This is a genomic window from Cellulosimicrobium funkei (assembly GCF_900155925.1).
In the GTDB taxonomy this organism is placed as follows: domain Bacteria; phylum Actinomycetota; class Actinomycetes; order Actinomycetales; family Cellulomonadaceae; genus Cellulosimicrobium; species Cellulosimicrobium funkei.
The window spans coordinates 342,433-400,103 of the sequence record NZ_FTMI01000004.1; the positions used below are offsets into that span (position 1 = coordinate 342,433).

A 57,671-nucleotide genomic window follows, 5' to 3' on the forward strand; every position below is an offset into this window, starting at 1 on the left:
GTGGCTCGCGGAGCCAGTCGGGCTCGGACCACAGCGTCTCCGGGCCCCACCAGGTGACGCCGTCGGACGCGTGCTGGAGGTACACGACGCGCGGCTCGTCCCAGCGCGGGCCGGGGCCCCAGAGGTCGGCGACGCCGGTCGCGACCGGGTCGCCCCAGCGGACCTGGCGGCCGTCGTCCACCACGGGGGCGTACTCGAGCGACCCGGGGTCGCGCGCGTCGGTGAGCTCGCGCCACATCGGCGTGAACCCGGGCGTCCCGGTGAACATCGCGCCGTCGGAGCGCGCCTCGACGTCCTGCACGCCGCTGAACGCGCCCTGCATCCCGAACGACCCGAGCGAGATGCCGAACGCGAGCAGGCGCGGGCGGTCGCCCTCGGGCAGGTCCGACCACCGCGCGTACACCGCCTCGAACAGCGCCTTGCCCGCGGCGGGCGGGGTCGAGCGGTCGCCGACGAAGCTGATCCAGCTCGGCAGGTAGGAGTACTGCATGCTGGCGATCGCGGTGTCGCCCCCGTGCATGAGCTCGAGCGCCTCGACCATGGCGGGGTCCACCCAGCCGGTCCCGGTCGTGGTCGCGACGACGAGGACGGACCGGTCCCACGCGTCCGTCCGGTCGAGCTCGTCGACGACGCGGGCCGCCGTGGCGTCGAGGTCGCCCTCGGGGTCGAGGCCCGCGTACGCGTGGATCGGCTCGCGCACGTCCGCGGGGTCGACGACGTCGCCCGCCGCGGCGAACGCGCGCAGCTCGTCGAGGGTCGGGCCGGAGACGACGAACTTGCGCCCCTCCGCGCCGAGCGAGTCCCAGGGCTCGAGGGAGTCGGGGGAGCCGGACCGCTCGGGGAGCGTCGGGGGCGTGAGCCGAGGGCTGATCTCGGCGTTCGCCGCCGCGTAGACCGAGTTCAGCGCGCTGAGCGTGCCTGACCAGATGACGCCGTTGAACAGCAGGACCACGACGACGGCGACCGCGACGCCGCTGACGAACCGCGCCACGGGGGCGGGCACGACCTTGCCGACGAGGACGCTCAGCCATCGGGCGACGCGGCGCAGGCCGCGGCCCGCCTGGAGCACGAGCAGCGCGACGGCGAGCGCCGCGAGCAGCGTGACGACCTCGCGTCCGGGGACGTCCTCCGACATGCCGAACAGGTGCCGCAGCTCGATCTGGCGCCGCGCCCCGAGGATCAGCGCCAGCGGCACGAGCACGACGGTCGCCCCGGCGAGCACCCACCACGCGATCCGGCTCGCGCGCGCGGTCCACCGGATCCGCAGCCCGACCTTCACGGCGAACCACTCGACGAGCGCGCCGACGGCGTACCCGCCGACGGCGCTCACGCCCGAGATCACGGCCTGGTAGTACCAGGCGCGCGGGATGAGCGACGGCGTGAACGACAGGCAGAACCAGGCGAGCGCGACCACGAGCCCGGTGGCGGAGAACCGCCGGAGCCACCGCCCCCACGCGCCGTGCCGGGGGCGCTCCTCGTCGACGGGCTCGGGGGCGCGGGTCTCCGTCGCGGTGGGCTGCACCCCGCGATCGTAGGCGCGGCGCCCCGAGCCGTCCCCTCGAACGGCCGGGGCGCCGTCGGTCCACCGGACCCGGGCGAGCCCTACGCCTCGAGCAGCAGCGCCTCGCCCTGGCCCCCGCCGCCGCACAGCCCGACGGCGACGCGCCCGCCCCCGCGGCGCGCGAGCTCGTGCGCCGCGTGCACGGCGAGGCGGGCGCCGGAGGCGCCGATCGGGTGCCCGAGCGAGATGCCGCCGCCGTGCACGTTGACGACGTCCGGCGAGACGCCGAGCACGCGCGTGGAGACCGCGACGACGGTCGCGAAGGCCTCGTTGATCTCGACGAGGTCGAGGTCGTCGACCGTCCACCCGGCCCGGTCGAGGGCCTGCCGGATCGCGCGCGCGGGCTGGGAGTGCAGCGACGTGTCGGGGCCGGCGACCTGCCCCCACGCCCGCACGGTCGCGAGCACCGGCGTGCCCGCGGACTCGGCCCGGGCGCGGGTGGTCAGCACGAGCGCGGCGGCGCCGTCGGAGATCTGCGACGCGTTGCCCGCGGTGATGGTGCCCTCGGGGTCGAACGCGGGGCGCAGGCGCGCGAGGCCCTCGACCGTCGTGTCGGGGCGTACCCCCTCGTCGTCGCGCACCTCGACCGGCTCGCCCCGGCGCTGCGGGACGCTCACGGGGGCGAGCTCGGCGTCGAACAGGCCGTCCTTCGCCGCGGCCGCGGCGCGCTGGTGCGAGGCCGCCGCGACGGCGTCCTGCTCCTCGCGGGAGACGAACACGTCGCCCACGTTGGTGCGCTCGGTCGAGACGCCCATGGAGGTGTGGTCGAACGCGTCGGTGAGCCCGTCGCGCGCGACGGCGTCGACGAGCGTCGCGTCCCCGAACGCGAACCCGGCGCGCGACCCGGGGAGCAGGTGCGGCGCGTTGGTCATGGACTCCTGGCCGCCGACGAGCACGACCTCCGCCTCGCCGGAGCGGATCATCCGGGTGCCGTCGATGACGGCGGTGAGCCCCGAGAGGCACACCTTGTTCACCGTCACGGCGGGCACGTCCCAGCCGACGCCCGCGGCGGCGGCCGTCTGGCGCGCGGGGTTCTGGCCCGCCCCGGCCTGGAGCACCTGGCCGAGCACGACGGCGTCGACGGCGTCCGCGCCGAGGCCCGAGCGCTCGATCGCGGCGCGCGCGGCGACGGCGCCGAGCTCGACCGCGGTGAGCGCGGCGAGGGAGCCCTTGAGGCGGCCCTGCGGCGTGCGGGCGGCGGCGACGACCACGACGTCGTCGGGGGAGTGCGGGGTGGTGGTGCTCACGGCTGGACCTCCAGGGGTGCGGACGGCGGTGTCTGCGCGGGCGCCGGGGGTGTGGTGCCCGCTCGTGCGGCGGCGGCGGCGTCGACGTCGGCAACGGCAGTGTCGACCAGCCCGAGCAGGAGCCCGAGGAACACGTCCGGCTCCTCGAGGTGGGGGCTGTGCCCGACGCCAGGCCGCACCTCCTCACGGTACCGCCCGCCCGCGGCCGCGTAGGCGTCGAGGACGGCCCGGGTCTGGGCGACCATCGGCTGCGGCGGGTGCGTCTCGGCCCCGGGCCAGCCGGGGACGGCGTCGAGCGCGCCGAGCTGCGCGAGGTCGAACAGCGACGTGTCCGAGACGATCGCGTCGGCGTCGCCGCGCACCCACAGCACGGGCGCGGTGGCGCCGGACGTCGCGAAGCCGGACAGGTCGCAGTACTTCGCGCTGATCGCGTTGTTCATGCCGCGCGTCCCGGGCGCCACGCCGGGCCACGTGCCCGACGGCGCCCGGTCGCCCGGGTAGCTGTCGTCGCCCGTGCGCGTGGAGAGCACGGAGTCGAGCAGGAGCTCCTCGAGCGCGCCGAGCGGCTCGCCGAGCGCGGCCGGGTCGGCGACGTAGAAGCGGCGCAGCACGTCGCGGGGCGACCCGGCGTCCTCGCTGCGGTCACCTGCGGCGAGCGCCGCGACGAACGCCGGGTTCGCCGTGCCGCCGCCCGAGCCTGCGAAGTCGGGGGAGAGCGGCGTCCCGGCGACGTCGCGCGTGCCGCCGAACCCGTACGGCGACATGGGCGCCTCGAGGAGGATCGCGTCGAACAGGTCGGGCCGGTCGGTCGCGAGCTGCAGCACGACGCCCGCCCCCGCGGAGTGCGCGACGGCGACGAGCGGGCGCGCGAGGTCGAGCGCGTCGAGGACGGCCGCGACGTCGTCGGCGAAGTCCCGCACGCCCCGGGTCGCGTCGACGGGCCGGGGCTCGGCGTCGCCGTACCCGCGCAGGTCGACGGCGACGCCGCGCACGTCGGCGGGGAGCGCGCGCAGCAGCGGGTCGAAGAACGCCGACGACGAGCAGTTGCCGTGCACGAGCAGGACCGTCGCGCGGGCCGCACCCTCGGCGGCGACCTCGCGCACGTGCTCGCGCCCGCGCGGGGTCGGGACGTCGCGACGCAGCACGTCGCGCGTCACGACGGCGTCCCCGCGGCCTGCGTGGACGGTCCCGGGCCGGCGTCGGCGACGTCGAGCGGGGCGTCGTCGAGCGCGACGGCCAGGTCGGGCTCGGTCGCGGCCCGCACGTCGTCGACGCTCACGCCGGGTGCGGTCTCGCGCAGCACGAGGCCGTCGGGCGTCACGTCGATCACCGCGAGGTCGGTGATGACCCGGTGCACGACCCCGCGCCCCGTGAGGGGCAGCGAGCACGAGCGCAGGATCTTGGGCGACCCGTCGCGCGCCACGTGCTCCATGAGCACGATCACGCGGCCGGCCCCGTGCACGAGGTCCATCGCGCCGCCGGGGCCCTTGACCATCTTGCCGGGGATCATCCAGTTGGCGAGGTCGCCCGTCTCGGAGACCTGCATGCCGCCGAGGATCGCGGCGTCGATCTTGCCGCCGCGGATCATGCCGAAGCTCAGCGCGGAGTCGAAGAACGCGGCGCCGGGAAGGACGGTGACGGTCTCCTTGCCGGCGTTGATGAGGTCGGGGTCGACGGCGTCCTCGGTCGGGTACGGCCCGACGCCGAGGATCCCGTTCTCCGACTGGAGCACGAGGTGCTTGTCCGTGGGCACGTAGTTGGGCACGAGCGTCGGCAGGCCGATGCCGAGGTTGACGTACCAGCCGTCCTGGAGCTCGCGCGCGGCGCGCGCGGCCATCTCGTCGCGGGTGAGCGGCACGGCTCAGCCCTCCTTCACGGTCGTCGCGGTGCCCGACGGCGCGGGCGCGGGCTGGTCGGTCGCGGCGGGCGGGCGCACGGTGCGGCGCTCGATCCGCTTGGGCACGTCCGGGCCCACCTCGACGACGCGGTGCACGAACACGCCGGGCAGGTGCACGGCGTCGGGGTCGATCTCTCCGGGCTCGACGAGCTCCTCGACCTGCGCGACGCACACGCGGCCCGCCATCGCGGCGAGCGGGGAGAAGTTGCGGGCCGACCGGTGGAACACGAGGTTGCCGTGCCGGTCGCCGCGCAGGGCGTGCACGAGCGCGAAGTCCGTGGTGATCGCGTCCTCGAGCACGAACTCGGCCTCGTCGGCGAACGCGCCGTCGCGACCGCGCGGCCCGACGCCGAACGTGCGCACCTCCTTGGGCGCGCTCGCCTGCGCGACGCCGCCCGTGCCGTCGTACCGCTGGGGGAGGCCGCCCTCGGCGACCTGCGTGCCGACGCCGGTGCGCGTCCAGAACCCGGCGATGCCCGCCCCGCCGGCGCGCAGCTTCTCGGCGAGCGTGCCCTGCGGGGTGAGCTCGAGCTCGAGCTCGCCCGAGAGGAACTGCCGCTCGAACTCCTTGTTCTCCCCGACGTACGAGCTCGTCATCTTCCGGATGCGGCCCGCGCCGAGCAGGACGCCCAGGCCCCAGTCGTCGACGCCGCAGTTGTTGCTCACGACCCACAGGTCGCGCGTGCCCTGGGCGAGCAGCGCCTCGATGAGCGCGATCGGGTTGCCGCACAGGCCGAACCCGCCGACGGCGAGCGACGCGCCGTCGGGCACGTCCGCGACGGCCTCGGCCGCGGACGCGACCACCTTGTCCAGCCCGGTCCCTCGTGGGGACGCGATCGTGGGGCTCATGCCGTGACCTCCTCGTCACTCGCCGGTCCGGGTCCGTCGCTCGTGACGGCGGCCAGGGCCCGCAGGGTCTCGCCCGCGACGGCCTCGACGCCGGGCGGGCTCATGATGATCGTGTAGTGATTGATACCCGCTACGTCGCGGGTGCGCAGCCCCGGCAGCCGCGCGCGCCACGCGGCGAGGTGCTCGGGGGAGTAGAGGGCCTCGGGCTCGTCGAGCAGGCCGCGCGGCGCGCGCAGCAGCACGAGGGGCACGTCGAGCGGGTGGTCGCCCGCGAGCGCGTCCGCGAGCGGCCCGCCCTCGTAGAGCTCGAGCGAGTCGGCGGAGACCGCCGCGCCCGACGACGCCGGGCGCAGCGCGGGCGCCTCGCCGACGAGGTCGTAGTCGACGTACCCCGCGACGACGTCGGCCCACGGCTCGTCCCACGCGCTCGCGAAGGCGGGGTGCGCGCGCCAGAACCCGCGGTACTCCTCGTGGTCGGCGAACGTGCGCTCGAGGCGCTCGACGGCCGGGCCGAGCAGGGCGCGCAGGACCTCGTCGTGCGTCGCGTCGGGCGCGAGCCCGGTCGGCGGCGGGAGCGGGATACCGCCGTCGACGAGCACGAGCCGGGAGACGCGGCGGGGGTGGCGGTGCGCGAGCACGACGGACACGAACGCGCCCATGGAGTGGCCGAGCGCGACGACGCGGTCGATCCCGAGCGCGTCGAGGACCGTCGCGAGGTCGTCCGCGTGCGCGCCCATGCCGTACGGGCCGGGCAGGGCGTTGCTGCGCCCGCGCCCGCGGAGGTCGGGCGCGACGACGCGCACGCCCGGCAGCGCCGCGACGACGGCCGGCCACGCGCGGTGCGACGCCGTGATGCCGTGCACGGCGAGGACGGTCGGGACGGCGTCGGGCGCGGGGCGCGCGCCGCCGTCGGGCCGGGCGCCGGGCTCGGGTGCGTGCGGACCGACCGGGTCCCACACGCCGACGCGCAGCCGCCCGCCCGCGACGGGGACGTCGAGCGTCGCGTAGGTGTGGGTCGCGGCGGTGACGTCGTCCGGCGCGGTCGTCGCCGCGGTCACCGGGCGCTCCAGCCGCCGTCGATCGTCCACGACGCGCCCGAGACCATCGACGCGTCCGGGCCGGTGAGCCAGCCGACGAGCGACGCGACCTCCTCCGGCTCGACGAGCCGCTTCACCGCGGACTCCGCGAGGAGCACCGTCGCGAGCACCTCGGACTCGGGGACGCCGTGCACGCGCGCCTGGTCCGCGATCTGCTTCTCGACGAGCGGCGTGCGGACGTAGCCGGGGTTGACGCACACGCTCGTCACGCCGTGCGGACCGCCCTCGAGCGCCGTCACCTTGGACAGGCCCTCCAGGCCGTGCTTCGCGGACACGTACGCCGACTTGAACGGCGACGCCACGAGGCCGTGCACGGACGACACGTTGACGACGCGCCCGAACCCGCGCGCGTACATCCCCGGGAGCGCGGCCCGGACCAGCAGGAACGGCGCCTCGAGCATGATCGCGTGCAGCAGGCGGAAGTCGTCCGGGCGGAAGTCCTCGATGGGGCTCACGCGCTGCACGCCCGCGTTGTTGACGAGGACGTCGACGTCGAGCGTGAGGTCGTCGAGCGCGCGCGTGTCGGCGAGGTCCACGACCCACGCCTCGCCGCCGAGCTCGTCCGCGAGGCGCTGCGCGCCGCCGGGGTCGACGTCGGCGACGGTCACGTGCGCGCCGCGCGCGGCGAGCTCGCGCGCGCACGCGGCGCCGATGCCGCTCGCGCCGCCCGTGACGAGCGCGCGCCGTCCGGCGAGGGTCGGGGCGGTGCCGGGGACGGTGGCGGGGACGGTCATCGCGCGTCTCCTTCGGTGTCGGTCGAGGTGGCGGGCCCGGTCCCGGTCGGCGGGGCGGTCCGCGGCGCGGCGAGCGCGCGCTCGATGAACTGCATGGTCTGCTCGAACACGTGCGGAGGGACCTCGGCGGCCGCGGTGTCGTACGACGGCGGCTCCGCGCCCTCGTCCCAGCGCCCGCCCCACAGGACCCAGCGCATCCCGACGATCTCGCCGATGCCCATGAGCGCCCACGCGGCGACCTCCGGGTCGACGTCGTGGCCGACCTCGCCGTTCGCGCGCGCCTTGTCGAGCCCGGTCATGTAGCCCTCGACGATGCGCGCGTAGTGGCGGCGCAGCGCCCCGGGCGAGACGAACTCGGCCTGCCGCACGATCCGGTAGAGCGCCGGGTGCTCGGCGGTGAAGCGGAAGAACGCCTCGAAGCCCGCGCGCTCGGCGGCCAGGCGCGTCGTCGCCTGCGAGCTCGCCTCGATCATCGCGTGCCGCACGCGGCGGTTGAGGTCGTCGACGAGCTCGTCGAACACGTCGATCTTCGACTCGAAGTACAGGTAGAACGTGCCCTGCCCGACGCCCGCGGACTCGGTGATCTTCACGATCGACGCGTCGTGGTACCCGACCTCGGCGAACACCTGCTCGGCCGCGGCGAGGATCTTCGCCCGGGTGCGGTTGCCGCGGGCGGTGCGGGGCTGGGTGCTCATGAGTCCTCCGGGACGGTCACGCGCTCGGCGAGCGAGCGGCGCGACACCTTGTGCAACGACGTGCGGGGCAGGGACGGGACGAGGTCGAAGCGGCGCGGGACCTTGAAGTGCGCGAGCTCGCGGCGGCAGAACGCCTCCAGCTCCTCGGCGTCGGTGGGGTGGCCGGCGCGCGGCACGACGAACGCGGCCCCGACCTCGCCCCACCGGTCGTCGGGGACGCCCACCACCGCCACGTCCGCCACCGCGGGGTGGCGGCGGAGCACGGCCTCCACCTCGGACGGCGTGACGTTCTCGCCGCCGACGATGAAGACGTCCTTCAGGCGGTCGACCACGCGGTAGCACCCGTCGACGTCGCGCTCGACGAGGTCCCCGGTGCGCAGCCAGCCGTCGCGCAGGACCGCGGCCGTGGCGGCCTCGTCGCGGAAGTAGCCCGCGAACACCCCCGGCCCGCGGACCAGCAGCTCGCCCGCCGCGGGCCCGTCGAGGTGGCGGCCCGTCACCGGGTCGGCGACGGCGACCTCGACGTGCGGGTACGGCGTGCCGGCCGAGCCGCTGCGCTCGCGGGCCTGGTCGTCGGGCAGGCACAGCACGTTGGGGCCCGCCTCCGTGAGCCCGTAGCCCTGCGAGAGGGCGACGCCGCGGCGGTGCCACGTGCGCAGCAGCGGCTCCGGCATGGGCGCGCCGCCCACGACGGCGTGCCGCAGCGACGACAGGTCGGCGTCCGCGAAGCCGGGGTGCTCCGCGAGGAGCAGGTAGTTCGTCGGGACGCCCATCATCGTCGTGACGCGGCGCTCGGCGACGAGCTGGAGCACGCGCTCTGGCTCGAACGTGCGCTCCAGGACGACGGTCGCGCCGGTCCACCATGCGAGCAGCGGCTGGATGTTCCACCCGCCCGCGTGGAACTGTGGCAGCACGCTCAGCACGACGTCGTGGCTCGTCAGCTCGACCGTGCGCGAGAGCGAGAGGTTCGTCCAGAAGCAGTTCGCGTGCGTGAGCAGCGCGCCCTTGGGCGTGCCCTGCGTGCCGGACGTGAACACGAGGAGGAGCGGGTCGTCGTCGCGCACGGGCCGGCGCTCCGGCGCGGGGCCCCGCCGCGACGGCGGCGGGACGTGCGCCTCGACGCCGCTGCGCCCGAGCTCCGCCCGCCGGGGCGGGCGGCCGGGCCGCTCCCCGTCGAGCCGGCGCAGCGGGTCGAGCCGGTCGAACGCCGAGTCCGCGAGGCCGGAGAACTCCTGCTCCACGAGCACGAGCGCGGGGTCGGCCTGCTCGACCTGGGCGGCGAGCTCGCCGGGCGACAGCCGCCACGACAGCGGCGCGAGGACGAGCCCGGCCTGCGCGCACGCGAAGAACAGCACGACCTGGTCGGCGCTGTTGCCCGTGACGGTCGCGACGCGGTCCCCGACGCCGTAGCCCGCCTCCCGGAACGCCGCCGCCAGGGCGCTCGCGCGCTCGTGCAGGTCGCGGTAGCGCAGGGTCACGCCGCGGTCGTCGACGGCGACGCGGTCGGGCGTCGCGAGCGCGCGGTCGCGCGTCCAGCGCCCGAGGGTGTGCAGGCCGTCCTGGGCGTCCTGGTGCTGCGTCGTCATGCCACCTCCTCCAGGCGCTCGCGGGCCTCCTCCCGATCCTCCCGCGGGCGGCGGCGCGCGGCGAGGCGCGACGCGGCCCCGGCGATGCCGCCGGGCAGGAACATCACGACGAGGATGAAGAGGGTCCCGAGCAGGAACAGCGGCTCGCTGAGCGGCACGCGCAGCACGGCCGGGAGGTCCGCGACGGCCGCGGAGCTCGCAAGCGTGCCGAGCCGCTGGTCGAGGATCGTGTAGAGCACGCCGCCGACGATCGCGCCCCACCGGGACCCGACGCCGCCGAGCACGACCATGACGAGCAGCGTGAGCGTGAAGTCGGCGGACGTCGCGCGCGGCACGGCGCCGGACTGGAGCAGCAGGTACGCCATGCCGACGACGGTCGCGAGCGTCGCCGCGAGGACGAACACGAGGAGCTTGACGAGGTAGGGGCGCCCGCCGATGACGCGCACGCGCATCTCGTTCTCGCGCGTCGCCGCCGCGACGTGCCCCGCGCGCGACCGCTCGACCCACAGCACCACGAGGTAGACGACGACGAGCACGGCGAGGGCGAGCCAGTAGAGGTTGCGCGTGTTGAGCACGCCCACGAACGCGTCGGGTACGTTCCGGGTCGCGAGCGCGAGGCCCTCCTCGCCGCCGGTCGTGCCGCCGGGGTTGCGGCGCACGAGCACGTTGCCCGCCTGGGCGAACGCGAGGGTGACCATGGCGAACGAGATGCCCGTGACCCGCAGCGAGACGGCCCCGACGACGTGCGCGAGGACGATCCCGCCGACGAGCACGAGCGCCGCGGCCGGCAGGAGCGGGATCTCGGTCGTGTCGAGCACGATCGCGAGCCCGTACAGCCCGGCCGCGAAGTACAGCGCGTGGCCGAAGCTCAGCAGCCCCGCGACCCCGAACAGCAGGTGGTAGCTCAGCGCGAGGGCGCCGATGAGCCAGCACATCGCCATCATCTGGAGCGCGCCGGGCGTGTACGTCGGGCCGGGCAGGACGCCCGGCACGTGGAGCGCGAGCAGCGGGAGGCACGCGAGCCCCGCGACGAGCGCGACGCCCGCGAGCGTGCGGACCAGCGTGCCCGACGGCGCGCGGCGGGCGGGTCGGTCGGCGCGCGGTGCGTCGTCGGCGGGGGTGGCCGGGGCCGGGGGAGCGGTCTGGGTGGTCATGCGGCTGCCCTCCCGAGGAGGCCGGTGGGACGGACGAGGAGCACGAGCGCGAGCAGGAGCACGACGAGCAGGTCGCCGTAGCCGAGGTAGTAGTTCGCGAACTGCTGCAGGACCGCGACGAGCACGGACGCGACTGCCGCGCCGGTCAGGGAGCCGAGCCCCCCGATGACGGTGACGATGAACGCGAAGATGAGCAGCGACCCGCCGAGGTGCGGGGAGACGTACCCGAAGTACTGCGAGGCGAGGACCCCGCCGAGCCCCGCGGCGGCGCCGCCGACCGCGAAGACGAGCGTGAACGCCTTGCGCACGTCGATGCCGAGCGCGGTGACCATGGACCGGTTCTCGACGCCCGCGCGGATGATGAGCCCGTAGCGGGTGCGCTGGAGGAACAGCACGATCGCGCCGAGCACGAGCGCCGCGGCGCCGATCGCGACGAACCGGTCGTTGGGCACCGGCGCGCCGGCCAGGTCGGTCGTGCCCTTGAGCCACGCCGGGCCGGAGATGAACTCGGGGTCCGATCCCCACATGCCCTCGAACAGCGCGACGGACGCGAGCGAGAGCCCGACGGTGACGAGCACCTGCTCGATGTGCCGCTCGTAGAGCGGGCGGATGAGCAGGAGCTCGGTGAGCGCCGCGGCCCCCGCCCCGACGACGGCCCCGGCGAGCAGCGAGAGCGCGAAGACGCCCCACGAGTCCGCGCCGAGGGAGCGTGCGACGAACCAGCCGCCGAACGCGCCGAGCGTGAGGAACGACCCGTGCGCGAAGTTGAGGACGCCCATGAGCCCGTAGATGAGCGACAGGCCCGACGCGACGAGGAAGTACAGCGCCCCGAGGCCGAGCCCCGTGACGAGGAGGAGGACGATCGTGCTCACCGGGCCACCGCCCCTTCGGTTCCGTGGTGGTCGACCTCGGCGTGCACGCCGAGGAGCTGCTGGACGCGGTCGGGGTCGTCGAGGAGCTCGCGCGCGGGACCGGTGTGCACGACGCGGCCCGCGTCGATCACGACGACGCGCTCGGCGAGCCGCTCGATGACCTCGAGGTTCTGCTCGACGAGCAGGATCGGGACCGTGCGGGCCGCCTCCGCGAGCGCGTCCGACACCTCGCCGACGATCCGGGGCGCGAGGCCCTTGGTGGGCTCGTCGACGAGGAGCAGGCGGTTGGCGTTGAGCAGGGCGCGCGCGAGCGACACCATCTGCTGCTGCCCGCCCGAGAGGGTGCCCGCGCGCTGGGCGGCGCGCTGCACCAGGTCCGGGAACAGCTCCGCGACGAGCTCGCGTCGCGGGTGGGCGTCGCGCTCCGCGAGCCGCAGGTTCTCCGCGACCGTGAGCCCGGCGAACACCTCCCGGTCCTCGGGCACGTACCCGACGCCGCGCCGCACGATCCGGTCCGTGCGCTCGCCGTCGACGCGCTCGCCCGCGAGCAGCACCTCGCCCCGGCGCTCGATCAGGCCGAGCACGGCCTTGAGGGTCGACGTCTTGCCGACGCCGTTGCGGCCCAGCACCGCGGTGACGCCCGTGGCCGGGACGGAGAACGTCACGTCCTCGACGACCTGCTGGCCCGCGATGCGCGCGGAGAGCCCGCGCACCTCGAGGACGGGCACGTCGCTCCTGACCGCGGGCTGGGCGGTGCTCCTGCTGCTGCCGCTCATGCTGCCTCTCCTGCCGTGACGCCGAGGTAGGCGCTCTGCACCGTCGGGTCCGCCATGACGGCGTCGGGGGTGTCGCACGCGAGCAGCTCGCCGTGGTGCATGACGGCGACGCGGTCCACGAGCCCCAGCACGACGTCCATGTGGTGCTCGACCATGAGCACCGTGCAGCCGGTCGCGTGCAGGTCGCGGATGACCTCGACGAGGCCGGGCACGTCGGCCGACGACACGCCCGCCATGGGCTCGTCGAGCAGCACGACGCGCGGCTCGGTCGCGAGGAGCACCGCGATCTCGAGCTTGCGCTTGTCGCCGTGCGACAGGTCGCCCGCGGCGACCTCGGCGCGGCGCACGAGCCCGACGGTCTCCAGGTGCCGGTCCGCCTCCCGCGTCGCGGCGTCGCCGCGACGCGGGAAGCGCAGCACCGACAGGGCGCCGCCGAGGCGCCCCTGCGCGGCGAGCCGCACGTTCTCCCGGACGCTCAGGCGCGGGAACAGGCTCGACGTCTGGAACGTGCGGCCCAGGCCCGCGCGGGCGCGCGCGGCCACCGAGGTGGTCGTCACGTCCGCGCCCTCGAGGAGCACCGAACCGCTCGTCGGGCGGTGGATCCCCGAGACCAGGTTGAAGAGCGTCGTCTTGCCCGCGCCGTTCGGCCCGATCACGCCGAGCATCTCGCCCTGCCCGACGGCGAGGCTCACGCCCCGCAGGATCCGCGCGCCGCCGATCTGGAGCCCGAGGTCGCGGACCTCGAGCGCGGGGAGGGTGTGCGGCTCGCCCACGTCAGCCCGCCTCGGCCGGCGCGACGTCGTCGCCCGGCACCTCGGCGACGAGCTCGGGAGCCCAGCCGTCGCCCTCGGCCACGAGCTTCACCTGGTACATCGGCTGGACGAGCGCGTGGTCGGACGCGCGGACCGTCGTCGTGCCCTTGGGGCCGTCGAAGCTCCAGCCCTCGAGCGCGTCGACCATGGCGTCGACGTCGTCGCCGCCCTCGGCGATCGCGTGGACGATCATCTGCGCGGCGACGAAGCCGTCGGGCGTGAAGAGGTCGGCCTGCTTCCCGGCCTCCTCGACGGACGCGAGCATCGCGGCCTCGACCTCGGTGCCCGCGGCGCCGGGGAAGTAGTGGTTGAGGAAGTCGACCTTGCTCGCCGCGGCGCCGTACGCGCCGTAGGTCGCGACGTCGCCGAGCCCGGTGACGACCGTGGTCGCGTCGAGGACGCCCTGCTGGTCCAGGCCCTGCCACATCGCGCCCGACGTCGCCCCGGCCCACGCGACGAACACGAGGTCGGGCGCGGCGTCGACGATCTGGTGCGCGAACGGCGTGAACTCCGTCGCGTCCTCCGGGACGAGCACGCTCGTCACCTCGGCGCCCTGCGCGCCGAGGACGGCCTCGACCGCGGCGAGGTTGCCCTGGCCGAACGCGTTGTCCTGGGCGAACACGACGACCTTCGCACCGTCCGGGTCGACGAACGTGCCGGCGGTCGCCACGTCCTGGAGCGACTGGCGCCCCGAGCGGAACGTGTAGTCGTTGATGCCCGTGAGCGCGTCGACCGCGGCGGGCCCCGAGATGTAGAGCACCTTGTTCTGCTCGGCCTGCTCGGCGAGCTTGAGCGCCACGCCGGACACGACCGTGCCGCCGAGGATCTGGTAGCCCTTGCCGATGAGGTCCTTGGCCTGCCCGACGGCCTTGTCGGGGTCGCCGCCGTCGTCGTGGAACGTCACGTTGACGGGGCGGCCGTCGACCTCGCCCGTGCCGTCGGTCGCGTAGTCGAGACCGGCCTGGAAGCCCTCGTAGTAGGCCTCGCCGTAGGCCGCGAGCGGCCCGGTCTTGGAGTAGATGATGCCGACGTCGACCGGGTCGGCGCTCGTGCTGGTCTCGCCTCCGGCGCTGCCGCCGCCGCTCGCGTCGGTCGGCGCGCAGGCGGCGAGCGCGAGGCTCGCGGCCGCGAGCGCGGCGACGGCGAGCGCCGACCGCTGGGACTTCTTCGTCCGCATGACTTCGCCCTTCGTTGGGTGGTCCTGAGGGGGAGCGCCGCTCAAACATGAGAGGCGATTCAGGTTGCGGGAATCATGGATCCCCGGGCGGCGCGGTGTCAACCCGCGTCGGGAGGGACCGCCGCGCGCCCGGTGTCGCGAGCGCGCCGGCCGCGGCAGGCCTGATGTTGACAGGTGATTCAGGTCACACGTAGCGTCCGGTTCGCCCGGGTCCGGCGCGCGACGGTGCGCGCCACGGCGCGCGAAGCGCCGACGGCGACCCGACCTCGACGTGGAGGTTCAGATGGTCAGGCACTCCCTCAGACAGCGCGCCCGCGCCCGCCGGAGCGCCGTCGCGCTCGCCCTCGGCGCGGCGCTCGCGGTCGTGCTCGTCCCGCTCGTCACCGCACCGGCCACGGCCGCCGGGTCGTGGTCCCAGCGCACGGCCGGCGGGATGACGGTCGAGCTCTACCGGCCGTCGACGGCGCCCGCGCTCCCCGGCGGTCGGGCGCTCATGGTCTCCCTGCACGGGTGCGTCCAGACGTCGCAGGTGCTCAAGAACGGCGGCAACTGGACCGCGACCGCCGACGAGCACGGCATGGTCGTCGCGGTCCCCGCCGCGCCGAACGGCGGTGTCCTGCTCGGCTGCTGGGACTACTACGACACGAACCACAGCCGGACGAACCCCGCGCGGCACGACGACAACCTGCTCGACCTCGTCTCGACCCTGCTGGCAGACGCCTCGCTCGGCATCGACCCGGACCAGGTCTACGTCAGCGGCCTGTCGTCCGGCGGCGGCCAGGCGATGGTCATGGGCTGCCTCGCGCCCGACGTGTTCGCGGGCGTGGGGGTCGCGGCGGGGCCGACGGTCGGGACGACGTCGGGCCAGATCGGGAGCGTCGCGACGACGCTCGCGCAGGCGCGCTCGACGTGCCGGACCTTCGCGGGGACGCACGCGGCGGGCTTCGGCTCGCAGGTGACGTCCGTCGTCTTCGGCAGCGCCGACACGACGGTCGCGACCGGGTACGGGACGCTCAACGCCCAGGTCATGGCCGACCTCTACGGAGCCGGGACCACGTCGTCGTTCTCGCTCGCCGGGCTCGCGGGCACGAACCGCGCGGGCACCGGGTCGCTGTGGTCCGACGCCGCCGGCCCGCGCGTCTCGCTGGTCCAGAACACCGGGCTCGCGCACGCGTGGCCCGCGGGCGGCGGCCCCGGAGGGTCCTACGTGTCGACGAACAGCATCGACTACCCGGCCTACCTCACCGACTTCCTGTTCGCGAACAACCGGCGCGTCGACCGCGACCCGGGCCCCGACCCGGACGTCACGGCGCCGACGGTCGCGATCACCGCGCCCGCCGCGGGCGCCGCCGTCTCGGGGACGGTCCGCGTGGAGGTCGCGGCGTCCGACGACCGCGCGGTCGACCGCGTCGAGCTGAGCGTCGAAGGCGCGATGCTCGCGACGCTGCGCACCGCCCCGTACGGGTTCGACTGGGACACGACGGCGCTCGCGCCCGGCTCGCACGTGCTCACGGCCCGCGCGGTCGACGCGGCGGGGAACGCGTCGACCGCACAGGTCGCGGTGACGGTGCAGGCGCCGACCGGGCCGTGGTGCGGCACCGCGACGAACGCGCAGCACCGGGCCGCGGGGCGCGCGATCTCCTACGGCGTGAACCCCTACAACCCGTACTACGCGGTCGGCTCGCTCGCGTACCTCGGCCAGGGCGACGCGACGGTCACGACGCTGCGCGAGGCCGCGCCCGGCCGGTTCGAGGTCGCCGCCGCCTGCTGAGCAGGGCGGGCCCGCTCGGGCTAGTGCTCCAGGCGGTCCTTCGGGTCACCGATGAAGTCGGTGACGTCGTCCGGGAGGTCGTCGCGGTTCATGTCGTTCGAGCGGGCCCGGCGGGCGTCCCAGCGCAGCGCGAGCGCGGCCAGCACCACCGCGATCGTGGACGCCGCGAGGATCGCGATCTTCGCGCCGTCGGTGTGCTCGGCGTCGGGGAACGACAGCTCCGCGATGAGGAGCGAGACGGTGAAGCCGATGCCCGCGAGGAACCCGACGGGCAGGAGGTCGCGCACCCCGATGCCGGCCGCGAGCCGCAGCGGCGTGAAGCGCGTGACGAGCGCCGTGACCCCGAGCACGCCCACGAGCTTGCCGACGACGAGCCCGAGGACGATGGCGAGCACGACGGGCTGCGTCAGCACCTCCCCGACGGGCGTCTCGCCGCCCACGATCGAGACGCCGGCCGCGAAGAACGCGAACACCGGCAGCGCGACGCCCTGCGAGAGCGGGCGCACCGTGTGCTCGAAGCGCTGCGTGCGCGGCTCCCGCTCCCCGTGCACCGCGAGCGCGGGGACGGTGAAGCCGAGCAGGACGCCGGCGATCGTGGCGTGGACGCCCGACTCGTGCATGAACGCCCAGGCGACCACCGCGACGGGCAGCAGGAGCCACCAGCGGGTGCGGCGAGCGCGCACGAGGACGGCGTAGAGCGCGACGGCGAGCAGCGCGAGGCCGAGGTAGCCCCACTGCAGCTCCGCCGTGTAGAAGATCGCGATGACGACGATCGCGAGCAGGTCGTCGACGACCGCGAGCGTGAGCAGGAACGTGCGGATCGCGACGGGGAGCCCGCGGCCGAAGACGGCGAGCACGCCGAGCGCGAACGCGATGTCCGTCGCCGTGGGGATCGCCCACCCGTGCAGCGCGCCCGGGTCGCCCGTGGTCAGCAGGACGGCGACGAAGATCAGGGCCGGCACCGCCATGCCGCCCATCGCCGCGAGCACCGGGACGCCCGCCTGCCTCGGGTTGCGCAGGCTGCCCGCGACGAACTCCTGCTTGAGCTCGACGCCGACCACGAAGAAGAAGATCGCGAGCAGGCCGTCGGCCGCCCACGTCGACAGCGTCAGGTCGAGGTGCAGCGGGGAGGACGGGCCGACGACGGTGCTCGACAGCGTGAGGTAGGACTCGCGCCAGGGCGAGTTGGCCCAGACCAGCGCGAGCAGCGCCGCGCCGATGAGCAGGGCGCCGCCCGTCGTCTCGCGCCCGACCCAGCGGCGCAGGCGTGCACCGGGGGAGGGGCGGTCGGTCGGCGGGGTGGCCGAGGGGCCGGAGGGCAGGGCGGGGTGGGTCATCGTGCTCCCGGGGTCGCTGTCGTGTCGCACGGCCGCGTCGCGGACCGTGGCCGACCAGACTTCCCGGCACACCGCCCACGATTCTACGGGGCGGCGCACCCCTCGCGGTCGACGTGTCCGGCTCGCGGTCCAGTCTCCTGGCGCTCGTCCCGCCGCGCGCGTCAGGGCGGGGTGTCCTCGGCGAGCGCGAGGAGACGCGTCGTCGTTCTCCAGTTCCGGCCCGTCACCGGGGTCCCGGCCGCCTTCGCGAGGACGGCCGCCGTCAGCCTCGACCGACCGACGCCGTCGGGGTAGGCGACGTAGAGGACGCCGTTCGCGACGACGGCGCGCTCGGTCGTCAGGCGCGGCCCGAGCGCGGCGGCGGCGTCCGGGTCGACCGGCTCCTCGCCCACGTGGACCAGCAGCCCGGCCGGGCGGTCGGCGGCGTCGTCGGGCAGCGGGTTCCCGCGCACGATCTTCCGGAGGCGCTCGGTCGTGAGCACGGCCACGGCGGCGTCGACGCCGAACCGCTCGGCGACGCCGTCGTGCAGGAGGCGCGCGACGTCCGCGGGCGACGACGCACCGGACGACCCCGGCCCGACGACGAGGTTCCCGCTGTTCACGACCGTGCGGGCGTGCGCGAGGCCGAGCTCGCCCGCGAGGTCCCGCAGCGCGGTCGACGGGACCTTCCGCCCGCCCACGTTCACGGCGAAGAGCAGGCAGGCGTACGCCGTCACGACGACGTCCCCGGGCGACGGCGGGACCACGGCGCGGCCTCCTCGAGGCGCGCCGCGAGGGCCAGCAGCAGGGCGTCGTCCCCGTGGTCCGCGCCGAGCATCACCCCGACGGGGACGGTCGCCGCAGACCCGTCGGGGTCGGTGACGCGCGCCTCGCCGAGCGGGAGGGAGACCGCGGGCCGCCCCGTGAGGTTCCAGAGGCTCGTCCAGGGCGTGAACGCCGTCTGCGCCGCGAAGTCGGCGGCCGGGTCGTCGTCGACGCGCTGGCTGCCGACGAGCGCGGGCGGCTGCGCGAGCGTGGGGGAGAGCACGACGTCGACGCCCGACCACGCGGCGGCGACCTCGCGCGTGAGCTGCTGCACCCCCGCGAGCGCCGTCGCGTACGCGAGCCCGCTCACCGCGCGCCCGCGCTCGCGCAGCCACCGCGTGAGCGGCACGAGCAGGTGCTCGCGCTCCGGCGGGACGGGTGCCTGGAGCGCCCCGACGGACCACAGCGCCGCGAACGCGTCCCAGCGCTCGGCCCCGAACGGGGGCGGGATCTCGACGACGTCGTGCCCGAGCCGGACGAGGAGCTCCGCCGCCGCGCGGGCGGCGTCGGCGCACGCCGGGTGCACGGGGGCGCCGGCGGCGATCACGGGCTCCAGCAGCAGCCCGACGCGGAGCAGCCGCCCGTCCGGCGGGGCGCCGAGCCGCGCGGTGAAGGTGTCGCCGGGCCAGGGGCGCGCGAGCACGTCGAGGAACGCGGCGGTGTCGCGGACCGACCGGGTGAGGACGCCGTGCGTCGCGAGCCCCGCGCCGTCGACCCCGTACGGGCCCGGGCTCACGAGCCCGCGCGACGGCTTGAGCCCGACGAGCCCGCACGCGCTCGCGGGGATGCGCAGCGAGCCGCCGCCGTCGCTCCCGTGCGCGACGGGGACGACGCGCGCCGCGACCGCGGCGGCCGCGCCCCCGCTCGACCCGCCCGCGGACCGCGCGAGGTCCCACGGGGTGCGGGCGGTCGGGCCGACGTCGGGCTCCGTGTAGCAGGGGAGGCCGAGCTCCGGGGTCGAGGTCTTGCCGACCATCACCGTGCCGGCGCGCCGCAGGAGCGTCACGACGCCGTCGTCGTACGGGGCGGGGAACGGGTCGATCGCGGCCGAGCCCGCGCGCATCGGCACGCCCTCGACCATCGTGAGGTCCTTGACGGGGCAGGGGACGCCGAGGAACGGCGGGAGGCCGTCGTGGGGACCGGCCCGGCCGTCGCGCCGCGCCGCCACGAGCGCGTCCTGTGCGGCGAGGGCCTGCGTGCGCGCCAGGTCCGGGGTCAGCACGGTGAAGGCGCCGACGGCGGCACCGACCCCGGCGGCGGCGTCGAGCGTCGCGTCGAGGACCTCGACGGGGGAGACGTCGCCGGCGCGCAGGGCACCGGCGAGCGCGGTGGCGTCGAGGTCGAGGAGCTCGGGGGCGCTCATGGCTCGTGAACCTACGCGCGCCGTCGCACCCGCGCGACCGCGCGCCCGCGACCCGCGCGCGCGATCTGCGCGCGCGCGATCTCCGCGCGCGTGACCTCCGCCCGCATGGAGCCCGGCGGTCGACACCGGTCGAGCGGGAGGCGTATATTCCAACCGGAATATTCCAGCCGGGCGCGAGCTCCCCACCCGCCGGCCTGCTACCCCGCCACCCCGTCCCGGAGACCACCGTGACCTCCCCGCGCCTCAGCCCCACGGCGACCCTCGTGCTCGCCGTGCTGCTCGAGCAGCCCATGCACCCGTACGAGATGCTCGTGCGCCTGCGCAAGCGGCGCGACGACCGCCTCGTGCGGCTCAACCCCGGCGCCGTCTACCACGCGGTGGACCGCCTCGAGCGGGACGGCCTCGTCGAGCGCGCGGGCGTCGACCGGGACGGCAACCGCCCCGAGCGCACGCTCTACGCCATCACCCCGGCCGGCGTCGCCGCGCACGACGCCCGCACGCGCGACCTCGTCCGCGAGACGCCGCGCGAGTACCCCGCCTTCCCGGTCGGGCTCGCGCTCGTGCACGACCTCCCGCGCGAGGACGCCCTCGCGCTGCTCCGCGAGCGTCGCGCGGCGCTCGCGGCCGCGATCGACGGGGTGCGCGAGCGCCTCGACGACGTGGTCGCGCGCGGCCTGCCCCGCCGCTACCTGCTCGACGCCCACTTCGAGCTCCACCAGACCCAGGCCGAGATCGCCTGGCTCGACGCGACCGTCGCGGACGTCACGTCCGGCGCGCTGAGCTGGACCGAGGAGCCCGGGCCCGCGTTCCGCCACTCCCGCACGACCTCACCTCAGGAGTCCTCGTGACCACTCCCGCCCCGGGCACCGGCCCGGCCCCGGCACCCGCCGAGGCCGGCTCGCGCGTCGTGCCCCTCGTCGACCTCCACGGCCGCAGCGCCTGGAGCATCCTGCCGCCGCTCATCCTCGGCTTCTTCATGATCATGGTGGACACCACGATCGTGAACATCGCGGTCCCCACGCTCCAGCGCGAGCTCGACGCGTCGCTGGTCGCGGTCGGCTGGGTGAACAGCGCCTACCTGCTCTCGTACGCGGTGCTGCTCCTGCTCGCGGGTCGCCTGGGCGACAGGTACGGGCCCAAGCCGGTGTTCGTCGTCGGCCTGGCGGTGTTCACGCTCGCGTCCGCGTGGTGCGGGCTGTCGGGCTCGATCGGGATGCTCATCGCCGCCCGCGTGGTCCAGGGCGTCGGCGCGGCGCTCATGACGCCGCAGACGATGGCCATGATCACGCGCGTGTTCCCGCCGCGGCAGCGCGGCGCCGCGATGGGGCTGTGGGGTGCGACGGCGGGCGTCGCGACGATCGCCGGCCCGCTGCTCGGCGGGCTGTTCGTCGAGTCGTGGGGCTGGGAGTGGATCTTCTTCGTCAACGTCCCGGTCGGGGTCGTGGCGCTCTGGCTCGCCCTGGTGCGGCTCCCGCGGCTCGCGACGAACAAGCGCTCGTTCGACGTGGTCGGCGTCGTGCTGTCCGTCGTCGGGCTCTTCGCGGTCGTCTTCGGGCTCCAGGAGGGCCAGACGTACGACTGGGGCACGATCACCGGGCCGGTCACGGTGTGGGGCGTGATCGGCGTCGGCCTGCTCGTGCTGGCCGCGTTCGTGCTGTGGCAGCGCCGGCTCGGCGACGACGCGCTGCTGCCGCTGCGGCTCTTCCGCTCGCGCAACTTCTCGCTCGCGAACGTCGCGGGCATGTCCGTGTCGTTCGCGATGATCGGCATCTTCTTCCCGCTGACGATCTTCCTCCAGTCGATCCTCGGGCTGTCGCCCCTGCACGCCGCGCTGGTCAACCTGCCGGGCTCGCTCGTGTCGGGGATCGTCGCGCCGCTCGCAGGCCGCCTGTCCGATCGCGTGCCCGCGAAGTGGGTCGTCGCGACGGGGTTCGGCGTCCTCGCGGTCGCGATCGGCTGGCTCGCGGCGGTCGTCGGGCCGGGCGTGTCGGTGGTGACGATCGTGCTCCCCATGACGCTGTTCGGCATCGGCACCGGGTGCGTCTTCTCGCCGCTCGCGAACCTCGCGACGTCGGGCCTCGACCACCGCACCGCCGGGGCGGGCGCGGGCGCCTTCAACACGACGCGCCAGGTCGGCGGCGTGATCGGGTCGGCGGCGATCGTCGCGACGCTCACCGCGCGCCTCGCGGTGACCCTCCCGGCGGCCGCGCGGGACGCGGCGGCCTCGCTCCCCGAGCAGTTCCGCCAGCAGTTCGTCGACGGGTTCGCGAACGCGGGGTCGCTCCAGGGGGGCCAGGGCGGGTCGTTCGACCTCCCGCCGGGGGTGCCCGACGACGTCGCGCGCCAGGTCACGGACGCCGCGACCACCGCGTTCCACCAGGGCTTCGCGACCGCCGTCGGGCAGACGCTCGCGGTCACGGCCGTGGTGCTCGTGCTCGGGTTCGTCGCCGCGATCGCGATGGCGCCGAAGCACGTCGAGCACTGACCTGTCCGGGATCGACCCGACCGTCACGACGCCGCCCCCGGAGGGCCGGTCTCGGACGCTCGGGTCGATCTCGCGCGGCCCGCGGGTGCGGCCTCCGCGTGAACGGGGGGTTAAACCTCGCGCGGAGGCGTGTCGGGGGTGGTGACCCGAATCACACGGGCGTAGTTTCGAGGAGACGGACGGCACCTTCGCCGTCCTCCGGGAGGCCAGCCGATGGGGTTCACGCTCCGCTCAGGAGGGCCGGCACCGGCGCTGCTGAGCCGTGGCACCCACGGCCCGACGGCCGGTCGCCCGCCTCGCCCAGAGAGAGAACGGCGCGCGTGCGCCGGAGGGGAGCCCTCGTGGTCCATTCCTCACCCACCCCCGGTACCTCACCCACACCGCAGGACGACGCACCGGACGGCGCGCGCCGCACGTTCGTCGTCGACACGTCGGTCCTGCTGAGCGACCCGCGCGCCATCGGGCGGTTCGCCGAGCACGACGTGGTCCTCCCGGTCGTCGTCATCACCGAGCTGGAGGCCAAGCGCCACCACGCCGAGCTCGGGTACTTCGCGCGCAGCGCGCTGCGCATGCTCGACGACCTGCGGGTCAAGCACGGCCGGCTCGACGCCCCGATCCCCGTCGGCGACGTCGGCGGGACGCTGCGCGTGGAGCTCAACCACACCGACCCGGGCGTGCTGCCGGCCGGGTTCCGGCTGGGGGACAACGACACCCGGATCCTCTCCGTCGCGGCGAACCTCGCGGCCGAGGGTCACGACGTCACGGTCGTGTCGAAGGACCTGCCGATGCGGGTCAAGGCGTCGGCCGTGGGCCTGCGGGCGGAGGAGTACCGGCACGAGCTCGCCGTCGACTCGGGCTGGACCGGCATGGGCGAGATCTCGTTCACCGACGCGGAGGCGGCGGCGCTCTGGGAGCACGAGTCGGTCGAGCTCACGAGCCTGGACCCGGCGGTCGTCGAGGCGGCCGGCCCGCTGCACTGCCACACGGGTCTCGTCGTGCACTCGCCGCGCGGGTCCGCCCTCGGGCGCGTCACCGCGGACAAGCACGTGCAGCTCGTGCGCGGCGACCGCGAGGTGTTCGGGCTGCACGGGCGCTCCGCCGAGCAGCGCGTCGCGATCGACCTGCTGCTCGACGAGAGCGTGGGGATCGTCTCGCTCGGCGGGCGGGCCGGGACCGGCAAGTCGGCCCTCGCGCTGTGCGCCGGGCTGGAGGCCGTCATGGAGCGCCGGCAGCACCGCAAGGTCATGGTGTTCCGGCCGCTCTACGCCGTCGGCGGCCAGGAGCTCGGCTACCTGCCCGGCTCCGAGGCCGAGAAGATGAACCCGTGGGCGCAGGCCGTCTACGACACCCTCGGGGCGCTCGTCTCGCCGCAGGTGCTCGACGAGGTCATCGACCGCGAGATGCTCGAGGTGCTCCCGCTCACGCACATCCGCGGGCGCTCGCTGCACGACGCGTTCGTCATCGTCGACGAGGCGCAGTCGCTCGAGCGCAACGTCCTGCTCACGGTGCTGTCCCGCATCGGGCAGTCGTCGCGCGTCGTCCTCACGCACGACGTCGCGCAGCGCGACAACCTGCGCGTGGGCCGGCACGACGGCGTCGCCGCGGTCATCGAGGCGCTCAAGGGCCACCCGCTGTTCGCGCACGTCACGCTCACGCGCTCCGAGCGCTCGCCCGTGGCGGCGCTCGTCACGGAGATGCTGGAGTCGATCGAGGTCTGACCTGCCGCCGAGGTAGAGGCCTGGTCACGACCGGGCCTCTACCTCGCGGTGCCAGGCCTCTCCCTCGGCGGACCGGGGGTCTCGCTCGCGCGGAGGCGGGTCCGCGGGTGGACGAGGACCACCGCGAGGACGCCGACGACGGCGCCCAGGACCGTGTCGAGCGCGCGGTCGAGCGCGAGCGCCGACGGGTCGGCGGGGTGCGCGAGCGAGGTCATGAGCAGCGCCATGGGCGTGATGGTCAGCATCGCGAGCCCGTAGTGGCGCCCCACGATCGTCTCGGTGACGGTCTGGAGCACGACGACGACGGCGGCCGTCCCCCAGAACCCGAGCGGCGCGGCGAGCAGCGGCCAGGCGAGGAGCGCGCCCGCGACCGTGCCGGCCCCGCGCTGCAGCGCCCGCACGACGGCGTGGCGCGCCGACTCGCCCTGGAGCACCGCGGTCGAGCCCATGGTCGCCCACGCCGCGTGCCCGAGGCCGGCGACGGCGGTGACCGCACCGGCGACGAGCCCGGCGACGCCGACGCGCACGGTCGGGAGCCGCCAGGGTCCTGCGGCCCGGGCCCGCGCCTGGGCGCGCAGGGTCGTGCGGACCGCCGGGCCGTCGTCGCCGCGCGGCACGCCGGTCGCGTCGAGCGCCTCCTCGACGGCGTCGAGCTCTGCGGCGAGCGCGGGGACGGCGGGCCGCGTCCGCCACCAGGACGCGTCGTCCGCGAGGACGTCGCGCGCCCGGGCGACGGCGCCCCGGGCAGCATGCGCGGCGTGCCGCGGGGCCCCGGGCCGTTCGGCGGCGCGCACGGCGTCGGCGGCGCGGCGGACGGCGAGGCGCGCGGGCGCCGTCGGGCGGACGAGCACGCCGGCCGTGCACACGAGCCCCGCGAGGAGCGCGCCGAACGCCGCCGCGAGCGCGCGCGGCCCGATGTCGGCGAGCGTCGGTGCGCCCGCGAGGCCCGCGCCCGCGGCGAAGACGACGATCGTCGCGCCGGGCGGGCCCGTGCGGACGAGGAGGCAGAAGGCCGTGGCCCCGGCGGCGAGGAGCGCGACGGCGGCGGTCGTGACGAGCGCGGGCGTGCCCGTCGCGGCGAGGAGCGTGAAGGCCGCGATCGTACCGGTCATGAGCGTGCCGACGGTCGCGAGGAGCGTGGCCCGACGCCGGTACGGGTCGTACCGCCCGTAGAGCGACGTGAGCGCGCCGAGCGACGCGAACGCCGTGAGGTCGGGGCGCCCGAGCAGGCCCGGGACGGCGATCGCGAGCGCGACCGCGGCGCCGCAGCGCAGCGCGGCGGCGACCGTCGCGTCGGCGGGGCTCACGCGCAGGGCGTCGCGGAGGTGGGCGGGGTCGAGGACGTCCTGGGCGGCGGCGCGCACGGGCGCGAGCGCCGGGCGGGCGGGGGAGGAGAGGGGCATCGACAAACCAGCCTAGCGGTGATTCCTCGGTGTTTCACCAGTGAAAGAGTGTGAGGCCCGCCCTATCCTGGGTCCGTGGACTACGTCGACCGCGTGCGCGCGGAGTGGGCTGAGCAGCGGCCGGACCTCGACACCGCGACGTCGGCGGTCGGGGCGCGGCTGCGTCGCGTCGCGGCGCTGCTCGAGGCGGCGCTGGAGCGCTCCGCGGCACGGCACGACGTCTCGCGCGCGGAGTTCGACGTGCTCGCGGCGCTGCGCCGCGCCGGGCGGCCGCTGCGTGCGGGCGAGGTCACGACGATGACCGGCGCCCCCGGCGCGTCGATCACCAAGCGCCTCGACCGGCTCGAGCGCGCCGGACTCGTCGAGCGCACCGTCGCGGAGCGTGACCGGCGCGGCGTCCTCGTCGCGCTCACCGACGCCGGGACGGCGCTCGTCGACGAGGTCTTCCCGCAGCAGCTCGACCGCGAGCGCGCGGCGCTCGTCGACCTCGACGAGGCCGAGCGCGCCGAGCTCGCGCGCCTGCTCGCCGTCGTGCTGCGCCGCCTCGACCCCGTCGACTACTGACGTCCTCCCGCACGACCCGGGGACGACGAAGGCCGGGCGGAGCGGGTCGTCCCGCTCCGCCCGGCCTCCGTGGTCCCCGGGTCGTGGACGCTCAGGCCTGCGGCGGGCGCGTCATCGACAGGACGTCGAGCGCCTCGTCGAGCTGCGCCTCGGTGACCTCGCCGCGCTCGACGAAGCCCAGGTCGATCACGGCCTGGCGGACCGTGAGGCCCTCCTTGACGGAGTGCTTCGCGACCTTCGCCGCCGCCTCGTAGCCGATGACGCGGTTGAGCGGCGTGACGATCGACGGCGACGACTCGGCCAGCGCGAGGGCGCGCTCGACGTTCGCCGTGATGCCCGCGACGGTCTTGTCCGCGAGGACGCGCGACGCGTTCGCGAGGAGGCGGATCGACTCGAGGACGCCCTGCGCGATCACGGGGATCTGCACGTTGAGCTCGAACGAGCCCGACGCGCCGGCCCACGCGACGGTCGCGTCGTTGCCGACCACGCGCGCGGCGACCATGAGCACGGCCTCGGGCACGACGGGGTTGACCTTGCCCGGCATGATCGAGCTGCCCGGCTGCAGGTCCGGGATGAAGATCTCGCCGAGACCCGTGTTCGGGCCCGAGCCCATCCAGCGCAGGTCGTTGCAGATCTTGGTGAGCGAGACGGCGATCGTGCGCAGCGCGCCCGAGAGCTCGACGAGGCCGTCGCGCGAGGACTGCGCCTCGAAGTGGTCGCGCGCCTCCGTGAGGGGCAGGCCCGTGTCCTCGACCAGCAGCGCGATGACGCGCTGGGGGAACCCGGCGGGCGTGTTGATGCCGGTGCCGACGGCGGTGCCGCCGAGCGGGACCTCGGCGGCGCGGGGGAGCGCCGACTCCAGGCGCTCGACGCCGTAGCGGATCGCGGCGGCGTACCCGCCGAACTCCTGGCCGAGCGTCACGGGCGTGGCGTCCATGAGGTGCGTGCGGCCCGACTTCACGACCGTCGCGAACTCGGCGGACTTCGCCTCGAGCGCCTCGGCGAGGTGGCCCAGCGCGGGGACCAGGTCGCGCACGACCCCGGCCGTCGCGGCGACGTGGACCGACGTGGGGAACACGTCGTTCGAGGACTGCGACGCGTTGACGTGGTCGTTCGGGTGCACGTCGCGCCCGAGCGAGCGCGTCGCGAGCGTCGCGAGGACCTCGTTCGTGTTCATGTTCGACGACGTCCCGGACCCCGTCTGGTAGACGTCCACCGGGAAGTGCGCGTCGTGCGCGCCCGACGCGACCTCGTCGGCCGCGGCGACGACGGCGGCGGCGACGTCCTCGTCGAGCACGCCGAGCTCCGCGTTCGCGCGGGCCGCGGCCTTCTTCACGCGGGCGAGCGCCTCGATGTGGCCGCGCTCGAGCGGGGTGCCGGAGATGGGGAAGTTCTCCACCGCGCGCTGCGTCTGCGCGCGGTAGAGGGCCTGCGCGGGCACGCGCACCTCGCCCATGGTGTCGTGCTCGATGCGGTACTCGGTCGTCGGTGCGGCCGCGTCGGCGGCGGCGCCGGGAGCCTCGGGAGATGCAGTCATGGGGCCATCCTGCCGCACCGCGCGCCGGCCCCCGCAACCCGCGTGAGCGAGGTCACGCGGGCTGCGGGGAGGGTCGTGCGCGGGTCGGCGGGCGCTGCCCCGGCGACGAGCGCGCCGGGGCAGCCGCGCAGCCCGGGCCGTGGGGTCAGGCGTCGGCGCGGGGCTGCTCGCCGACGTCGCCCACGACGTCGACCAGGTGCGCGCGGCCCTCGGCGAAGTCGTACTCGACGCCGACGATCGCGCAGCGGCCCTCGGTGACGGCCGCGGCGAGGCCGGCCGAGTAGGAGTGCAGCATGTCGACCGTGTTGCGCACGTGCTCGCGGCGCAGCACGGCGGGGTCGAGGTTCTCCAGCGTGCCGTTCCCGGCGCCCGTGATCTTCGCCACGGAGGGGATGACGCGGTCGACGACGGCCCGGACGAACCCGTTCGCCTGCGCGCCCGTCCGCAGGGTCTCGACCGCCGCGCCCACGGCACCGCACGAGTCGTGCCCGAGCACCACGACGAGCGGCGCGGACAGCACCTCGACGCCGTACTCGATCGAGCCGAGCACCGTGGTGTCCACCACGTGCCCCGCCGTGCGGACGACGAACATGTCGCCCAGGCCCTGGTCGAAGATGATCTCCGCCGCGACGCGGGAGTCGGAGCAGCCGAACAGGACCGTGTGCGGGTGCTGCGCGGCCGACGTCTCGCGCCGTCGGTCCGCACCCTGCGACGGGTGCAGCGGGGCGTCGGCGACGAAGCGGTCGTTCCCGGTCCGCAGCGTCGCCCACGCCTCGGCGGGGGTGAGCGAACGGACCGGCTGTGCGGGGGCGGGAGAGGTCATGGCTCCCATCATCGCGCAGGTCGGGGCGTGCTCCGCGTGCCCGTTCGCATGGCGGGCCGCGCCGGGGGGCGGTATCCATGGAGGGTGACACCCCCGGTACTCGGGGAAGCGCGACCGAGGGGAGCTGACGTGCGCCGACGCACCCGAGCGCTCGCCGTCCTGGTCGCCGCGGGGCTCGTGGCGCCGCTCGCCGCGTGCGGCCCGGGCGACGACGGGACGCCGGAGCTCACGTGGTACATCAACCCGGACAACGGGGGCCAGGCCGACATCGCGGCGGCCTGCACCGAGGCCGCCGGGGGCGCGTACCGCATCACGACCGAGCTGCTCCCGCGCGACGCGGCGTCGCAGCGCGAGCAGCTCGCCCGCCGCCTCGCGGCGAAGGACTCGTCGATCGACATCATGAGCCTCGACCCGGTGTTCATCGCCGAGTTCGCCGAGGCGGACTTCCTGGCCCCGGTGCCCGACGACGTCGCGCAGGCGACGACGCAGGACGTGGTGCAGGGCGCGATCGACGCCTCGACGTGGAAGGACGAGCTGGTCGCCATCCCGTTCTGGGCGAACACGCAGCTCCTCTGGTACCGCAAGTCCGTGGCCGAGGCCGCCGGGCTCGACATGTCGCAGCCCGTCACGTGGGAGCAGATCATGCAGGCGGCCCAGGACCAGGACAAGCTCCTGGCCGTCCAGGGCGCCAAGGCCGAGTCGCTCACGGTGTGGATCAACGCGCTCGTCGAGGGCGCGGGCGGCCACATCATCGACAACCCCGAGGCCCCGGCCGACGAGGTGAAGCTCGGTCTGGACACGGACGCGGGCAAGGCGGCCGCGGAGATCATCGGCGGCATCGGCACCTCGGGCGTCGGCGGGCCGGGGCTGCCGAGCGAGGACGAGCCCGCGTCGCTCACCAAGTTCCAGGGCGACCGCGGGTCGTTCATGGTGAACTGGCCGTTCGTCTGGTCGTCCACCCAGAGCGCCGTCGAGGCCGGGTCGCTCGACCAGGCGCTCCTCGACGACATCGGCTGGGCGCTGTACCCGCGCACGACGGAGGGCGAGGACGCCCGTCCGCCCTACGGCGGCATCTCGCTCGGCATCGGCGCGTTCGGCAAGCACACCGACCTCGCCTACGAGGCGGCCCAGTGCATCGTGAGCCCCGAGAACCAGGCCGAGTACTTCGTCACCAACGGCAACCCGGCCGCGAGCATCAAGGCCTACGACGACCCGGACGTCCAGAAGGCGTTCCCCATGTACGACGTCATCCGCGACTCGCTCGACCAGGCGGCGCCGCGGCCCCAGACGCCGTTCTACAACGAGGTCTCCACGGGCCTCCAGCAGACGTGGTACCCGCCCGCGTCGGTCGACCCCGACACGACGCCGCAGGAGTCCACCGAGTTCATCACCGCCGTCCTGCGAGGGGAGCGACTCCTGTGAACGCCGGACCCCCGACCGAGCCCGCACCCCGCGGCCGGCACGCCACCACGCCGTCGACCGCGACCGAGGACGCCCCGCCGCGCGGCGGGGCCGCTCCCCGGTCGGGGTCGCGCGGCGCGCCGGACGCCGCCGCCAAGGCCGCGCGCAGCGACCGCTCGCGGGCCGAGGCCCGCCTCGGCTGGTACCTCGCCGGACCGGCGTTCGTCGTCATGCTCGCCGTGACGCTGTACCCGATCCTCCAGGCCGTCTACGACTCGCTCTTCAACTACAAGCTCACCGCGCCGGACGACCGGTCGTTCGTCGGGCTCAACAACTACGTCGTGATCCTCACGGACTCCGTGTGGTGGCGGGACCTCGGGGTCACGCTCTTCATCACGGTCGTCACGGTCGTCATCGAGCTGATCCTCGGCTTCGCCCTCGCGCTCGTCATGCACCGCGCGATCAAGCGCCTGCGCGGGCTCCTGCGCACCGCGATCCTCGTGCCCTACGGCATCATCACGGTCGTCTCGGCGTTCGCGTGGTTCTACGCGTTCGACATCACGTCCGGGTACGTCAACCACTGGTTCGACTGGGTGCCGGGCGTCGGTCCCGACCTCAACTGGTTCGCGCAGCAGGGCACGAGCCTGTTCGTCATCATCGCGTCCGAGGTCTGGAAGACGACACCGTTCATCTCGCTCCTGCTCCTCGCCGGCCTCGCGCAGGTGCCGGGCGACCTGGAGGAGGCCGCGAAGGTCGACGGCGCGACCGCGTGGCAGCGGTTCACCCGCGTCATCGTGCCGAACATGAAGGCCGCGATCATGGTGGCCGTCCTGTTCCGCGCGCTCGACGCGTTCCGCATCTTCGACAACGTCTTCATCATGACGAACGGCGCCAACGGCACCGAGGTGCTGTCGCTGCTGGCCTACCGCACGTCGATCGGCCAGCTCCAGATCGGCATGGGCTCCGCGATCTCCGTGCTGCTGTTCCTGTGCGTCGTGCTCATCTGCTTCATCGCGATCAAGCTCTTCAAGGTGGATCTCGCCGGCGCGAGGGGGGAGAAGTGATGGGCAGCGTCCTCAGCACCAAGGCCAAGATCTGGTGGGCGGTCATCACGGTCGTCGTGCTCGTCGGGGCGCTGTTCCCCGTGCTCTCGATCTTCATGACGAGCTTCAAGGGGCCCAGCGACATCAACTCCGGGACGTTCCTGCCGCCGCAGTGGAGCACCACCAACTACGAGCAGATCCTCGCGTCCGGCGGGTCCGCGCAGGAGCTGTTCCTGTCCGCGCTGCGCAACTCGATCGGCATCTCGCTCATCGCGACGGTCATCGCCGTCGTGCTCGCCACGCTGTGCGCCTACGCGATCGCGCGCCTGAACTTCCCGGGCAAGCGCCTCATCCTCACCACGGCGCTCGGCGTGTCGATCTTCCCCGTCGTGTCGATCGTCACGCCGCTGTTCAACCTCTGGCGCAACATCGGCCTCTACGACACCTGGCTCGGCCTGATCATCCCGTACCTGTCGCTCACCCTCCCGATCTCCATCTGGACGCTCGCGGCGTTCTTCCGCCAGATCCCGTGGGAGCTCGAGCAGGCCGCGCAGGTCGACGGCGCGACGCCGTGGCAGGCGTTCCGCAAGGCGATCGTCCCGCTCGCCGCGCCGGGCGTGTTCACCACCGCGCTCATCGCGTTCTTCATCGCGTGGAACGACTTCGTCTACGGCATCTCGCTCACGTCGACGAGCGCGGCCCGACCGGTCCCGGCGGCGCTCGCGTTCTTCACCGGGGCGTCGTACTTCGAGGAGCCGACGGGCGCGATCTCCGCGGCCGCGGTCGTCGTGACCATCCCCGTGGTCATCCTCGTCGTGCTGTTCCAGCGCCAGATCGTCTCGGGCCTGACCCAGGGGGCGGTGAAGGGATGAGCACCGCGTCCCCGGACCGCCCCGCCCACCACCGCACGCCCTCCCGGTCCGCCGGGCACCGTGCCGCACGCCGAACCCGAGGAGAGAGCTGATGGCGTCGATCACCCTCAAGGACATCGTCAAGCGCTACGGCGACGGCTTCCTCGCCGTGGACAACGTCAACCTCGACATCGCGGACGGCGAGTTCGTCATCCTCGTCGGGCCGTCCGGCTCGGGGAAGTCGACGGTCCTGCGCATGATCGTCGGGCTCGAGGACATCACGGCGGGCGAGCTCGAGATCGACGGCGTGCGCGTCAACGAGAAGGCGCCGCGCGAGCGCGACCTCGCGATGGTGTTCCAGAACTACGCGCTCTACCCGCACCTCACGGTCGCGGAGAACATCGCGTTCCCGCTGCGCCTCGCGAAGGGCAAGCACAGCGAGGAGGAGATCCGGGAGAAGGTCGAGCGCGCGGCCGACATGCTCGACCTGCGCGAGCACCTCGACCGCAAGCCGGCGAACCTCTCGGGCGGTCAGCGGCAGCGCGTCGCGATGGGCCGGGCGATCGTGCGCGACGCGAAGGCGTTCCTCTTCGACGAGCCGCTGTCGAACCTCGACGCGAAACTGCGCGGGCAGACCCGCACCGAGATCGCGCGCCTGCAGCGCCGGCTCGGCACGACGACCGTCTACGTCACCCACGACCAGACCGAGGCCATGACGCTCGGCGACCGCGTCGCCGTCCTGCGCCGCGGCGTGCTCCAGCAGGTCGCGAGCCCGCGCGGCCTCTACGAGCAGCCGGTCAACCTGTTCGTCGCGGGCTTCATCGGCACGCCGCCCATGAACTTCCTGCCCGGCGAGGTCTCGGGCGGGAAGATCACGCTGCCGTTCGGCGAGTTCGACATGCCGGAGAGCATCGCGACGGCCGTCGGCGACCGCGGCCTGGTGATCGTCGGCCTGCGGCCCGAGCACTTCGAGGACGCGCGGCTCGTCGACCCGGCGAAGAAGGACCGGGGCCACACGTTCGAGGCGCAGATCGACGTCACCGAGTGGCTCGGCGCGGAGCTTTACGCCTACGTCCCGTTCGAGATGCACGAGTCCGTGAAGGGGCAGCTCGACGAGCTGGACCGCGAGCTCGACGGCGAGGGCGTGCGCACGCAGTTCGTCGTGGCGCTCGACTCGGCGTCGCGCGCGCGGGACGGCGACGTGACGGACCTGTGGTTCGACCCGACGAAGATGATGATCTTCGACCCGGAGACGAGCGAGAACCTCACGCGCGACACCGCGGAGGCCGAGCGCATCGAGCAGGAGAACGTCGAGGACCGCAAGCGCTCCCTGGAGCGGGCGCAGAAGCAGGACGCGCAGGTCTGACGCAGGTCTCGGCCGCCCGGGCTCGTGCCCGGGCGGCCGAGGCGTGCCCAGCCTCGTGGCCGCGCTCGTGCCAGCCTCGTGGCCGCGCTCGTGGGCGGGCTCGTGGGCGCGACCTCGGAGCCGTGACCGGGCTCAGGCGGGGGCGAGCTCCGCGCGTCGCGGCGGGTTGGCCCCGGCGCGCGAGACGGTGACGGCGGCGACCGCGACGCAGCGGCGCAGCACGTCGCCGAGCACGGTGGCGTCGATCGCGCGCAGCGCCTCGCGCCGGTCCGCGCCGAGCAGGCCGGCCTCCCACAGCCCGTCGAGGAGCGCGCCCATGAACGAGTCGCCCGCGCCGACGGTGTCGACGACCTCGACGCGCGGGGCCGTGACGCGCTGCTCGCCGGCCGCGGTGACGGCGACCGCTCCCTCGCCGCCGAACGTCACGACGACGAGCGCCGGCCCCAGGGCGAGCCACTCGCGCGCGACGGCGACCGGGTCCGCGCCCGGCACGAGCCACGCCACGTCCTCGTCGCTCACCTTGACCACGTCGGCGAGCGCGACGAGCGCCTCGATGCGGGTGCGCGCGTCGGCGGGGTCGCCCATGAGGGCGGGCCGGGCGTTGGGGTCGTAGGTGATCGTCGCGGTGTCGCGCGCCGCGGCGACGAGCGCGCGGACGTCGGACGCGCCGGGCTCGAGCACGGCGGCGATGGAGCCCGTGTGCACGGCGAGCGTGCCGGCGTCGGGAGCCGTGCCCGCGGGGACGCGCCACTCCAGGTCGAACTCGTACGTGGCCGCTCCGTTCGCGTCGAGGTGCGCGGTGGCGACGCTCGTCGTGGGGGCGTCGGTGCTGCCGGGCGTGAGGGTCACGGCCGAGTCGTCGAGCCACGCCCGCACCGCCTCGCCGTGCGCGTCGTGCCCGAGCCACGTGGCGAGCCGGGCGTCCCGCCCAAGCCGGCCGAGCGTGAGCGCGACGTTCGCGAGGCTGCCCCCGGGGTGCTCGGCGACGCTGCCGTCCGCGCGGTGCACGACGTCGACGAGCGCCTCGCCGACGACGAGGACGTGCCCGGCGGGCGCGGCGGCGGGCTGGGCGGGGTCCGTGCTCGTGCTCATGCGTCGTCTCCGGTCGGGTCGTCGGGGTCGGTCGTGCCGCGTGCCGTCGCGTCGTCCTGCGAGCGTGCCGCGTCGAGGCGGGCGCGCGCGCCGTCGAGCCATTCCTGGCAGCGCGCGGCGAGCGCCTCGCCACGCTCCCAGAGCGCGAGCGAGTCCTCGAGCGGCTCGCCCCCGGCCTCCAGCCGGGCGACGACCTGCACGAGCTCGTCGCGCGCCTGCTCGTACGAGAGCGTCGACACGTCGGACGTGACAGCGTTGTCAAAGGAAGTCACGGCAGTATTCAACCCCATCTGTGCGTCGTGGCCCGACGGTCGTCCGGCGGGCGGTCGAGAACCGGCGCGGGCGCCTCACGACGCCTCCCGGCCGGGGGCGGGTCCGTCGTCGTGCGCGCCGGTGACCGCCGCGTCCAGCGCGCCGCGCGCGAGACGCACGCGCACCGCGTCGCCCGTCGCGACGTCGCCGGGGGAGCGGACCACGTGCCCGTCGGCCCGCTGCACGACGGCGTACCCCCGCTCGAGCGTCGAGGCCGGGGACAGGGCGCGCACCTGGGCCTCGAGCCGGCCGACCTCGCCCGCCGCGCGCACGAGCCGCGCGTCGAGCGCCCGGCGTGCCCGGTCCCGCAGCGCCCCGACCCGCTCGTGCCGGTCGGTGAGCATCCGCCCGGGGTCGGCGAGGACGGGCCGGGACCGCAGCGCGTCGAGCCCTGCTTGCTCGCGGGACACGCGCCCCGTGATCGCGCTGCGCAGGCGCTGACGGCTCTGCGCGACGCGGGCGCGCTCCTCCGTCACGTCGGGCACCACGCGCTTGGCCGCCGCCGTCGGGGTCGAGGCGCGGTAGTCCGCGACCAGGTCGAGCAGCGGGCAGTCGGTCTCGTGGCCGATCGCGCTCACGAGCGGCGTGCGGCACGCCGCCGCGACGCGCACCAGCGCCTCGTTCGAGAAGGGCAGGAGGTCCTCGACGGCGCCCCCGCCGCGCGCGACGACGATGACGTCCACCTCCGGGTCGGCGTCGAGCGCGCGGATCGCGTCGCCCACCTGCTGCACCGCGTGCGCGCCCTGGACGGCCACCTCGCGGATCTCGAACCGGACCTGGGGCCAGCGGGCGCGCGCGTTGACCACGACGTCGTGCTCCGCCTTGGACTCGCGCCCGCACACCAGCCCGACGACGGCCGGGAGGAACGGCAGCGGCCGCTTGCGGTCGGCGTCGAACAGGCCCTCCGCCGCGAGCACGCGCTTGAGGTGCTCGATCCGCGCGAGCAGCTCGCCCACGCCGACGGGACGGATCTCGCGTGCCTGGAGCTGGAGCGTGCCGCGCCGCGTCCAGAACACCGGCTTCGCGTGCACGACGACGTGCGCGCCCTCCTCCACCGGCGTGCCCTGGAGCACGCGGGACGCGGCCGACACCGGGAGCGACATGTCGAGGTCCGTGTCGCGCAGCGTGAGGAACGCCGTCGACGTGCCCGGGCGCCGGTTGAGCTGGACCACCTGGCCCTCGACCCAGACCGGCGCCATCCGCTCGACGTACTGCTCGATCTTGCGCGACAGGAGCCGGACCGGCCACGGGTGCTCCGCGCTCGTCTCGAGCGCGCGCGCCGGCAGGGGGCCGCGGGCCGCCGGACCGGCGGGCGCGGCACCCGGACGCGGGGCGTCGTCGGGCAGCGGGAGGGAGGCGGTCACGGGACCAGCCTGCCGCACCCCACCCACGCCCACCCAACGCGCCGCGGTACGGAGCGCGCCGACCGGCGCGCCGGTCGAGCGCTCAGGGCGCGAGCAGGTCGACGGTGACGAGGCGGTAGCCCTGCGCGCGCAGGTCGTCGACGATCCCGGGCACGGCGTCGACGGTCGAGGCGTGGATGTCGTGCATGAGCACCACGCTGCCCGGTCGCGCGCCCTCCACCGCGCGGCGACGCGTCTCCGCGGCGTCGCGCGTCTTCCAGTCGAGCGTGTCGAGGTTCCAGAGCACCACCTGGAGCCCGGAGCGGAGCGCGACCGACCGCACGCGGTCGTCGACGTCCCCGTACGGGGGCCGCAGGAGCGTCGGGGTGACCCCCGCGGCGCTCTCGATCGCGGCCTGGGTGCGCGCGAGCTCGTCACGGACGGCGTCGTCGTCGAGCGTCGTGAGCTGCGGGTGGTCCCAGGTGTGGTTCGCGAGCAGGTGGCCGGCGGCCGCCGTGTCGCGCACGACGTCGGGCCGCTTCTCCACGTTGCTCCCGACGAGGAAGAACGTGGCGGAGACGTGCTTCTCCGCGAGCACCTGCAGGAGCCGCTCGGTGTCGGGCCCGGGCCCGTCGTCGAACGTGAGCGCGACGCACCGCTCGACCGCGCAGTCCACGCCCGTCGCCCGCGCCTGGTCGCGCCGCTGGGCGAGCTGGAGCGCCAGCCGGTCCGACCAGACGGCCTCCGTCGCCGCGAGCACCGCGTCGCGCAGCGCCACGGTCTCGGCGACCGGGGCGCCGCCCGGGCCGGCGTCCAGCGTCGTCGTCGCCTGCGTCAGCAGCCCGTCGAGCGTCATGCGCGTGCCCTCGTCCGAGACGAGGCCTGCCGACTCCGTGAGGACGGGCCGGCCCTCGGTCGCCGCCGCCTCCAGACCGTCGTACGCCCACTGCCGCTGCGCGGTCGCGACGGGCTCCGCCGCCACGACGACGGCGATGGCGGCCTCGTCCAGGGCGTCCGCCGTGGGCTCGGAGCCCGTCACGACCTCGACGTGGACGGCGGGGCGCGAGCCCGGGCGCAGCGGGTTCGGGCGGGACAGGGCGTCCACGGTGCGGTCCTCCTCCGGGTAGGTCACCGGGGTCGTGCGGAGCGCGGTGGCCTCCTGGAGCGTCGCGGCCAGGGGCTCGCGGACCGCCGGGTCGTCCACCTGGCCCTCGCTCGCGGCGAGCAGCGCCGCGCCCGCGACCTCCGCCGCGGCCGTCGGGACGAGCCGCGTGAGATAGGCCGCCTCGGCCCGCGCGCGCCCGTCCGTCGCGTCCTGCGTCACGCGCCCGACCTCGGCGTCGTAGCGCTCGACCGCGGCGACCCACGCGCGGTGCTCCAGCGTCCCGACGACCACGACCGCCGCCGCGACGACGACGAGCAGCAGCGGGACGAGCCACCACCGCACGCGGCGGCGCCGTCGGGGCGCGTCGGGCACGGGTGACGTCGTGCCGCCCGGGTCGTCGCTCATGCCCTCGATCTTGGGGGGCGGCGGGACGGACGTCGACCCGGCGCGCCCGGCGGACGGGTGCGACACGCGTGCCGCACGCCGCGCCTGCGGAGGGTCTGTGTGCTCCTCGCGCGCGGGACGTGACGACGTCGGGGCCGGGCCGTGGGTGAGCGGGCTCACCGGGGTCGGGCGACCGCCGCTCGCCTAGACTCGGGAGCGTGAGCGTCCTCCCCGCCGGCTCGTCCGCGTCCCCGACCGACCGCCCCGTCGTTACCCCTGCCGTCGACGGGACCCGCAAGCGCGTCCTGCTGGCGGCACCGCGCGGCTACTGCGCGGGCGTCGACCGCGCCGTCGTCGCGGTCGAGAAGGCGCTCGAGCACTACGGCGCGCCGGTCTACGTGCGCAAGGAGATCGTGCACAACAAGTTCGTCGTCGAGACTCTCAGCGAGCGCGGCGCGATCTTCGTCGACGAGACCGACGAGGTGCCCGAGGGCGCGCGCGTCGTGTTCTCCGCCCACGGCGTGTCACCCGCCGTGAAGGCGGCCGCGGCCGCGCGCAACCTCGACACGATCGACGCCACGTGCCCGCTCGTGACGAAGGTGCACAAGGAGGCCGTGCGCTTCGCGAAGGACGACTACGACATCCTGCTCATCGGCCACACGGGCCACGAGGAGGTCGAGGGCACCGCGGGGGAGGCCCCCGACCACGTGCAGGTCGTCGACTCGCCCGACCACGTGGACGACGTCGTGGTCCGCGACCCGGACAAGGTCGTGTGGATCTCCCAGACGACGCTCTCCGTCGACGAGACGATGGAGACGGTCCGCAGGCTGCGGGAGAAGTTCCCGACCCTCCAGGACCCGCCGAGCGACGACATCTGCTACGCGACGCAGAACCGCCAGGTCGCGGTGAAGAAGCTCGCTCCCGACGCGGACGTAGTCATCGTCGTCGGCTCGGCGAACTCGTCCAACTCCGTGCGCCTCGTCGAGGTCGCGCTCCAGGCAGGGGCCGGGGCGTCGTACCGCGTCGACCACGCGAAGGAGATCGACCCGGCCTGGCTCGACGGCGCGACGACCGTGGGCGTGACCTCGGGCGCGTCCGTGCCGGAGATCCTCGTGGACGACGTGCTCGCCTACCTCGCGGAGCGCGGGTTCGGCGCGGTCGAGGAGGTCCGCACGGCGACGGAGGACCTCATGTTCTCGCTGCCGCGCGAGCTGCGCGCCGACCTCAAGGGCTCGACGGCCGACGGCGGGCGCCCCACCCGCGGCGGCCGCACCTCGCTCTCCGTCCAGCCCGTCTGACGCCCGCGCCGGAGCCCTCCGCGGCCGTCGGCCCCGGGGGAGCGGTCAGGCGCTCGCCCCGCCGGCCGACGGCTCCCGCCGGGGCTCGTCGCGGTCGTCCGGGCGCTCGTCGATCGCGACCACGGACTCGTTGACGGACGCGAGCAGCTCGGGTGCGCTCACCGCGCTGAGCTGCGGGTTCACCGTCGGGGGCGTCGTCAGCTCGTCGTCGACGACGTGCAGGTCCGCGAACCGGCGCGCGCTGACGAGCACGCGCGTCTCGAGCGAGCCGACCGTCCGGTTGTAGGAGTCCGCGGCGCTCTGGAGCTGGCGCCCGAGCTTCGCCAGGTGCGATCCCATGACCGCGAGCCGCCCGTGGAGCTCCTTGCCGAGCGTGAGGACCTGCTGCGCGTTCGCGGCCAGGGCGTCCTGCCGCCACGCGTACGCGATCGTCCGCAGCATCGCGACCATCGTCATGGGCGTCGCGATGACGACGTTCTTCGACACCGCGTGCTCGAGGAGCGACGGGTCCTGCTCGACGGCGGCCGAGAGGAACGACTCCGCCGGGACGAACATGACGACGAACTCCGGTGCCGGGCCGAACTGGTCCCAGTAGCGCTTGGCGCCGAGGTCGTCGACGTGCTTGCGCATGTGGCGGGCGTGGGCGGCCAGCCGGTCCGCGCGCACGGCCGGGTCGGTGGCGCCCTGCGCGTCGAGGTAGCCGAGGAACGCGACCTTCGCGTCGACCACGACCTGCTTGCCGCCCGCGAGCCGCACGACCATGTCCGGGCGCAGCGCGCCGTCGTCGGTCGCGACCTGGTCCTGCTCGACGAAGTCGACGTGGGGGAGCATGCCCGCCGCCTCGACGACGCGGCGGAGCTGGAGCTCGCCCCACGCGCCCCGCACCTGCGACGAGCGCAGGGCCGTCACGAGCTGCGACGTCTCGGCGCGCAGCAGCTCGGACGCGTCGCGCACCCCGCGCACCTGCTCCGTGAGGCTCCCGTGCGCGGCGAGGCGGGCGCGCTCGGCCTCGGCGACCTCCGCGCGGACCTTCTCCAGCGCGCCGGCGAGCGGCTCGACCAGGTGGCGCACCGCCTCCTCGCGGCGCGCGAGCTCGGCCGCCCCCTGCTCCTGGCTGCGCCGCATGCGCTCCTCCGCCTGCACGAGGAACTGCTCCGTGCCCGCGGCGAGCACCTTGCGCGAGAGCGCCTCGAACTGGGCCTCGAGCCGGCGGTGGTCGCCCTGGATCTCCGCGACGCGGCGCTCGGCCGCGGCCCGCAGCTCCGCGAGCTGCTGCTCGTGGGTGGCCCGGGCGAGGTCGAGCCGCTCGTCCGCGCTGCGCTGGGCCGCGCCGAGCTGGCGCGCGAAGCCCTCGCGCTCCGCCTCGAGCCGTTCGGCGAGGCCCGCGCCGCGCGCCGCGTCCTGCTGGGCCTGGCCCAGGAGCTGGGTGAGACGGCGGATCTCCGCGCCCGCGGCGTCGGGCGAGGCGCGCCGCACCGCGAGCACGAGCGCGGCGCCGGCCACCAGCCCCAGCACGAGTCCGACGGCGAAGAGCAACCATCCCGAGGAGTCCATGGCCGCACCCTCCCACGGGGCACCGACAGCACCGTCGGTCGGCGCGCGGGGCGGGCGTCGTCGCGCAGGTCGTGACAAAAGGCACCGCCCCGCGGCCGAGGGCTCGGCTACCTTGGCGCCATGGTCGATCCCCACCCCGCCCCACCTGTCGCGCCCGCCGGCGCGCCCGTCCCCGGCAGCGTGCCGGGCGTCGCGCCCGACCCCCGGCCCACGGCTCCGCCAGGACAGCCCGCGCCCCCGGACCCCACCGCCGCGCTGTCCCTGCGCGCCCTGTGGAAGCGCTTCGGGGAGAAGATCGCGGTCGCCGGCATCGACCTCGACGTGCCGGCAGGCTCGTTCTACGGGCTCGTGGGCCCCAACGGCGCCGGCAAGACGACGACGCTCTCCATGGCGACGGGCCTCCTGCGGCCCGACGCCGGCTCCGCGCACGTCCACGGGACGGACCTGTGGGCCGACCCGGTCGCGGGCAAGCGCCAGCTCGGCGTCCTGCCCGACGGCGTCCGGCTCTTCGACCGCCTCACCGGCGCCCAGCTCGTGACCTACGCAGGCCTGCTGCGCGGCATGGACCGCGACACGGTGGCGGAGCGCACCACGGAGCTGCTCGCGGCCCTCGACCTCGCGAAGGACGCCAACACGTTCGTCGTCGACTACTCCGCAGGCATGACGAAGAAGATCGCGCTCGCGACCGCGCTCATCCACGCGCCGCGCACGCTCGTGCTCGACGAGCCGTTCGAGGCCGTCGACCCGGTCTCCGCGGCCAACATCCGCGACATCCTCGCCGGCTACGTCGCCAGCGGCGGGACGGTCGTGGTGTCGTCGCACGTCATGGACCTCGTCCAGCGCATGTGCGACCACGTGGCGGTGGTCGCGGGCGGGCACGTCCTCGCGGCCGGCACCGTGGACGCGGTGCGCGGCGACCAGAGCCTCGAGGACCGGTTCGTCGAGCTCGTGGGCGGTCGGCAGAGCGCGGAGGGCCTCGCGTGGTTGCGCAGTTCGTAAGGCTCAAGCTCACGCTCATGGGGAACGCGTTCCGCCGGAGCGTGTGGCAGACGATCGGCTTCGTCGTGGGTGTCCTCTACGGGCTGTTCGTCGTCGGGATGCTCGTCGTCGGGATGGTCTTCCTCGGCACCGAGGACGCCGCGCTCGCGGGCTCGATCACGATCCTCGCCGGGGCCCTCGCCGTCCTCGGGTGGTGGGTGATCCCGCTCTTCGCGTTCGGCGTGGACGCGACCCTCGACCCGCAGCGCTTCGTGCTGTTCGGCATCCCGCAGCGTCGGCTGCTCGCCGGCCTCGCCGTCGCGGGCGTCGTCTCGATCCCGGGCATCGTCACGGCCCTGGCGGCGCTCGGCGCGTCGTTCGCGTGGTGGCGCACGCCCCTCGCGGTCCTCGCCGCGCTCGTGGGAGCCGTGGTCGCGGTCGCGCTGTGCGTCGTCGGCTCGCGCGCGACGACGACCGCGCTGGCGCCCCTGCTCGAGTCGCGGCGCTACCGCGAGGTCGTGACGATCGCCGCGTTCGTGCCGCTCGTCCTCATCGGGCCCGCGTTCGCGTGGCTGGGGTCCCAGCTGGGCGGGGGCCCGGTCGACGGCGACGCGGTGCGCGGCATGGTGACGCGCCTCGCCGACGTCGCGGCCTGGACGCCGTTCGGCGCGCCGTGGGGGCTCGGCGCCGCGGTGCACGACGGCGCGTGGGGCCTCGCGCTCGCGCGGCTCGTCGTCGCGCTGGCGACCCTCGCGGTCGCGTGGGTCGTGTGGGACAAGGCGCTCGCGCGCGCCCTCGTCACGCCGCCCACCTCCGGCGGGGGCGGCCGCGCCAAGGGCCTCGGCTTCTTCTCGCGCTTCCCGGCGACGCCCACGGGCGCCGTCGCCGCGCGCACCGCAACCTACTGGCTGCGCGACCCGCGCTACTCCGGGTCGATCGCGGTCGTGCCGCTCATCCCCGTCGTGCTGCTCGTCGTCGGCGGCGGCACCGGCTCGGAGATCTTCCTCGCGCTCGCGCCCTTCACGGCGTGGATCCTCGGCTTCTCCATCTCGGCGGACATCGCCTACGACCACACCGCGTTCGCGCTCCACGTGTCGTCGGGCGTCCCGGGGCGGGCGGACCGCTGGGGCCGGGCGCTCCCGGTGCTCGTCGCCGGCGGGGCCGTGACCCTCCTCTTCGCGCTGGTCTCCGTCGCGGTGGCCGGGCGCTGGGACGCGCTGCCCGCGCTGCTCGGTCTCACCGCGGGCACGCTGCTCACCTCGACGGGCATCTCGAGCGCGACGTCGGCGCGCCTGCTCTACCCGGTGCCCAAGCCGGGCGACAGCCCGTTCAAGCAGCCGCAGGGCGCCGCGATGGCCACCCTCGCCGCCCAGACGGTCGCGATGCTCCTCGTCCTGGCGCTGTCGCTCCCGTTCCTCGTCCCGGGCGTCATCGCGATCGTCGCCGACCTGCCCGTGCTCGGGTGGGTCACCCTCGCGGTGGGCGTGGTCGTGGGTGCCGTCGTGCTCGTGCTCGGCGTGCGGTGGGGTGCCCGCACGTACGACCGCCGGGCGCCCGAGCTGCTCCAGCGCGTGCTGTCGTACGCCTGACGCGGGGGCCGGGACCGCGCGCCGCGGTCCCGGCCCGTAGACTCGGCCGACGTGGCACTCACTATCGGCATCGTCGGCCTGCCCAACGTCGGCAAGTCCACCCTCTTCAACGCCCTGACGCGCAACCAGGTCCTCGCCGCGAACTACCCGTTCGCGACGATCGACCCGAACGTCGGCGTCGTGTCCCTCCCGGACCCGCGCCTCGACAAGCTCGCCGAGATCTTCGGCAGCCAGCGCGTCCTGCCCGCCACGGTGTCGTTCGTCGACATCGCGGGCATCGTCAAGGGCGCGAGCGAGGGGGAGGGGCTCGGCAACAAGTTCCTCGCGAACATCCGCGAGGCCGACGCCATCTGCCAGGTGACGCGCGCGTTCTCCGACCCGGACGTCGTCCGCGTTGAGGGCTCGACGGACGCCGAGGGCGACATCGAGACGATCAGCACCGAGCTGATCCTCGCCGACCTCCAGACGCTCGAGAAGACGGTCCCGCGCCTCGAGAAGGAGGTCCGGATCAAGAAGGGCGACGCCGCCCTCCTCGACGCGGCCCAGAAGGCCCAGGCGGTCCTCGAGGCCGGCACGACCCTCTTCCAGGGCGCGGCCCCCGCGGGCCTCGACCTCGCGGACGTCGCGAGCCTGCAGCTCCTCACGGCGAAGCCGTTCATCTACGTCTTCAACACCGACGACGCGGGCCTCGCCGACGAGGACCTCCAGGCGCGCCTGCGCGCGCTCGTCGCGCCCGCCCAGGCGATCTTCCTCGACGCCAAGTTCGAGTCCGAGCTCGTCGAGCTCGAGCCCGACGAGGCGAAGGAGATGCTCGCGGAGTCGGGCCAGACCGAGGCCGGCCTCGACCAGCTCGCGCGCGTCGGCTTCGACACGCTCGGCCTGCAGACGTACCTCACCGCCGGGCCCAAGGAGGCGCGCGCGTGGACCATCCGCAAGGGGTGGACGGCGCCTCAGGCGGCCGGGGTCATCCACACCGACTTCGAGCGCGGCTTCATCAAGGCCGAGGTCGTCTCCTTCGAGGACCTCGTCGAGACCGGCTCCGTCGCCTCGGCGCGCGCGGCGGGCAAGGCGCGCGTGGAGGGCAAGGACTACGTCATGGCCGACGGCGACGTGGTGGAGTTCCGCTTCAACGTCTGAGACGCAGGTCACAGGCCTGGGCGCCCGCCGCATCGTGAGACGCGGCGGGCGTCCGTGCGTCCGGGGCCGGAGGTTTCGCGCGTGTTTCCCGGCCGTCGCGGCCCGGAAACGCGCCCGTACCGGCCAGTATCAACTCGGTAACGATCACCTGCCGCAACCGGGCAAGGGGGAGATCCTTCGCAACTTGCTGGGTAGCGTGGGCCCAAACCGTGGTGGGCATGCCCGTCCACGCGCGCCGGCCGCAGGGCGAGCGTGCGACGGACGGGGCGGCCGAGGGGCGATCGACGTCCGCTCGTCCGCGCCCACCATCCCTTGGAGGAGGAACATTGAAGATCAGGCGCACGAGTGCCGCCCTCGCCGTGACGGTCACGGGGGCACTGCTCTTCTCGGCGTGCAGCGGCACGTCGGGTGAGGGCGAGACCGACGGCGGCGACGACGCGGGCATCAACACCGCGACCGCCGTCACGGTCGCGTGGGAGGCTCCGCTCAACGAGCTCAACCTGAGCTCCCAGAACGGCAACGCGACGCAGAACGCCGTCATCAACTACATGCTCAACTCGGGCTTCAGCTACTACGACGCCGACCTGAACATCGTCAAGGACGAGTCGTTCGGCACGTACGAGAAGCTCTCGGACGACCCGCTGACGGTGAAGTACACGTTCGGCGACGACACCAAGTGGTCGGACGGCACGCCGGTCGACGCGACGGAGATCCTGCTGGACTGGGCCGGTCAGTCCGGCAAGTTCAACACGGTCGAGGCCCAGACGGACGAAGAGGGCAACGTCACGAACCAGGCCGAGGTGGACGCCGGTGTCTACTTCGACGGCTCGGACCCGGGCGTCGCGCTCATCTCGCAGAACCCCGAGATCTCGGACGACAACAAGTCGATCACCGTCGTGTACGACAAGCCGTTCGGTGACTGGGAGCTCAGCTGGACGAACGAGTTCGTCCCGGCGCACGTCGTGGGCCAGAAGGCGCTCGAGATCGAGGACCCGGAGGAGGCCAAGGCCGCCGTCCGCGACGCGATCCTCAACAACGACACCGCGGCGCTGGCGAAGATCTCGAAGTTCTGGAACGAGGGCTTCGAGTTCACCTCGCTCCCCGAGGACCCGTCGCTCTACGTCTCCAACGGCGCCTACACGCTGGAGGAGTACAAGGAGAACCAGTACCTCACGCTCAAGGCGAACCCGGACTTCAAGGGCAAGAACAAGGGCTCGGTCGAGACCATCACGGTCCGGTACATCGACGACCCGATGGCCCAGGTCCAGGCGCTCGAGAACGGTGAGGTCGACCTGATCGGCCCGCAGGCCTCCGCGGACGTCCGCACGGCGCTCGAGGGCCTCGACGGCGTCGAGACCCACTCGGGCATCGAGGGTACGTACGAGCACGTCGACCTGGTCTTCCAGAACGGTGGTCCGTTCGACCCGAACACCTACGGTGGCGACACCGAGAAGGCCAAGGCCGTGCGCCAGGCGTTCCTGCTGACGATCCCGCGCCAGACGATCGTCGACAACCTCATCAAGCCGCTGAACCCGGACGCCGAGGTGCGCAACTCGAACATCCTGCTCCCGGGCTCGCCGAACTACGACCAGATGGTCGCCGAGAACGGCTCGGACTTCTACCCGCCGGCCGGTGACATCGAGAAGGCGAAGCAGCTGCTCGCGGACGCCGGGGTCGCCACCCCGGTCCGGGTGCGCTTCGCGTACAACAACGAGAACACGCGTCGCGTGAACGAGCTCGCGCTTATCACCGACACCGCGGCGCAGGCCGGCTTCGAGATCGTCGACACGGGCCGCCCGGCCGCCGAGTGGGGCACGCTCCTCGCCACCGGCCAGGACCAGTACGACGCGTCGCTCTTCGGCTGGCAGTCGACCTCGACCGCGGTCACCGAGTCGGACGCCAACTTCCGCTGGGCGCCGAACCCGGGCGTCAACAACTACGGCAAGTACAACAACGCCGCCGTGGACGCCGCGCTCGACAAGCTCCAGGTCTCGACCGACCCGGAGGAGCAGTTCCAGCTCCAGCTCGAGGTCGAGAAGAACCTCTGGGCTGACGGCTTCGGCGTGACGATCTTCCAGTTCCCCGCCATCCAGGGCTGGGACGAGAACCTGAAGGGCGTCGAGTCGATCACGATCAGCCCGACGATCTTCCACGGGTTCTGGAACTGGACGTTCGAGGGCTGAGTGCCCTGAGTCCCCTGACGGGCCCTGCCGCCGCCCCGGCGGCGGCGGGGCGCGTCCGGGTGTGAGACCGGGGGTCCCGGCGGTCTGTCCGCCGGGGCCCCCGGTCCTCGCGTGCACCCGCCCCGACGCCCAGACCCGCGGCGTCCCGGGCCCTCGGTTCACGACCACGCGAGACCCGCGCGTAGAATCGACCGGCCCCTGACCCGGGGTCCCTACCGACCAGCGAGGTAAGACCTCCGATGTTCTCCTTCATCTCGCGGCGTGTGCTGGCAGGGTTGGCGACCCTCCTCGTGTCCACGTTCGCGATGTACCTGCTCGTCGACGCCGCGATCCGGCCGTACATCTTCGCGGATCTCGAGTCGAGCACGAAGCCCAACAAGGCCCAGCTGATCGCCCAGCGCACCGCCGACCTCGATCTCGACACCCCGTCGGTGATCCGCTACTTCAAGTGGCTCGGCGACTTCGTCACCGGTGACCTCGGCACGGCCTGGCAGAGTGGCCAGTCCGTCTCGACCCTGCTCCAGGGCGCGGTCATCTCGACGATCCAGCTCGTCGCCGCCGCGACCGTCCTCGCCGTGATCTTCGGCGTCATGGTCGGCATCGTCAGCGCGCTGCGGCAGTACAGCACCTTCGACTACCTGACGATCTTCGTCTCGTTCGTGCTCTACTCCCTCCCGGCCTTCTGGGTCGCCGTCCTGCTCAAGCAGTGGGGCGCGATCGGCTTCAACGACTTCCTCCGCGACCCGAACCTCTCGATCCTCGTGATCGTGGGCATCGGCGCGATCTCCGGCCTGCTGTGGTCCCTCGCCTTCGGCGGGACCGCGCGGCGGCGGCTCACGGTCTTCGGCCTGGGCTTCGCGGCGAGCGCGCTCGCGCTGCTCTACCTGCAGCTCTCGGGCTGGTGGGAGAAGCCGAACCTGGGCCCGGTCATCATCGTCGTCACGGGCGCCGCGCTGGCCTTCGCCATCACCGCGCTCGTCTCGGGCCTGAAGAACCGCCGCGCCCTGTACGCGTCGCTCACCACGGTCCTGATCGGGGTCGTCGTCTACTTCCCGATCCAGTCGGTCCTCAAGCAGGTCGACAACTGGTGGATCGTGCTGGTGCTCGGCGTGGTCACCGTCGGCGTCGGTATCGGGGTCGGGTACGCGTGGGGCGGTCCCGACAAGGGCGTGTCCGCGCGTGCCGCCGCCATCACCGCGTTCCTCGTCGGGTCCATGGTCTTCGTCGACAAGGTGATGTCGGTCTGGCCCGCGTACTTCGGCGCACCGGCGATCAACGGCCGGCCCATCCCGACGATCGGCAACAGCACGCCGAACCTCGGCGGCAACTTCTGGGTGCAGGTCCTCGACCAGTACACCCACCTGCTGCTCCCGACGATCGCGCTCGTGCTCATCCAGTTCGCCGGGTACACCCGCTACTCGCGCGCCAGCATGCTCGAGGTGATGAGCCAGGACTACATCCGCACGGCGCGGGCGAAGGGTCTGCCGGAACGGACCGTCGTCATGCGCCACGGGTTCCGCAACACGCTGATCCCGCTCGCGACGATCGTCCCGATCGACGTCATCACGCTCCTGGGCGGCGCGATCATCACCGAGAAGGTCTTCGCCCGGCCAGGTATGGGCCTGCTCTTCCTCAACGCGCTGCAACGCGGCGAGATCGACCCCGTCATGGCGTACCTCGTCATCGTCGCGGCCCTCGCCATCATCGCCAACATCGTGGCTGACCTCATCTACGCAGCCCTCGACCCGCGGATCCGGGTGAACGCATGACCAACACACCGAACGACGCGTCGCAGAGCGGCGCGGTCGAGAACCAGATCGAGCTGCGCGAGGTCGAGGGCCTGTCCCAGGGTCAGATCGTCCGGCGGCGCTTCTTCCACCACAAGGGCGCCGTGGTCGCGCTCGTCGTGCTCATCGGCATCGTCGCGCTCGCGATCACCTCGATCGGCATCGGCGGCTGGCAGGGCTGGTACGCCTACAAGCCGTCCGGGCAGGGGTCCACGTACCCCCTGGTCAACGGCGGTGCACCGTCCGAGGCGCACATCTTCGGCCAGGACGAGGCGGGTCGCGACGTGTTCGCGCGCGTCATGCAAGGCACGCAGACGTCGCTCCTCGTGGTGCTCTCCGTCGGCGTCATCGCGACGATCGCGGGCGTCCTCGTCGGGGCGCTCTCCGGGTACTACCGCGGTCGTACCGACTCGTGGCTCATGCGGTTCACGGACCTCATCATCACGATGCCGGTCATCGTCATCGGTGCGGTGCTGGCCCTGCTCTCGGGCGGCAGCAACGCGCTCATCCTCGGGGGGTTCCTCGGGCTCGTGCTGTGGCCGCCGCTCGCGCGCCTCGTGCGCGGCGAGTTCCTCTCGCTGCGCGAGCGCGAGTTCGTCGACGCCGCCCGGGTCGCGGGCGCGAGCGACGCGCGGATCATCTTCAAGCACATGCTGCCGAACGCGGTCGGCGTGATCATCGTCAACGTCACGCTGCTCATGAGCTCGGCGATCCTGCTGGAGACCGCGCTGAGCTACCTCGGCGTCGGCATCCAGGCGCCGGCGACCTCGCTCGGCAAGCTCATCAGCGACTACCAGGAGGCGTTCGCGACGCGTCCGTGGCTGTTCTGGTGGCCGGGTCTGTTCATCGTCGCCATCGCGCTGTGCGTCAACTTCATCGGTGACGGCCTGCGCGACGCGTTCGACCCCCGTCAGAAGCGCATCCCCTCCGAGCGCAAGATGGCCCGTGCGAAGCGCGTCGCCCGCCCGACGGCCGCCACGGCGCCGAGCGCGACCGGCGAGGCCGGGGCCAGCTGATGACCGCCGTCGTCGCCGCCCGCCCGGGAGGTCGTGGACCTCTCGGGCGGCGCGGCGCGCCGCGGTCAGACGGTGAGCGCCACGACCGTCCCCACCGCGAGCGCGCCCAGCACGGCGAGCTGCACGACGTGCCAGGTCGAGCGGGCGCCGGGGGCGCCCTGGACCGCCCGGTCGAGGTGGCCGGCCGCCGCGAGCATCGCGTGGCGCTGCGTCACGGCGTCGGCCACGGCCTCGGCGCTCGCGCCGGCGACCACCTGCTCCTGGCCGACGGCGCGCCGTCGCGAGCTGCGCAGCCAGCGGGCCGTGCCGCTCGAGCGGGGCGCGGACCACGCGGTCACGCGTCCGCCGGCGTAGCGCACCTCGAGCGAGTAGCGGGTGTCGACGCCCTCGTACGCCGTCCACGGCACGTGCACGGTGCGCGTGACGTTGCGGACCTCGACCCCGCCGTCGGACACCTCGACGGCGGGACGCCAGAACAGCATCCAGACGAGGTACGTCACGAGCGCGGCGGGGAGCAGAGCCCCCAGGACCGCGACGACGTCCCCCGTCACGGCCGTGACCACGACCAGGGCGACGGCGACGGCGCCCGTCGCCAGCGTGAGGACTCGGCCGTACGTCGAACGGAAGACCAGCGTGGGACCCATGCGCCCATGCTCGCAGAGTCGCGGCGCCACGAGCGCCGGCTCCAGCAGGAAGGACACTGATCAGCGTGGCCATCGAGACGTCTCCCGCGGCCCCGGCCGCGCGCCAGGGCAGCCCCGTGCTGACCGTGCGCAACCTCGGCGTGGACTTCTACGTCGACAAGGCCTGGTACCCCGCGGCCGCGGACGTGAGCTACGACCTCCACTCCGGTGAGGTCCTCGCGATCGTCGGCGAGTCCGGCTCGGGCAAGTCCCAGTCCTCGCTCGCGCTGCTGGGCCTGCTCCCGCCGAACGGCCGCGCCAGCGGCTCGGCCAAGCTCGGCGACCGCGAGCTCATCGGCATGTCGCACGGCTCGCTGCGGCACGTCCGCGGCAAGGAGATCTCCATGATCTTCCAGGAGCCGATGACGGCGCTGAACCCCGTCTACACCGTGGGCTTCCAGATCGTCGAGACCATCCGGACGCACTTCAACGTCGGCCCCGCCGACGCGAAGAAGCGCGCGATCGAGCTCCTGCGGCTCGTCGAGATCCCCGAGCCCGAGCGCCGGTTCGACGCGTACCCGCACCAGCTCTCCGGCGGTCAGCGCCAGCGCGCGATGATCGCGCAGGCGCTCGCGTGCGACCCGAAGCTCCTCGTCGCGGACGAGCCGACCACGGCGCTCGACGTCACGGTCCAGGCGGAGATCCTCAAGCTCCTGCGCGACCTGCGCTACCGCGTCGACGCGGCGATCATCCTCATCACGCACGACATGGGCGTGGTCGCCGACATGGCGGACTCGATCATGGTCATGAAGGACGGCCAGGTCGTCGAGCGCGGCACGTCGGCCGAGATCTTCGGCAACCCGCAGCACCCGTACACGGTGCGTCTCCTCGAGGCCGTGCCGCACCTCGGCTCCAAGCGCGGCACGACGACCGCCACGGACCGCGTTCCCGGTGGCGCCCCGGCCCCGGAGCGGCCGCTCGTGCTCGACGCGCAGGACATGGTCATCGAGTACCCGGGCCGCGGCCGGCAGGCGGCGTTCCGGGCGGTCGACGAGGTCTCGCTCCAGATCCACCAGGGCGAGGTCGTCGGCCTGGTCGGCGAGTCCGGCTCCGGCAAGACGACGATCGGCCGCGCGGCCGTCGGGCTGCTGCCCGTCACGGGCGGCTCGCTGAAGATCGTCGGGACGGACATGGTGGGTGCCCGGCCCAAGGACCTCAAGCCGCTGCGCACCGAGGTCGGCATCGTCTTCCAGGACCCGGGGTCGTCGCTCAACCCGCGCCTGCCCATCGGCGAGTCGATCGGCGAGCCGCTCATGCTGCACAAGGGCGTCAAGGGCAAGGAGCTCAGCCGCGAGGTCGAGCGCCTGCTCGACCAGGTCGAGCTTCCCCGGGCGATGCGCAACCGCTACCCGCACGAGCTCTCCGGCGGTCAGCGCCAGCGCGTCGGCATCGCGCGGGCGCTCTCGCTGGAGCCGAAGCTGCTCGTCGCGGACGAGCCGACGTCGGCCCTCGACGTGTCGGTCCAGGCGAAGGTCCTCGACCTCTTCACCGACCTGCAGCGCGAGCACGGGTTCGCGTGCCTGTTCATCTCGCACGACCTCGCGGTCGTGGAGCTCCTGTCCGACCGCATCGCCGTGATGCACAAGGGCAAGCTCGTCGAGGTGGGCGACACGTCGCAGATCGTGCACGAGCCGAAGCACGCGTACACGCAGCGCCTGCTCGCCGCCGTCCCCGTCCCGGACCCGGCCGCGCAGCGCGAGCGCCGCGCCGCGCGCGACGCCCTCCTCGAGGCCGCCGCTCGCGACATCGCGAACGACGAGGTGTCCTCGCTGGCGGACGAGGAGCGCGCGCTCGCCGCGGCGCGCGAGGACGTGGACCATGAGCGCAGCGCCCCGCCCACCGCGGGCGCCGGCTTCTGACCGCACGCTTCACGGCTCGCTGAGCCCTCACGACGCCCCGGGGGCGGCCGCGCACGCGGGCGCCCCCGGGGCGTTCCTGCTGGCAGGACGCGCTTTCCTGCTGCCATGACGGGCGTTCTTGCTGCCGGGCGGGCGTTCCGGTTGCCGGGGCCCGCGCGTCCGACAAGCCTTGAGGCCATGAACGCCCCGCACCACGAGACGCCCCGCGAGCCAGCACGTGACGAGGAGGCCGCGCCAGCGCCCGACGGGGGAGGGGCCGACGCGCCCCGCGACGAGGGCGCCGTGAGGACCGACGCCGCGACGGCCGACGCCGTGGCGACAGACGCCGTCGGGCCGGACACCGGCTCCGCGCCGGTCGTGTCCTCGCACGATCCAGACGCCCCCCGGACGGGTCGGCCGGACCCGCGCGTCTTCTACCCGGCGGCGGGGATCATCCTGGTCTTCGTCCTGCTCACGGTGCTCTTCACGGACACCGTCACGGCGGTGCTGGACACGCTCCAGACCGACGTCATCGGCGCCTTCGGCTGGTACTACGTGATCGTCGTCGCGGGCTTCGTCGTCTTCTCGCTGTGGATGGGCCTGAGCCGGTTCGGCGACATCGTGCTCGGCAAGGACGAGGAGACGCCGCTCTTCCGGCTGCCCGTGTGGTTCGCGATGCTGTTCGCCACCGGGATGGGCATCGGCCTCGTCTACTGGGGCGTCGCCGAGCCGCTCTCGCACTACGTGAGCCCCAAGCCCGGTGTCGAGGGGAGCGACGCGTCGCTCGCCCAGGCCGCGATGGGGCAGAGCTACCTGCACTGGGGCATCCATGCGTGGGCGATCTACGTCGTCGCGGGCCTCGCGCTCGCGTACGCGATCCACCGCAAGGGCCGCCCCGTCTCGATCCGCTGGGCGCTCGAGCCGTTGTTCGGCGAGCGCGTGAAGGGACGCCTCGGCGACGTCATCGACATCGTCGCGATCATCGGCACCGTCTTCGGGGTCGCGACGTCGCTCGGGTTCGGCGTGCTCCAGATCTCCGCCGGGCTCGGCTACCTCGACGTGGTCGAGCCGAGCACCGCGCTGCAGATCGGGCTCATCGTGGCGATCTCGGCGCTCGCGACGCTCTCGGTCGTGTCCGGTCTGGGCAAGGGCATCAAGTGGCTGTCGAACGGCAACATGATCCTGGCCGGTGTGGTCCTGGCGCTCGTGCTGGTCCTCGGCCCGACGCTGTTCCTCCTGCGCGAGTGGGTCCAGTCGCTCGGCTACTACCTGCAGAACGTCGTGCGCCTCACGTTCGACACCACCGCCTTCCAGGGCCAGGCCGGCCTCGAGTGGCAGTCGCAGTGGACGATCTTCTACTGGGGCTGGTGGATCTCCTGGGCCCCCTTCGTCGGGGTGTTCATCGCCCGGATCTCGCGCGGTCGCACGGTCCGCGAGTTCGTCCTCGGCACCCTGCTCGTCCCGACGATCGTCACGACGCTCTGGTTCTCCGTGTTCGGCGGGTCGGCGCTGTACCGCGAGCTCATGGAGCCCGGGAGCATGCTCGTGGACGGCGAGGTCGACACAGACACCGCGCTCTTCCAGCTGTTCGACGGCCTGCCGCTCGGGAACGTCCTCGCCGTGGTGGGGATCGTGCTCATCGTCATCTTCTTCGTGACGTCGTCCGACTCGGGCTCGCTCGTCGTCGACATGCTCGCGAGCGGGGGCAACCCGAACCCGCCCACCTGGAGCCGCATCTTCTGGGCGGGCACCTCCGGCCTGCTGGCCATCGCGCTCCTGCTCGCGGGCGGTCTCCAGGCGCTGCAGACGGCGGCGATCCTCATCGCGCTGCCGTTCTCCGTGGTGATGATCGGGATGGCCGTCTCCACGGTGCGTGCGCTCCGGGTCGAGCACGCCGCGATCCTGCGCGCCGAGCGGCGCGCCGCGCGCGCCGCGCTCACGGAGCACGTGACGACGCGCGTCTCGGAGTCGATCTCCGAGCAGTGGGAGGAGCTCTACCCCGACCGCCCGGACCGATGGCGCGCGCTCGTCCGTCGGCCGCGGCGCAAGACACCCTCCGGAGGAGGCACCACCTGAGGAGGCCCTTCCGAACGGTGCACGACGGCGGGCATGGTGTCCCGAGCGCGGACCCGGTAGGATAGCCGGGCCCGGGTGACGGCCCGTGCTCCGTGATGCTGCGGCGGGCCGAGCCCGCCGTCGTGCGCGCTGAGGTGGCCGGCCGTCGTCGCCCCTCGTACCCCACGAAATGAGAACCGTAGATGTCTGTGCGCTCCGACCTGCGCAACGTGGCGATCGTCGCCCACGTCGACCACGGCAAGACCACGCTCGTCGACGCGATGCTGCGCCAGTCCGGCGCCTTCTCCGCGCACCAGCACGTGGACGAGCGCGTCATGGACTCCGGTGACCTCGAGCGCGAGAAGGGCATCACCATCCTCGCGAAGAACACCGCGGTGCGGTACGCCGGCCCGGCGGCCGCCGCGGTGGGCGAGCCCGACGGCATCACGATCAACGTCATCGACACCCCGGGCCACGCCGACTTCGGCGGCGAGGTCGAGCGCGGTCTGTCCATGGTCGACGGCGTGGTGCTGCTCGTGGACGCGAGCGAGGGCCCGCTCCCGCAGACCCGGTTCGTGCTCCGCAAGGCGCTCGCCGCGAAGCTCCCGGTGATCATCGTCGTCAACAAGGTCGACCGGCCCGACTCGCGCATCACCGAGGTCGTCGCCGAGGCAACGGATCTGCTGCTGGGCCTCGCGTCCGACCTCGCGGACGACGTGCCGGACCTCGACCTCGACGCGATCCTCGACGTCCCGGTCGTCTACGCGTCCGCGAAGGCCGGCCGCGCGTCGCTCGACCAGCCGCTGGACGGCCAGCTCCCCTCGAACGAGGACCTCGAGCCGCTGTTCACGACGATCCTCGAGAAGATTCCCGCGCCGACGTACGACGAGGGCGCGCCGCTCCAGGCGCACGTGACGAACCTCGACGCGTCGCCGTTCCTCGGCCGCCTCGCGCTGCTGCGCATCTTCAACGGCGAGCTCCGCAAGGGCCAGGTCGTCGCGTGGGCGCGCCACGACGGCACGCTCCAGAGCGTGAAGATCACCGAGCTGCTGGAGACGAAGGCGCTCGACCGCGTCCCCACGGACAAGGCCCGGCCCGGCGACATCGTCGCCGTCGCGGGTATCGCGGACATCACGATCGGCGAGACGCTCACCGACCCCGACGACCCGCGCCCGCTGCCGCTCATCACGGTCGACGACCCGGCCATCTCGATGACCATCGGCATCAACACCTCGCCGCTCGCGGGCAAGGGCGGCAAGGGCCACAAGGTCACGGCCCGCCAGGTCAAGGACCGCCTCGACGCCGAGCTCGTCGGCAACGTGTCGCTGCGCGTGCTCCCGACCGACCGCCCCGACGCGTGGGAGGTCCAGGGCCGCGGCGAGCTCGCGCTGGCGATCCTCGTCGAGCAGATGCGCCGCGAGGGCTTCGAGCTCACGGTCGGCAAGCCGCAGGTCGTCACGCGCACGATCGACGGCAAGACGCACGAGCCGATGGAGCGCATGACGATCGACGTCCCCGAGGAGTACCTCGGCGCGGTCACCCAGCTCCTCGCCCAGCGCAAGGGCCGCATGGAGACCATGTCGAACCACGGCACGGGCTGGATCCGCATGGAGTTCATGGTCCCGGCGCGCGGCCTCATCGGGTTCCGCACGCGGTTCCTCACCGAGACGCGCGGCACCGGCATCGCGTCGTCCATCTCCGAGGGCTACGAGCCGTGGGCCGGCGCGATCGAGACCCGCACGACGGGCTCGCTCGTCGCCGACCGCGCGGGCAAGGTGACGCCGTTCGCGATGATCAACCTCCAGGAGCGCGGCTCGTTCTTCGTCGACCCCACGCAGGAGGTCTACGAGGGCATGATCGTCGGCGAGAACTCGCGCAACGAGGACATGGACGTGAACATCACCAAGGAGAAGAAGCTCACGAACATGCGGTCCTCGACGGCCGACAACTTCGAGAACCTCGTCCCGCCGCGCCACCTCACGCTCGAGGAGTCGCTGGAGTTCGCGCGCGAGGACGAGTGCGTCGAGGTCACCCCCGAGGTCGTCCGCATCCGCAAGGTCGTCCTCGACCAGACCGAGCGCGCCCGCGCGGTCTCGCGCGCGAAGCGCGCCTGACGCCACCCACGGGGTGACCGTCCCGCAGAGCCAGCAGGCCGCCGTCGTGCCCGACGGCGGCCTGCTGGCCGTCCACGCCCACCCCGACGACGAGGCCCTGGCGACGGGCGCGCTGCTCGCGACCTGGGCCCGCGCGGGGGAGCCGGTCACCGTCGTGACCTGCACGCGGGGCGAGCGGGGCGAGGTGATCGACACCCCCGCGCACCCGACGGGCGTCGGGCACCTCGAGGGCGACGGGCCCGCGCTCGCGGCGTTCCGCGAGACCGAGCTCGCCCGCGCGCTCGCCGCGCTGGGCGTGCGGGACCACGTCTTCCTCGACACCGTCACGAGCCCGGTCGAGCCGTCCGACGGCGGCGCGACCGTGCGGTTCGAGGACTCGGGCATGGCCTGGGTCGCGCCGGGCGTGGCCGGCGGGGTCGCGACCGAGCAGCTCCCGCCGCGCGCGTTCGTCGGCGTCCCGCTCGACGAGGCCGCCGCCCACCTGGAGGCGGTGGTCCGGGAGCGCCGTCCCGCCGTCGTGGCGACGTACGAGGCGGGCGGCGGCTACGGCCACCCCGACCACGTCCGGGCGCACGACGTCACGGTCCGCGCGCTGGAGCTCCTCGCCGCGGACGGCGAGCCGCTGCCCGCGCTGTGGCAGGTCGTCGCCCCCGAGACCACGGTGCGCGCGGCGCGCCGCGCGCTCGCCGAGCACCCCGGCGCGCGCGAGCTGCTCGCGGCCGACGCGCGGCTCACGCTCCCGGACCCGGACGAGGCGCTGCCCCCGCTCGCGCGTCCCGACGCGTCGCTGCCCGCGCTCGTCAGCGTGCCGGTGGGTCCCGTGCTCGACGACGTGCTCGGCGCGATGCGCGCGCACGCGACGCAGGTCCAGCACGTGACGGCCGCCGCGGGGGGCGAGCCGGTGCTGCTCGGGTGGTACGCCCTGAGCAACGACGTGCTGGCGCCCGTCCCTTCACACGAGTTCTACGCTCCCTCCGGCCCTGCTCTCCCGAGCGACCAGGTCCCGCCCGGACCCACGCGTTAGCCTGGGGCCCGTGGAGACCGGTATGGGGCGGCTCGTGGGCCGCGGGGTGGCGTGCGCGCTCGTGGGCGCGCTCGTAGGGCTCGTCGGCACGGTCGCGCACCGGGCGCACCTCCCGGGCGTCGACCTCCCGGGCGGGGCCGGGCTCGGCATCGTGCTCGCCCTGCTCACCGTCCTCGCGGCGGCCACCCTGGCCCGCGCCTGGGGCGGGATGGCGGGTCTCCTGGGCTTCGGCATCGGGTGGGTCGTCGTCGTGCAGCTCCTCTCGCTGCAGGGTCCGGGTGGCGACGTGCTCGTGCCGGCCGAGCCCGTGGGGTACGTCTGGATCTACGGGGGCATGCTCGTGGTCGCCGCGGCGGCCTTCCTGCCCCGGTCGTGGTTCAGCGACCGCCCGGTCCGCACGGCCCAGCACGGGCGTCCCACCAGGCACGACGGACCCGAGAACCCCCTCGCGTCCCGCTAGTATTCGCCGTGCGGATCCCCGCACACCCCTCGTCGTCGCGCGGACCGCCGCGCGCCTTTCGTCACGGAGACAGTGGATGGGTCAGCCGACCGACCGAGACGCCGATCTCGACTCCCCTCAGGACGCCGTGCCGGAGCCCGCCGAGACGGTCGAGCCCGCGGCTCCCGAGACGGCGTCCGGCCCCGACGCGCAGCGTGCCGACGCCTCCGGCGACGTCGCCCCGGTCGCTCCCGCGCCGGCGGACGAGTCCACGAGCGCGTCGACGGACGAACCGACGGGCGCGCCGACGGACACCGCCCCGGACGGCCCCGCGCCTGCGGACCACGGTCCTGAGGGTGCCGGCGCGGCCGAGCCCGGCCCCGTACCCGGCGCGACCCCGGCGGGCGACGCGCCGGCCCCCGGTGCAGCCACCGCCGACGTGTCCGAGGCCGGCTCTCCCGCGGCGGGGAGCCGCCCGGAGGTCGCCTCCTCGGAGCCGGTCGCCGCTGCGGAGCCGCTCGCCTCCTCGGAGCCGCTCGTCACCTCGGAGTCTGTCGCGGTCCCCGAGCAGACGGCCGCGACCCCCGAGCGGTCGGCCGCGCAGCCCACCGCCACCTCGGAGCAGGGCTCCGCGGTGCCGGACGCCGCGAGCCCGGCCACCCACGCCATGCCCGCAGCTCCGGCGGACGAGGCACCCGCCGAGACCCGCGCGACGACCGGGACGGACGTGGACGCCGGTGCTCCGGCGAGCGCCGCCCTCGAGCCCGACGCCCAGGACACCCCGGTCGAGAGCGGTCCGGACGCGTCCGTCGCGGAG

General features: G+C 74.3%; 48 protein-coding genes (2 of these 48 only partly in view). 22 read left to right on the plus strand and 26 right to left on the minus strand.

Annotated elements, in window-relative coordinates; translation table 11 throughout:
- The 14 genes from BXA05_RS12555 to BXA05_RS12620 form a co-directional block, all read right to left on the minus strand.
- Nucleotides 1-1,522: the 5' portion of an alpha/beta hydrolase gene (locus BXA05_RS12555; protein ID WP_051028157.1), read on the minus strand. 239 nt of this gene lie to the left of the window's left edge; 1,522 of the gene's 1,761 nt are visible here — the first part of the coding sequence; it begins with the start codon at nt 1,520-1,522; the stop codon falls past the left edge of the window.
- An 80-nt stretch (nt 1,523-1,602) separates the two neighbouring features.
- On the minus strand, nt 1,603-2,808 hold the full coding sequence (locus tag BXA05_RS12560) for an acetyl-CoA C-acetyltransferase (RefSeq protein WP_076405200.1): 1,206 nt from the start codon (nt 2,806-2,808) through the stop codon (nt 1,603-1,605).
- A complete protein-coding gene (locus BXA05_RS12565; RefSeq protein ID WP_076405201.1) occupies nt 2,805-3,965 on the minus strand; it encodes an alpha/beta hydrolase in 1,161 nt (386 codons plus the stop codon). The genes BXA05_RS12560 and BXA05_RS12565 overlap by 4 nt, the downstream gene beginning before the upstream one ends.
- Entirely contained in the window at nt 3,962-4,666 is a 705-nt protein-coding gene (locus BXA05_RS12570; RefSeq protein ID WP_076405202.1) for a CoA transferase subunit B, read from the minus strand. Before BXA05_RS12570 ends, BXA05_RS12565 begins: the two co-directional genes overlap by 4 nt.
- Nucleotides 4,667-4,669: 3 nt before the next feature.
- On the minus strand, nt 4,670-5,554 hold the full coding sequence (locus BXA05_RS12575) for a CoA transferase subunit A (protein ID WP_076405203.1): 885 nt from the start codon (nt 5,552-5,554) through the stop codon (nt 4,670-4,672).
- A complete protein-coding gene (locus tag BXA05_RS12580) occupies nt 5,551-6,612 on the minus strand; it encodes an alpha/beta hydrolase (RefSeq protein WP_083711858.1) in 1,062 nt (353 codons plus the stop codon). Before BXA05_RS12580 ends, BXA05_RS12575 begins: the two co-directional genes overlap by 4 nt.
- Nucleotides 6,609-7,385, minus strand: a complete 777-nt coding sequence (locus BXA05_RS12585) for a 3-hydroxybutyrate dehydrogenase (protein ID WP_076405204.1) — start codon at nt 7,383-7,385, stop codon at nt 6,609-6,611. The genes BXA05_RS12580 and BXA05_RS12585 overlap by 4 nt, the downstream gene beginning before the upstream one ends.
- Nucleotides 7,382-8,080 carry a TetR/AcrR family transcriptional regulator gene (locus BXA05_RS12590; protein WP_076405205.1) on the minus strand — a complete coding sequence of 233 codons (699 nt, stop codon included), beginning with the start codon at nt 8,078-8,080 and terminating at the stop codon, nt 7,382-7,384. The genes BXA05_RS12585 and BXA05_RS12590 overlap by 4 nt, the downstream gene beginning before the upstream one ends.
- Entirely contained in the window at nt 8,077-9,666 is a 1,590-nt protein-coding gene (locus tag BXA05_RS12595) for a class I adenylate-forming enzyme family protein (protein ID WP_076405206.1), read from the minus strand. The genes BXA05_RS12590 and BXA05_RS12595 overlap by 4 nt, the downstream gene beginning before the upstream one ends.
- Nucleotides 9,663-10,820: a branched-chain amino acid ABC transporter permease gene (locus tag BXA05_RS12600; protein WP_083711859.1), complete on the minus strand. Its 1,158-nt coding sequence runs from the start codon at nt 10,818-10,820 to the stop codon at nt 9,663-9,665. The genes BXA05_RS12595 and BXA05_RS12600 overlap by 4 nt, the downstream gene beginning before the upstream one ends.
- Nucleotides 10,817-11,692: a branched-chain amino acid ABC transporter permease gene (locus tag BXA05_RS12605; RefSeq protein WP_076405207.1), complete on the minus strand. Its 876-nt coding sequence runs from the start codon at nt 11,690-11,692 to the stop codon at nt 10,817-10,819. Before BXA05_RS12605 ends, BXA05_RS12600 begins: the two co-directional genes overlap by 4 nt.
- Nucleotides 11,689-12,468: an ABC transporter ATP-binding protein gene (locus BXA05_RS12610; RefSeq protein ID WP_076405208.1), complete on the minus strand. Its 780-nt coding sequence runs from the start codon at nt 12,466-12,468 to the stop codon at nt 11,689-11,691. The genes BXA05_RS12605 and BXA05_RS12610 overlap by 4 nt, the downstream gene beginning before the upstream one ends.
- Complete coding sequence (locus tag BXA05_RS12615; protein WP_074809191.1) at nt 12,465-13,241, minus strand: ABC transporter ATP-binding protein; 777 nt, start codon at nt 13,239-13,241, stop codon at nt 12,465-12,467. The genes BXA05_RS12610 and BXA05_RS12615 overlap by 4 nt, the downstream gene beginning before the upstream one ends.
- 1 nt (nt 13,242) lies before the next feature.
- Nucleotides 13,243-14,457 (minus strand): substrate-binding domain-containing protein, encoded by a 1,215-nt coding sequence (locus BXA05_RS12620; protein ID WP_076405209.1) that lies wholly within the window; start codon nt 14,455-14,457, stop codon nt 13,243-13,245.
- A gap of 283 nt (nt 14,458-14,740) precedes the next feature.
- Between BXA05_RS12620 and BXA05_RS12625 the strand changes: the two genes are divergently transcribed.
- Nucleotides 14,741-16,228: an extracellular catalytic domain type 1 short-chain-length polyhydroxyalkanoate depolymerase gene (locus BXA05_RS12625; RefSeq protein WP_083711860.1), complete on the plus strand. Its 1,488-nt coding sequence runs from the start codon at nt 14,741-14,743 to the stop codon at nt 16,226-16,228.
- Between the two features lie 20 nt (nt 16,229-16,248).
- Here BXA05_RS12625 and nhaA read toward each other — a convergent pair whose 3' ends face one another.
- The 3 genes from nhaA to BXA05_RS12640 form a co-directional block, all read right to left on the minus strand.
- A complete protein-coding gene (nhaA, locus tag BXA05_RS12630; protein WP_076405210.1) occupies nt 16,249-17,565 on the minus strand; it encodes a Na+/H+ antiporter NhaA in 1,317 nt (438 codons plus the stop codon).
- Nucleotides 17,566-17,726: 161 nt separating this feature from the next.
- The gene (locus BXA05_RS12635) at nt 17,727-18,311 is read right to left on the minus strand and encodes a DUF1697 domain-containing protein (protein WP_051028210.1); all 585 of its coding nucleotides are present in this window, start codon (nt 18,309-18,311) and stop codon (nt 17,727-17,729) included.
- Nucleotides 18,278-19,732 (minus strand): amidase, encoded by a 1,455-nt coding sequence (locus BXA05_RS12640; RefSeq protein ID WP_076405211.1) that lies wholly within the window; start codon nt 19,730-19,732, stop codon nt 18,278-18,280. The genes BXA05_RS12635 and BXA05_RS12640 overlap by 34 nt, the downstream gene beginning before the upstream one ends.
- A 227-nt stretch (nt 19,733-19,959) precedes the next feature.
- Between BXA05_RS12640 and BXA05_RS12645 the strand changes: the two genes are divergently transcribed.
- The 3 genes from BXA05_RS12645 (at nt 19,960) to phoH2 (ending at nt 23,935) form a co-directional block, all read left to right on the plus strand.
- Entirely contained in the window at nt 19,960-20,580 is a 621-nt protein-coding gene (locus tag BXA05_RS12645) for a PadR family transcriptional regulator (RefSeq protein WP_076405212.1), read from the plus strand.
- 128 nt (nt 20,581-20,708) lie between these two features.
- A complete protein-coding gene (locus BXA05_RS12650) occupies nt 20,709-22,217 on the plus strand; it encodes a DHA2 family efflux MFS transporter permease subunit (RefSeq protein WP_232322807.1) in 1,509 nt (502 codons plus the stop codon).
- A gap of 341 nt (nt 22,218-22,558) precedes the next feature.
- Nucleotides 22,559-23,935, plus strand: a complete 1,377-nt coding sequence (gene phoH2, locus BXA05_RS12655; protein ID WP_061266974.1) for an RNA 5'-3' helicase PhoH2 — start codon at nt 22,559-22,561, stop codon at nt 23,933-23,935.
- A 38-nt stretch (nt 23,936-23,973) separates the two neighbouring features.
- On the opposite strand, the gene BXA05_RS12660 is transcribed toward phoH2, so the two are convergent.
- Nucleotides 23,974-25,338 (minus strand): FUSC family protein, encoded by a 1,365-nt coding sequence (locus BXA05_RS12660; RefSeq protein WP_076405213.1) that lies wholly within the window; start codon nt 25,336-25,338, stop codon nt 23,974-23,976.
- A gap of 75 nt (nt 25,339-25,413) precedes the next feature.
- Here BXA05_RS12660 and BXA05_RS12665 point away from each other — a divergent pair, with 75 nt between their 5' ends.
- Nucleotides 25,414-25,902: a MarR family winged helix-turn-helix transcriptional regulator gene (locus BXA05_RS12665; protein ID WP_061267618.1), complete on the plus strand. Its 489-nt coding sequence runs from the start codon at nt 25,414-25,416 to the stop codon at nt 25,900-25,902.
- A gap of 91 nt (nt 25,903-25,993) precedes the next feature.
- Here BXA05_RS12665 and BXA05_RS12670 read toward each other — a convergent pair whose 3' ends face one another.
- Complete coding sequence (locus tag BXA05_RS12670; RefSeq protein WP_076405214.1) at nt 25,994-27,439, minus strand: class II fumarate hydratase; 1,446 nt, start codon at nt 27,437-27,439, stop codon at nt 25,994-25,996.
- Between the two features lie 145 nt (nt 27,440-27,584).
- A complete protein-coding gene (locus BXA05_RS12675; RefSeq protein WP_076405215.1) occupies nt 27,585-28,262 on the minus strand; it encodes a carbonic anhydrase in 678 nt (225 codons plus the stop codon).
- A gap of 129 nt (nt 28,263-28,391) precedes the next feature.
- Between BXA05_RS12675 and BXA05_RS12680 the strand changes: the two genes are divergently transcribed.
- From BXA05_RS12680 to BXA05_RS12695, 4 genes are all read left to right on the plus strand, one after another.
- Nucleotides 28,392-29,684, plus strand: a complete 1,293-nt coding sequence (locus BXA05_RS12680; RefSeq protein WP_043659768.1) for a sugar ABC transporter substrate-binding protein — start codon at nt 28,392-28,394, stop codon at nt 29,682-29,684.
- The gene (locus BXA05_RS12685; RefSeq protein ID WP_082774421.1) at nt 29,681-30,727 is read left to right on the plus strand and encodes a carbohydrate ABC transporter permease; all 1,047 of its coding nucleotides are present in this window, start codon (nt 29,681-29,683) and stop codon (nt 30,725-30,727) included. Before BXA05_RS12680 ends, BXA05_RS12685 begins: the two co-directional genes overlap by 4 nt.
- Nucleotides 30,727-31,578, plus strand: a complete 852-nt coding sequence (locus BXA05_RS12690; protein ID WP_061267621.1) for a carbohydrate ABC transporter permease — start codon at nt 30,727-30,729, stop codon at nt 31,576-31,578. The genes BXA05_RS12685 and BXA05_RS12690 overlap by 1 nt, the downstream gene beginning before the upstream one ends.
- Nucleotides 31,579-31,669: 91 nt before the next feature.
- Nucleotides 31,670-32,923: an ABC transporter ATP-binding protein gene (locus BXA05_RS12695; protein ID WP_021482413.1), complete on the plus strand. Its 1,254-nt coding sequence runs from the start codon at nt 31,670-31,672 to the stop codon at nt 32,921-32,923.
- Nucleotides 32,924-33,055: 132 nt separating this feature from the next.
- Here BXA05_RS12695 and BXA05_RS12700 read toward each other — a convergent pair whose 3' ends face one another.
- From BXA05_RS12700 to BXA05_RS12715, 4 genes are all read right to left on the minus strand, one after another.
- Nucleotides 33,056-34,015, minus strand: coding sequence for a carbohydrate kinase family protein (locus BXA05_RS12700; RefSeq protein ID WP_076405216.1), 960 nt, complete (start codon nt 34,013-34,015; stop codon nt 33,056-33,058).
- Nucleotides 34,012-34,305 (minus strand): exodeoxyribonuclease VII small subunit, encoded by a 294-nt coding sequence (locus BXA05_RS12705; RefSeq protein ID WP_051028398.1) that lies wholly within the window; start codon nt 34,303-34,305, stop codon nt 34,012-34,014. The genes BXA05_RS12700 and BXA05_RS12705 overlap by 4 nt, the downstream gene beginning before the upstream one ends.
- 57 nt (nt 34,306-34,362) lie before the next feature.
- Nucleotides 34,363-35,691 (minus strand): exodeoxyribonuclease VII large subunit, encoded by a 1,329-nt coding sequence (gene xseA, locus BXA05_RS12710; RefSeq protein WP_083711862.1) that lies wholly within the window; start codon nt 35,689-35,691, stop codon nt 34,363-34,365.
- Nucleotides 35,692-35,773: 82 nt separating this feature from the next.
- A complete protein-coding gene (locus tag BXA05_RS12715) occupies nt 35,774-37,180 on the minus strand; it encodes a polysaccharide deacetylase family protein (protein WP_143311147.1) in 1,407 nt (468 codons plus the stop codon).
- 284 nt (nt 37,181-37,464) lie between these two features.
- On the opposite strand from BXA05_RS12715, the gene BXA05_RS12720 reads away from it, so the two are divergent.
- Nucleotides 37,465-38,457, plus strand: a complete 993-nt coding sequence (locus BXA05_RS12720; RefSeq protein ID WP_034651469.1) for a 4-hydroxy-3-methylbut-2-enyl diphosphate reductase — start codon at nt 37,465-37,467, stop codon at nt 38,455-38,457.
- Between the two features lie 45 nt (nt 38,458-38,502).
- Here BXA05_RS12720 and BXA05_RS12725 read toward each other — a convergent pair whose 3' ends face one another.
- The gene (locus BXA05_RS12725) at nt 38,503-40,011 is read right to left on the minus strand and encodes a DNA recombination protein RmuC (RefSeq protein ID WP_083711863.1); all 1,509 of its coding nucleotides are present in this window, start codon (nt 40,009-40,011) and stop codon (nt 38,503-38,505) included.
- A 120-nt stretch (nt 40,012-40,131) separates the two neighbouring features.
- Here BXA05_RS12725 and BXA05_RS12730 point away from each other — a divergent pair, with 120 nt between their 5' ends.
- From BXA05_RS12730 to BXA05_RS12755, 6 genes are all read left to right on the plus strand, one after another.
- Nucleotides 40,132-41,010, plus strand: a complete 879-nt coding sequence (locus BXA05_RS12730; protein ID WP_083711864.1) for an ABC transporter ATP-binding protein — start codon at nt 40,132-40,134, stop codon at nt 41,008-41,010.
- Nucleotides 40,992-42,578, plus strand: a complete 1,587-nt coding sequence (locus BXA05_RS12735; RefSeq protein WP_076405220.1) for a hypothetical protein — start codon at nt 40,992-40,994, stop codon at nt 42,576-42,578. Before BXA05_RS12730 ends, BXA05_RS12735 begins: the two co-directional genes overlap by 19 nt.
- A 51-nt stretch (nt 42,579-42,629) precedes the next feature.
- Nucleotides 42,630-43,715, plus strand: coding sequence for a redox-regulated ATPase YchF (gene ychF, locus BXA05_RS12740; RefSeq protein WP_076405221.1), 1,086 nt, complete (start codon nt 42,630-42,632; stop codon nt 43,713-43,715).
- A 326-nt stretch (nt 43,716-44,041) separates the two neighbouring features.
- Complete coding sequence (locus BXA05_RS12745; protein ID WP_076405222.1) at nt 44,042-45,898, plus strand: ABC transporter family substrate-binding protein; 1,857 nt, start codon at nt 44,042-44,044, stop codon at nt 45,896-45,898.
- A 239-nt stretch (nt 45,899-46,137) separates the two neighbouring features.
- Nucleotides 46,138-47,667 carry an ABC transporter permease gene (locus tag BXA05_RS12750; protein ID WP_076405223.1) on the plus strand — a complete coding sequence of 510 codons (1,530 nt, stop codon included), beginning with the start codon at nt 46,138-46,140 and terminating at the stop codon, nt 47,665-47,667.
- Nucleotides 47,664-48,701 (plus strand): ABC transporter permease, encoded by a 1,038-nt coding sequence (locus BXA05_RS12755; protein WP_061267630.1) that lies wholly within the window; start codon nt 47,664-47,666, stop codon nt 48,699-48,701. Before BXA05_RS12750 ends, BXA05_RS12755 begins: the two co-directional genes overlap by 4 nt.
- Before the next feature lie 65 nt (nt 48,702-48,766).
- Here BXA05_RS12755 and BXA05_RS12760 read toward each other — a convergent pair whose 3' ends face one another.
- Nucleotides 48,767-49,345, minus strand: a complete 579-nt coding sequence (locus BXA05_RS12760; protein WP_076405224.1) for a PH domain-containing protein — start codon at nt 49,343-49,345, stop codon at nt 48,767-48,769.
- A 59-nt stretch (nt 49,346-49,404) separates the two neighbouring features.
- Here BXA05_RS12760 and BXA05_RS12765 point away from each other — a divergent pair, with 59 nt between their 5' ends.
- The 6 genes from BXA05_RS12765 to BXA05_RS12790 form a co-directional block, all read left to right on the plus strand.
- A complete protein-coding gene (locus tag BXA05_RS12765; RefSeq protein ID WP_459255204.1) occupies nt 49,405-51,243 on the plus strand; it encodes an ABC transporter ATP-binding protein in 1,839 nt (612 codons plus the stop codon).
- A gap of 282 nt (nt 51,244-51,525) precedes the next feature.
- Complete coding sequence (locus BXA05_RS12770) at nt 51,526-53,298, plus strand: BCCT family transporter (RefSeq protein ID WP_425291923.1); 1,773 nt, start codon at nt 51,526-51,528, stop codon at nt 53,296-53,298.
- 182 nt (nt 53,299-53,480) lie between these two features.
- Nucleotides 53,481-55,391 carry a translational GTPase TypA gene (gene typA, locus BXA05_RS12775; RefSeq protein WP_021479795.1) on the plus strand — a complete coding sequence of 637 codons (1,911 nt, stop codon included), beginning with the start codon at nt 53,481-53,483 and terminating at the stop codon, nt 55,389-55,391.
- Between the two features lie 13 nt (nt 55,392-55,404).
- Entirely contained in the window at nt 55,405-56,415 is a 1,011-nt protein-coding gene (locus BXA05_RS12780; protein ID WP_244550453.1) for a PIG-L family deacetylase, read from the plus strand.
- 10 nt (nt 56,416-56,425) lie between these two features.
- Nucleotides 56,426-56,875, plus strand: a complete 450-nt coding sequence (locus tag BXA05_RS12785) for a DUF6113 family protein (RefSeq protein ID WP_211435859.1) — start codon at nt 56,426-56,428, stop codon at nt 56,873-56,875.
- 76 nt (nt 56,876-56,951) lie between these two features.
- Nucleotides 56,952-57,671: the 5' end (the start) of a VanW family protein gene (locus tag BXA05_RS12790; protein WP_244550454.1), read on the plus strand. Its footprint extends 2,517 nt past the window's final position; the window shows 720 of its 3,237 coding nt (coding positions 1-720); its start codon is at nt 56,952-56,954; its stop codon lies off the right edge, out of view.

Coding starts and splice junctions, on each gene's coding strand:
- BXA05_RS12575 (WP_076405203.1), bottom strand. CDS start 5,554: ATGAGCCCCACGATCGCGTCCCCACGAGGGACCGGGCTGGACAAGGTG.
- BXA05_RS12585 (WP_076405204.1), bottom strand. CDS start 7,385: ATGACCGTCCCCGCCACCGTCCCCGGCACCGCCCCGACCCTCGCCGGA.
- BXA05_RS12590 (WP_076405205.1), bottom strand. CDS start 8,080: ATGAGCACCCAGCCCCGCACCGCCCGCGGCAACCGCACCCGGGCGAAG.
- BXA05_RS12595 (WP_076405206.1), bottom strand. CDS start 9,666: ATGACGACGCAGCACCAGGACGCCCAGGACGGCCTGCACACCCTCGGG.
- BXA05_RS12600 (WP_083711859.1), bottom strand. CDS start 10,820: ATGACCACCCAGACCGCTCCCCCGGCCCCGGCCACCCCCGCCGACGAC.
- BXA05_RS12610 (WP_076405208.1), bottom strand. CDS start 12,468: ATGAGCGGCAGCAGCAGGAGCACCGCCCAGCCCGCGGTCAGGAGCGAC.
- BXA05_RS12620 (WP_076405209.1), bottom strand. CDS start 14,457: ATGCGGACGAAGAAGTCCCAGCGGTCGGCGCTCGCCGTCGCCGCGCTC.
- BXA05_RS12625 (WP_083711860.1), top strand. CDS start 14,741: ATGGTCAGGCACTCCCTCAGACAGCGCGCCCGCGCCCGCCGGAGCGCC.
- nhaA (WP_076405210.1), bottom strand. CDS start 17,565: ATGACCCACCCCGCCCTGCCCTCCGGCCCCTCGGCCACCCCGCCGACC.
- BXA05_RS12640 (WP_076405211.1), bottom strand. CDS start 19,732: ATGAGCGCCCCCGAGCTCCTCGACCTCGACGCCACCGCGCTCGCCGGT.
- BXA05_RS12650 (WP_232322807.1), top strand. CDS start 20,709: ATGATCATGGTGGACACCACGATCGTGAACATCGCGGTCCCCACGCTC.
- BXA05_RS12660 (WP_076405213.1), bottom strand. CDS start 25,338: ATGCCCCTCTCCTCCCCCGCCCGCCCGGCGCTCGCGCCCGTGCGCGCC.
- BXA05_RS12670 (WP_076405214.1), bottom strand. CDS start 27,439: ATGACTGCATCTCCCGAGGCTCCCGGCGCCGCCGCCGACGCGGCCGCA.
- BXA05_RS12675 (WP_076405215.1), bottom strand. CDS start 28,262: ATGACCTCTCCCGCCCCCGCACAGCCGGTCCGTTCGCTCACCCCCGCC.
- BXA05_RS12690 (WP_061267621.1), top strand. CDS start 30,727: ATGGGCAGCGTCCTCAGCACCAAGGCCAAGATCTGGTGGGCGGTCATC.
- BXA05_RS12695 (WP_021482413.1), top strand. CDS start 31,670: ATGGCGTCGATCACCCTCAAGGACATCGTCAAGCGCTACGGCGACGGC.
- BXA05_RS12700 (WP_076405216.1), bottom strand. CDS start 34,015: ATGAGCACGAGCACGGACCCCGCCCAGCCCGCCGCCGCGCCCGCCGGG.
- BXA05_RS12705 (WP_051028398.1), bottom strand. CDS start 34,305: ATGGGGTTGAATACTGCCGTGACTTCCTTTGACAACGCTGTCACGTCC.
- BXA05_RS12715 (WP_143311147.1), bottom strand. CDS start 37,180: ATGAGCGACGACCCGGGCGGCACGACGTCACCCGTGCCCGACGCGCCC.
- BXA05_RS12725 (WP_083711863.1), bottom strand. CDS start 40,011: ATGGACTCCTCGGGATGGTTGCTCTTCGCCGTCGGACTCGTGCTGGGG.
- BXA05_RS12730 (WP_083711864.1), top strand. CDS start 40,132: ATGGTCGATCCCCACCCCGCCCCACCTGTCGCGCCCGCCGGCGCGCCC.
- BXA05_RS12750 (WP_076405223.1), top strand. CDS start 46,138: ATGTTCTCCTTCATCTCGCGGCGTGTGCTGGCAGGGTTGGCGACCCTC.
- BXA05_RS12755 (WP_061267630.1), top strand. CDS start 47,664: ATGACCAACACACCGAACGACGCGTCGCAGAGCGGCGCGGTCGAGAAC.
- BXA05_RS12760 (WP_076405224.1), bottom strand. CDS start 49,345: ATGGGTCCCACGCTGGTCTTCCGTTCGACGTACGGCCGAGTCCTCACG.
- typA (WP_021479795.1), top strand. CDS start 53,481: ATGTCTGTGCGCTCCGACCTGCGCAACGTGGCGATCGTCGCCCACGTC.